Here is a 57671-nt window from a genome sequence, read left to right as displayed (position 1 = left end):
CGAACTGCGGTACGTGGCGCAACGGATACTCGAAGCCCAATTGAACGACTCCCGGGATCTCGGGGACATTGCCGTCATCGTCCGCAACGGCGGCCAGCTCGGCCAGCTGCAGCGGTACCTGGCCGGCCAGGGGATTCCGGTGCGGATCCCCGTCGCCGAATCCGCGGTCCGGGACGAGGTAGCAGTGCGTCCGCTGCTGGACGCCTATGCGGTGGCGCTGGACCCTGAGGTGCTGACGCCGGAGTCCGCCGTGTCCTTGCTGACGTCCCGGATCGGCGGCGCCACGGCCATTGAATTGCGCAGGCTTCGGCAGTCCCTCCGCCGCGAGGAACTCTTGGGCGGCGGCGGACGCACCAGTGATGCCCTCCTGGTCGAGGCCCTGCTGGAACCCGGAGCACTGGCGAGCCTGGGCATCGAGGGGCACTCCGCCCGGCGGATTGCCCGGATGATCCGGGCCGGACGGGACGCCGCCGAGGCCCCCGGCGGCAACGCCGAGACGGTGCTCTGGGCGCTCTGGCACTCCACCGGCCTGGCCGCCCGCTGGACCGAGGCCGCACTGGCCGGAGGATCCGCCGGGGCCCGGGCCGACCGCGACCTCGACGCCATGATGGCGCTGTTCCATACCGCCGAACGGTTCGTAGACCAGCTGCCAGGCTCCGGGCCGGAGCAGTTCCTGGAATACCTGCTCAGCCAGGAGCTCCCGATGGACACCCTGGCCGCCAGGGCGCAGCTCGAAGACGCCGTGGAACTCATGACGCCGGCCAGTGCCGCGGGCCGGGAGTGGCCGGTGGTTATCGTTCCGGGACTTCAGGAAGGCGTGTGGCCCAACACCCGGCTGCGCGGCGAGCTGCTTGGCAGCACCCTGTTCGCCGACGCCGTCGAACACGGCGTGGAATATGCGCTGCAACTGGATCCGCTCAGCCGGCTGCGCGAGATCCGCTATGACGAACTCCGGAGCTTTTCCACTGCGGTGTCCCGCGCCCGCGAGGCGCTGATCTGCACTGCGGTGTCCTCGGAGGACGAGCAGCCGTCCTCGTTCTTGGATTACGTGGCACCGCTCCGCCCGGGGCAGGACCGGCGCGGCTTCACCCCGGTGGAGCGTCCACTGACCCTCCGGGCCCTCGTGGCGGAACTGCGCCAGTACGCCCAACTCGACCCGCGGACCGCCGAGTCGGCCGAAGCCGCGGCCGTGCTGGGGGTTCTGGCCTCGGCGCAGCCGCCGGTTCCGGGCGCGCACCCGGCCAGCTGGTGGGGACTGGCCGAATTATCCTCTGACGAGCCGGTTGTTCCCCCTGGCGGCACCGTCTTCGTGTCGCCCTCGAAGGTCGAAACCGTGCAGAAATCACCGCTGGACTGGTTCGTCCAGGCTGCCGGCGGAGAAGCTGCGACGGATTTTGCCCGCAGCCTGGGCACCCTGGTCCACGCCATCGCGCAGGACCTCCCCGACGCCTCGGGAGGCGAATACGTCGCGGAACTCGTCCGGCGCTGGCCCACCCTGGGGATGAAGGACAACTGGGAAGGCAAACTCGATTTCCAGCGTGCCGAGTCCATGGTCCGCAAGCTCGCCCAGTATGTCCTCCTCATGCGCAGCGAGGGACGGAGCCTGGTCGGCGTCGAGCAGGACTTCGAGGTGAAACTGCCTGACGTCCCTGCGGAAGACGTTGCCGGACCCGCCGGGCCCGGCGGTTCCGGGCCAGGTGATGGCGGAAGCATCGGTCCGGCGCGGGCCGCCGTGCTCCGCGGCCAGGTGGACAGGCTGGAAATCGACGCCGCGGGCCGCCTGGTCATCGTGGACCTCAAGACCGGCAAACGCCAGCCCGGGAAAGCGGATCTGGAACGCCATCCGCAGCTCGGCGCCTACCAGGCCGCCGTGCTGGCCGGCGGCTTCGCCGGTCCCGACGACGGTCCGCCGCCGCTGCCGGGGGGTGCGGTCCTCGCCCAGCTCGGCACCACCACCAAGAGCCCCGGAGTCCAAACCCAGGCCCCGCTGGACCCGCAGGAGAACTGGGCGCTGGAGATGGTCGGTGATGCCGCGCGGGTGATGTCCGGCAGTACCTTCGAGGCCCGCCATGATCCGTCCAAGGGAGGCCACGGCGGCCACGGCTGCCGGCTGCCCGAAGTGTGCCCGCTGTGCGTGCGGGGAAAGCAGGTTACTGAATGACCCCCGAGGCGCCGGAGACCGGCCACACCGACCCGGATCCGGCACCGGCCGCCGGGGCTCTGCCCGAGCCGCGGTTCGGCCCCGGGGAGCTGTCCGCGATGCTGGGGGAGGCAAACCGGCCCACACCCGAGCAATCGCTGATCATTTCCTCGCCGCTCACGCCCCGGCTGGTCATCGCAGGAGCAGGCTCGGGGAAGACCGCCACCATGGCGGACCGGGTGGTGTGGCTGGTGGCCAACGGCTGGGTCCGGCCGGAGGAAGTGCTCGGCGTCACGTTCACCCGCAAGGCCGCCGGAGAACTCGCCTCCCGGATCAGGGCCAAGCTGGCGGCCCTGGCGCGCATCGCGGCGGCCGACACCGGGAACGCGGTCTTCCCTGCCGGGCTGCTGAGCACGGACGCGCTCGAACCAAAGGTCTCCACATACCATTCGTACGCCAGTGGCATTGTGTCCGACTATGGCCTCCGCCTCGGCGTCGAACGCGACGTCGTGCTGCTCGGCGGCGCCCAGTCGTTTCAGCTCGCCAGCGAGGTGGTGGAGGCCTTTGACGGCGACTACGAACACTTCCGGTCCGCCAAATCGACACTCGTCAAGGCGGTGATCCAGTTGGCAGGGGAGTGCGCCGAGCACCTCCAGGACCCCGCCGAGGTTCGCGGCTGGCTGCTGGAACGAATCAGTGCATTCGAATCGCTGCCCTACGTCGCCGAGGCCAAGAAGAACCCCACCCAGGCCGCGGCCGAGCTCAGCGCGATGCTGCGCACCCGGGCCAGCGTCGCGGACATGGTGGGCCGCTATTCTGCGGCGAAGCGCGCCCGCGGCGCCTTGGACTTCGGCGACCTCGTCGCCCTGGCGGCTCGGGTGGCCAGCGAGATTCCGGTCGCTGCCGAAACGGAACGCCAGCGCTACAAAGTGGTGCTGCTCGATGAATTCCAGGACACCTCGCACGCCCAGCTGGTGCTGTTCTCCCGGCTCTTCGGCGACGGCCATGCCGTCACCGCCGTGGGGGACCCGAACCAGTCCATCTACGGCTTCCGGGGAGCCTCCGCCGGCCAGCTGTTCCACTTCGTGCGCGAATTCCCGGTCCGGGTCAGCGCAGAAGCTGCCGGCCGGGCAGATGACACCACCCGCGACGCCGTCAGCGCGGCCCCAGGCGGCGGCCAGGCCGGAGCGGCCCGCTTTGCCGTGGCGCCGACGTCGTATCTGACCACAGCGTGGCGCAACGGACGCAACATCCTCGCCACGGCCAACCTCATCTCGGCGCCGCTGAGCAAGGCGGCGGCGGGCCTAGGAGCCGCCGGGGCCCGGGGAACCGCCGATGCCGTAGAGGTCCCGCCCCTGCAGCCCAGTCCGGCCGCGGTCCAGGGCCGGGTGGTCATGGGACGGTTCGCTACGGATGAAGCCGAGGCCGCGGCGATCGCCGGGGACGTCCTGAAGTTCCGGGTCACGGACTTCGATGCGGCCCGGGCAGAGCCGGTGCCTCCGGCCATGGCCGTCCTCTGCCGCCGGCGGGCGCAGATGGAATGCATTCGCCGCGAGTTCGAGCTCCGGGGCATTCCGTATGAAATCGTCGGGCTCGGCGGCCTGCTGGACACCCCGGAAATCATTGATCTTGTCGCCACGCTCCGGGTCCTGGCCGATCCCGGCCGCTCGGACTCCCTCATGCGCCTGCTGGCCGGCGCGCGGTGGCGCATTGGCCCCGCCGACCTCATGGCACTGCGGGACTGGTCCAGTTTCCTCGCCCGACGCCGGGGCCGTCCCGGCAGTCCGGACGCCGCCGACGACGGGCTGGAGACCGGCGATGACGCCGTGATTGAAGGCGACATCACGGACTCCGCCAGCCTGGTTGAGGCTTTGGACTGGCTGCCGCGCGACGACTGGACCTCGGCGCACGGCCGCCGGCTGAGTCCGGAGGGACGCGGCCGCCTGCAACGGCTCTCCGAGGAACTCCGGCAGTTGCGCAGCTACATGGGGGATGACCTCACCACCTTGCTGGGCGAGGTCGAACGGGCAATGCTCCTGGATATCGAAGTCGCCGCCCGGCCCGGGATCAGCATCCATCAGGCGCGCCGCAACCTCGACGCCTTCCAGGACGCCGCGGCCGGATTCCTGCACACCGCGCAAAGGGTCGACGTTCTGGCGTTCCTTGCGTGGCTGGAAGCCGCGGCTGCCGAGGAAAACGGTCTCGATGCCGCGGCGCCGGAAGTGAACCACGAGGCCGTCCAGCTCCTGACCGTTCACGCTTCCAAGGGGCTGGAGTGGGATGTCGTGTTCGTTCCAGGACTCAACTCCGGAGCCTTCCCCAGCAGCAGGGACTCGCGGTGGAGCAGCGGAAGTGCGGCCCTGCCGTGGCCGCTGCGCGGAGATCGCGCCGACCTGCCCCAATGGGATCTGGACCAGCCGGACCAGAAGGGCTGGCTCGATGCCGAGAAGGAGTTCAAGTCCGCCGTCCAGACGCACGGGGAAGCCGAGGAACGGCGCCTGGCCTATGTGGCCTACACGCGGGCCAAACACGTGCTCTGGATTTCAAGCGCCGCATGGGTGGGTTCCCGTGCCGGAATGGCTGAAATGTCGCCGTTTCTTGCCGAACTCGAGGGCCTCACAGCCGACGGCGCCGCTGAAATCCACCCTCTGTCCGTCACCGAGGACGCGCTGCCGGCGGAAAGCCCCCTGACCTCCGAACTCGAAGTCGCCGCGTGGCCCTACGATCCCCTCGAAGGGCCCTATGACCCCCGGACGGGGAAACGGCTGAGGCTTGTCCCGGGCCGCCGCGCGGCCATGGAGTCAGCTGCGGCCCGCGTCCTTCAGGCCCTGGATGCCGGCCGTGAGGGAAGCCCTGCCCTCACGCCTGCGCTCACCCCGGCCGGCGGCCCGGACGCTGTTCCGGCCACCGTACGGGCGCATTCCAGCGGGAATGACCTGCAACGGCCCCTCCTGCGCGGTCCGGCGGCCGGGTGGGCCCAGGAGGCCGCCACCTTGCTGGAACGCCGGTCCAGGCGATCGGTGGTCCAGGACGTGCACCTGCCCGGCCACATCTCTGCCTCCACCCTTGTGGACCTCGACGACGACGCAGGTTCCGTCGTGGCCCGCCTGCGGAGGCCGGTCCCGCGCGAGCCCGGGATGTCGGCCCGCAAGGGGACGGCCTTCCACGCATGGGTTGAGGAATACTTCGGCGCTGCCGGCATGCTGGATCTGGGCGAGGCTGCCGGAGCGGATGACCACATCGACGAGGCCTACGGCCTGGACTCGATGGTGGAAACGTTCCGCCAGTCCGAGTGGGCACACCGCGCCCCGGCCCACGTCGAGGTCCCGGTGGAGACGAGAATCGGCGACGTCGTGGTCCGGGGGCGGATCGACGCCGTGTTCCGGGACGCCGACGGCGGCTGGGACCTCGTGGACTGGAAGACCGGGCGCCGCCCCTCGGCCGCCCAGCTGAAGGTGAAGGCGGTCCAGCTCGCCGTCTACCGCCTGGCGTGGGCCCGGCTCAAAAGCGTGCCGCTGGAGGACGTCCGGGCAGCCTTCTACTACGTGGCTGACAGCCAGGTGGTCCGTCCGCATGATCTGGGCACGGCGGAGAAACTCGAAGAGATCGTGGCCGCGGCGCTGGGAAGGTAAATCGGACGCGAGGGGCGCGAACGGATTCCCGCCGACGGCCGCCGGGCCGAATCCATCGGCCCGGCCCGCCTAGCGGGACGTGGTGTCGACCACCGGGATAGCGGTGGTGGACGTGTTGTCGCCTGGTCCGGGTCGGCTGGCAGAATCCTGCTGCACGACGCCAATTGACTGCGTCGAGGTGTCCTCGGCAGCCGAAACCCCGGCCCCGGAATCGCTTTGATCTGCGTCCCCGGTTTCACCTGTGTCACCGGCTTCACCTGCGTTACCGGTGTCACCGGCGTTGGAGTCGGCGTCGGAGTCCGGGTCTGTGTCCGCGTTTGTGTCACTGGCCGTGACGGGCTGCGCGGAGGCATTTGGGGCGGTGTCCTCCGTTGCGCGGGGGATGGGTGTGACGTGCACTGCGGGCACGGCACCGGTTCCGGCATCGGGTTCCGGCTCCAGGGGCAGCAGGGTGACCTTGCTGATACGCGGAGCCGTTCCACCGGCTGGGACGCCCGGAGCGGTTGAGGCCGCCGACGGCGCGTCGGAACCGGCATTGACCGGTTCCGCGCCGGGCTCAGGTGCCGGGACCGGCCTCGGCAGCGGTTCGACACTGATGGGCTGGCCGCCGTGTTCAGCGACGTCGTCGGCCAAGGTGGCGAGCATGGATTCTGCCTCGTCGACCATGTCCTGGTTGCCGGCCGCCATGCCCTTGACCAAGTACTGGGCCAGGGCGAATTCGGCGGACAGGGCGGCGCGCCGCAGCAGGTGCACGTCGGGAACGTCGCGCCGGCTGGAGGTGTAGTGATCCAGGACGGCGTTCACAAAGTCTTGCTCGTTGGAGGCGACCAGCCACGCCATGTCATCCGCCGGGTCGCCGATCCGCAGGTCGGTCCAGCCCGTCACGGCGGTCACGCGGTCGCCGTCCACCAGCAGGTTGTCCTCGTGGAGGTCGCCGTGAACCACGCAGGGATTGAAGCGCCATAGTGAGACGTCTTCCATGGCGTGTTCCCAGCGGAGCAGCAGCAGCGGCGGAATTTTTCCGGTGGTGGCGGCCTGGTCCAGTTCGTTCAGGCGCCGCTGGCGGAATTCGTTGGGGGTGTAGCTGGGCAGATCGGCATTGCTCACAATGGACCGCGGAAGGTCATGGATCGCGGCCAGTGCGGCCCCGATCTCCCGGGCCAGGGTTGGCGAGCCGCCGCTGAGGTCATCGAGGGAGCGGGTAGCCCCGGCCAGGTGGGAGTACACGAATGTGCTCAGCGGGCCCTGCCGGACGGTTCCCGCCACCGTGGGCATGAGGAACGGCAACTCGGCCCGGATGCCGGGAGCGAACGCCCGCAACACCAGGAACTCGGTTTCGAGCCGGGCGCTGGCCTCGGCGTGCCGGGGGGAGCGGACGCGCCAGCGCTTGCCCTCTGAATCCAGCAGGAGCGCCGCATCGAAGTCTGCCGGATCGTCGGGCGCAGAGCTGACGGCGGTCGGGGTCAGTCCGGGGACCGCCGCGGTGGCTACAGCTGCCAGTTCGATAGGTTTCCTTCTCACCCTTCCACGGTAGGTTGAGCGGCGCCCAAGACGGCGATGCACTCCGGCGAGTCTTCAGATAGGGGGCCAAAACATGGGTAAATCGGCGTTGCTTCCCAGCCAAAGCCCAGCCACAGAGCCTCCCGCGCGCTTGATTCCGGACGGGCGGCCGCGTTGGCGGCAAAATGTCAATTGTCTGCCCGAGTCAGTACGGTGGGTATATGAGTCTTGCGGAGTCACCGGCATCAGAGCAATCGCCCTCTGAATCCTCGTCATCCGGCAGCGCGCCATCCGGCAGCGCGTCGTCGGAGAGTGCGTCGCCCGGCCGCGGCGGGCCGGTGCAGCTTCTGCCGGCAAACCACCTGATGGAGACGGTTCTTCCGGTGCACCCGGCGCTGATCGACCGCGGATCCGCGGCCCGGCTGAAACCCGGAATGCTGGCCGAGCTGGTCAATTCAGGCTCGGCCCGCGCCATGGTGCTCTCCGGCCGGCAGGCCCTGGTCAGCGAGGACAGCCTCGTCCTCCTGGACGCGGCCGAGCTCGCCGGGCATCTCGCGAACACCCCGTATGCTCCGGAGCACGTGATCTATCTGGGTTCAGCCCTGGCCGGTTCGGAGCTCGGCGCCGGCACCGAGCTCGTCCTCTTCGTGCTGCCGGCGCAGTTCGAAGTCCGGGCCGAGGAGTTCGAGGCTCATGTCGCCGGGATCCCCGGCGACGCGCAGTGGGCCGGTTTCCGCGAAGTGGCCGCCCGCTTGAACGCGACGGACACGGCGCTGTTCATCGAGGCCAGCGCCATCGCCAACTGGCATGCCACGCACACCCATTGTCCGCGCTGCGGCACGCCCACGCTGCCGGAGGCCGGCGGCTGGGTCCGCCGCTGCCCGGCTGACAACTCCGAGCACTACCCCCGCACGGATCCGGCCATCATCGTGACCGTCGTGGGTCCCGACGGGCGGCTGCTGCTCGGCGGGGGCGGGCCCCTCGACGCGCGGAACTATTCAACCCTCGCCGGCTTCGTCGAGCCGGGGGAGTCGCTCGAACAGGCCGTGCAGCGCGAGATTGGCGAGGAAGTCGGAGTCCGCGTCAGCGCCTCCCAGTACCTCGGATCGCAGTCCTGGCCGTTCCCGGCCTCACTAATGCTCGGCTTCACAGCCACCACACCGGACACCGAGGCCCGGCCCGACGGCGTCGAGGTCACCCGGGCCCGCTGGTTCAGCCGGAGTGAACTGCAGGAAGCGGTCCTCAGCGGCGAGATCGTCATTTCCAGCAGGCTCTCCATCGCCCGGTCCCTCATCGAACACTGGTACGGCGGCGTCATCCAGGACGCCGCAGACAGCGCCTGACACGGCCTGTCCCCATCCGCAGGACACCGACTACCGACTGAGCAGCAACGTGACCACAGAGAAATTGAACTTCAGTACAACTCCCGCCGGCGAGCCCGCAGACGCCACGTCCGGCGCCGGCCCCGAACCGGACGCCCGCTCCCTCGAAGAACGGATCCTCGGCGGACTCGACGCCGAGCAGCGCGAGGTCGCCAGCACCCTGCAGGGACCGATGTGCGTGCTGGCCGGCGCCGGGACCGGAAAGACCCGCGCCATCACGCACCGGATCGCCTACGGCGTGCACTCCGGGGTATACAGCCCGCAGCGGCTCCTGGCCGTCACCTTCACTTCCCGGGCCGCCGCCGAGATGCGCAGCCGGCTCCGTGACCTCGGTGTCGGCAACGTCCAAGCCCGCACCTTCCACGCCGCGGCGCTGCGCCAGCTGCAGTTCTTCTGGCCGCAGGCGGTCGGCGGGACGCTGCCCAACCTGCTGGACCACAAGGCGCAGATGATCGCCGAGGCCGCTCGGCGGCTCCGGCTCAGCACGGACCGTGCGTCGATCCGGGACCTCGCCTCCGAAATTGAGTGGGCCAAGGTCTCCATGCTGACGCCGGCGAACTACCTGGAGAACGCCCAGGGCCGCGGCAACCCGGGCGGTTTCGACCTGACGGCCGTGGCCCGCGTCTTCCAGTCCTATGAGGACGTCAAGACCGACCGCAACGTCATCGATTTCGAGGACGTGCTGCTGATCACCGTCGGGATCCTGCAGGAGGACCCGAAGGTGGCGGCGACCGTCCGGGAGCAGTACCGCCACTTCGTCGTCGACGAATACCAGGACGTTTCCCCGTTGCAGCAGCGGCTCCTGGAACTGTGGCTGGGCGGCCGTGATGACCTCTGCGTCGTTGGCGACGCCAGCCAGACCATCTATTCCTTCACCGGTGCCTCGCCGAAGCACCTGCTCGGCTTCAAGGCCATGTACCCCGAGGCCCACGTGGTCAAACTGATTCGGGACTACCGCTCCACCCCGCAAGTGGTCAAGCTCGCCAACGACCTCCTCGGCGGCCGGCGCAGCGGCGGCCCCGCGGCGGACGCAGCCTGGGCCACCCCCCTGCAGCTTGTGGCACAGCGGCCGGCGGGCCCGGTCCCGCAGTTCACCGAATGCTCCGACGACGAGGCCGAGGCCGCCACGGTAGCCGCCCGCATCCGCGGACTGCTCGACGCCGGCACCTTCGCCAGCCAGGTCGCCGTGCTCTTCCGCACCAACGGGCAGTCTGAAGCCTACGAGCAGGCGCTGGCCTCGGCGGGAATCGGTTACCAGCTGCGCGGCGGTGAGCGGTTCTTCGCCCGGAAGGAAGTCCGGGACGCCATCCTGCAGCTCCGGGCTGCCACCCGGGCGGCAGCCGAAACCGCCTCTCCCGAGCCGCTGGGCCAGCTGGTGCGCGACATCGTAGCCTCCCTGGGCTACACCGACGCGGCGCCGCACAGCGGCGGCGCGCTGCGGGAACGGTGGGAGTCGCTGGCCGCCCTCGTTGCGCTGGCCGACGAGCTCGTCCTCAGCCGGGGGGATCAGTTCAGCCTCTCCGACTTCGTCAACGAGCTCCAGGAACGCTCTCTCGCCCAACATGCCCCCACTGTCCAGGGCGTCACCCTGGCCTCGCTCCACGCCGCCAAGGGACTGGAATGGGACGCGGTGTTCCTCGTGGGGCTCAGCGAGGGGCTCATGCCGATCTCGTTCGCGGACAGCCCGGAATCGGTGGACGAGGAACGCCGGCTCCTGTATGTGGGCATCACCCGTGCCCGGGAACACTTGTTCCTGTCCTGGTCCACGGCACGGACCCCGGGCGGACGGGCCAACCGCAAGCCTTCGCGCTTCCTGGACGGACTGCGCCCCGACTCGGTGGCCAGCTCCCAGCTTCGCGGCAAGGGGCCGGCGCCGCGCCGGAAGGCTGCCGTCCCGGCGTCGTGCCGGGTCTGCGGCAGCATGCTCTCCAGCGGCGCGGAACGCAAGGTGGGCCGCTGCAACCAGTGCCCGCCCAGCTACGAGGAACAGACGTTTGATGCCCTCCGGCAATGGCGCAAGGACGTGGCCCTCGAGGCCGACGTGCCCGCCTTTGTCGTGTTCACCGATGCCACACTGACCGCCATCGCCGAGGCCCGGCCCGACTCGCTGGAACAGTTGGCCGAACTCGCCGGCGTGGGTCCCTCCAAGCTGGAGAAGTATGGCGAGGCGGTCCTGAAGGTCTTGGTCGAAAGCACCGTGCAGTGATGCCGGGCCCCGGTAAGAATCCTGCCTCCGGCTCCGGCGGCGTTCCCGCGGCCACGCCGCTGACCACCGCCGACGGTGCCCCGGTGGTGGTGCGCCGGTCTGCTCGCCGGCGCCGCACCGTCGCCGCGTTCTGGGAAGACGGCACCGCCGTGGTCGCCATCCCCGCCTCGTTCAGCCGGGCCCAGGAACGGGAATGGGTCCACCGCATGCTGGAGAAGCTTCGGCTCCAAGGTGCCCGCGGCGCGCGCGGCGCCGGCCGGCGGCGGCCCCGCTCCGACGCCGATCTTGCCGCCCACGCCGCCGAGCTTTCAACAAAGTATTTGGGCGGCAGGGCGGTGCCGTCCTCGGTCCGCTGGGTCACCAATCAGCATTCACGCTGGGGTTCGGCGACTCCGTCGGAGGGAACCATCCGGCTGTCGGCGAAGCTTCAGCCGATGCCTCAGTGGGTGATCGACTATGTGCTGCTCCACGAACTCGCTCACCTCCTGGTCGCCGGGCACGATGCCGCTTTCTGGCGGCTGCTGGCGGCATACCCGGAGACGGAACGGGCCAAGGCCTTCCTCGAGGGGGTTTCATTCGCGACCTCCCGCGGCCTGGCGCCCGGTGACGGGTATGAAGAAGCCCCGGCCGGAACTGATATCCCGGCCGGGGCCCACTAGAGTCCAGCGGTCCGGGCCGCCCTGCGGCGACCCGGACCAAGGGCACTACGCCTTGGGGCCGTTGCCCTCTTCGGGCTTGCCCTCTTCCGGCGCACCATCCTCTTCGGGGCCGCCCTGGCCGCCGTCCTCGTTGTTGACCGCCGGCGGTTCCTCGTGGGAACCGGAGTCCTCTGCCCCGGCCTCGGCGGGCTCGTCGAAGCCCCCGCTGAGAAGCTTCTGCAAGGCGTCATCCACCTCGCTGTCGCTGGCTTCGACAAGCTTCCGGCGTTCGCTGAAGCCCTGCGGATCGTCCAGATCCTCGGCCGTGGGCAGCAAATCAGGGTGCTGCCAGACGGCGTCGCGGCCCTCGATCCCACGTTCATCCTTGAGCGAGGCCCAGAGTGTGGCGGCCTCGCGGAGCCGGCGCGGCCTCAGTTCAAGGCCAACCAGGGAGGAGAACGCGTGTTCCGCAGGACCCCCGGTCGCACGGCGCCGCCTGACGGTCTCGCGCAGTGCAGCGGCGGAGGGGAGCAGCTTCTCGGTGGCACCCCAGGTCAGTTCATCCACCCAGCCTTCCACCAGGGCAAGCGCCGTCTCCAGCTTTTCGAGGGCCTGCTCCTGGGCAGGTGTGCGCTGCGGCATGAAGACACCCTGCGAGAGCGCCTCCTGGATCCCCTCGGGGTTGCTTGGATCAATTTCGCGGGCGAGTTCTTCGATCTTGGACGTATCGATGTGGATGCCGCGGGCGTACGCTTCGATCGCGCTGAGCAGATGGCCGCGCAGCCAGGGGACCTGGACAAACAGGCGGGCGTGGGCCGCCTCGCGCACGGCGAGGAACAGCCGGATGTCATTCTCCGGCAGGCTGAGGCCCTCACCGAATTTCGCCACGTTGGCGGGCAGGAGCGCCATCTCGAGGTCTGCCAGGGGGACGCCGATGTCCGTGGAGCTGACCACTTCGGCCGAGAGCGCACCGATCGCCTGGCCAAGCTGCATGCCGAAGATCGCCCCGCCCATGTTCTGGATCATCGAGGACGCCCCGCCCATCATCGCCTTCATTTCCTCGGGCATCTGTTCGGTCATGGCGGCGGAAAGCGCATTGGCAATGCTGTTGGCCACGGGCTCCGTCAGCCGCTTCCACGTGCCCAGGGTTTCCTCGACCCACTCGGCCCGGGACCAGGCCCGGCCGATCAGCCCGGTCGCAGGAAGTCCCGTGACCTGGTCCAGCCAGAGTTCGGCCAGCCGCAGGGCTTCATCGACCTCGCGGGACTGCTGCGCCGTGACCGAGGGGTCAGATCCGCTTGCAGCCACGCGGCGGGCGTTCTCATGGGCCAGCTGCCAGTTGACGGGCCCTTCCGTGGGGGCGCTCATCATCGCCTGCACCTGCGAGAACATCTGGGCCAGCAGGTTCGGATCGTCCGGGAGGCCCGCGGCCTTGGCGAGTTCGGCCGGGTCAATGTTGCCCATGCCCGCCCCGCCCATCAGGTTCTTGAGCATTTCGGCCAAGGGATCCTTGGGTTCCTCGTCGCCATTGGACGGATTGAGTGGGTTGGAGGTCATGATCCCGCCGATCGTCGGTGTGGCTGTTTCTCAACTTCACGGTACCCCCCGGCGAGAGCGGCTGTCTGCCGAAACCACGCCACGTTCGCTGTAGGCAAAGAGCGGTCCGGGGGCAGCAAGCGCGTAGTGTTGGAAGCTGGAATATTTGCATGCGGCAGCCGGGTCAGGCTGCGGCCCAGGTGCCCGGTCCCGGCGTCCTTTCAGGATGTCTTGGCAGGCTTGTCATGACAGAGTTGTCCTGCAGGGAACCCGGTCAGGGGCCGCGGCCCCTCGCGCCGGCACGGAGAGGTCGTTCAATGACAGTCACCCAAGGTGAACAGCCCGCCAGCGACCCGGCGGCCGGCCCGGTCCGGGGGAGAAGGACGCGAGCGGCAGGTTCCGGCGGCGCCGGGAAGCGCGGCAACCGATCCTCGGCCATGCTGGTCTCGGGACTGCTGGCGCTGGCACTGGGTATCACCGCGGTGAGCCTTCCCGTGCCGTACGTGGTCGAGTCGCCCGGACCCACCTTCAACACCATCGGCCAGGACAACGGCAAGCCGGTCATCAGCGTGACCGGTCACGAGACCTTTCCCGCCAAGGGCAATCTGGACCTCACCACGGTTTACGTCGACGGCGGTCCTAACGGTCCCGTCAGCGTGTTCGAGGCCCTTTCCGCATGGCTCAATGGGACCAAGGCCGTCTACCCCCAGGAACTGCTGTTCCCCACCGGCGTGACTAAGGAACAGTCCCAGCAGGAGAGCGCCACGGCGATGACCACCTCTCAGGAGAACGCGGTCGCCTCGGCACTGAAAGAACTGCATATTCCGTTTGGCCAGAAGATGCAGGTGGACAGCCTGCCGGATGACTCCGCCTCGAAGGGTCTGCTGCAGACAGGCGACATCCTGGTTTCCATCAACGGCAAGCCCATCACGGCCCTCGGCGTCGTGCAGGCGGAACTGGCCGCCGGCAACGGCAAACCCGTCAAAGTCATCGTGGAACGAGCCGGCAGGCAGGTGCCCATCACCATCACACCGGCGAAGAACAGCGCGGGCCGCTACATCCTTGGCGTCCTGCTGCAGTACAAGTTCACTTTCCCGTTTGACGTGAAGATCTCCCTCGACAAGGTTGGCGGCCCCAGTGCCGGCATGATGTTTGCCCTGGGCATCATTGACACCGTCACCCCCGGCGACCTGACCGGCGGCAAGCACATCGCCGGGACCGGAACAATTACCCCGGACGGCGCCGTGGGTCCCATCGGCGGGATCGCGCAAAAGATGCAGGGAGCCAGGTCCGGCGGGGCTACGTTGTTCCTGGCGCCGGCCGCCAATTGCGACGACGTCGTGGGCCACATTCCCGAGGGCCTACACGTGGTCAAGGTGGAGAACCTGACCGAAGCGCGGAAAGCTGTTGAACTGGCCGCGTCAGGTGGCGACATTTCCGGCCTCCCCGTGTGCACCAGCAACTAGACTGGCCGGAACTAAGCGCCGACCCCAATCGTGGCACTAATGACGGCCGCCGCCGTACCCCCGGGAGCATGATCTAGGCCCCTGATGGAACGGCAGCGGCGGCCGTTAGAATGCATCAACCCTGCAACGCCGGCACGTGGTCGCAGGACTGAGTCACCGCAGCGACCAACAACTAAAAAACCAGCAGTAGACGACCAGCTATGAGGTACCGAGTTTGTCCCGTCCCGCCAGCACAGTCCCGCCCGGAAGACCCCAGACACGACGCGGCGCCCTGACGCCGACGCTGATCATCGTGGCCCTGATTGTGGTCGGATTCATCTTCTTCGCCAACGTGTGGACGGATGTCCTCTGGTACCAGCAACTCGGGTTCTTCGAAGTGTTCATGACCGAGAACCTGTCCAGGATCGCGATCTTCCTGACTGGTTTCGCCATCATGTTCGCCGCGGTCTTCTTCGCCATCCGGATTGCGTACCATGCGCGGCCCGTCTACGCACCGGACTCTGAAGTCCGGGACAACCTGAACCGGTACCAGGTCCAGCTCGAACCCGTCCGGCGCGTTGTGATGGTGGGACTTCCCATTCTCTTTGGCCTGTTTGCGGGCAGCGCCGCGGCCAGCCAGTGGCAAAAAGTCCTCCTGTTCTTCAACCAGGAGCCCTTCGGCCAGAACGATCCGCAGTTCGGCCTGGACATCAGCTTCTACCTCATGACGCTGCCGTTCCTGGGCTTCGTCACCGGGTTCCTCATCAGCGTCACGGTGGTCGCGGGGCTTGCGGGCATCCTCACCCACTATCTCTACGGCAGCATCCGGATCATGGAACGCGGGATCTTCACCAGCCGCGCCGCTCAGATCCACTTGGCCGTCACCGGCGCAGCCTTCCTGGTCCTGCTGGGCATCAATTTCTGGCTGGACCGCTATTCCACGGTACAGAACAACGGCGGTCGCTGGGCCGGTGCGCTCTACACGGACGTGAACGCCGTCATCCCGACCAAGGCCATCCTGGCGGTGGCCGCGGCCATCGTGGCCGTGCTGTTCATCGTCGCCGCTGTGATCGGAAAGTGGCGCCTTCCGGTGATCGGCACGGCCATGCTGATCATCACGGCCATCCTGGCCGGCGGGGTCTATCCATGGGTCATTCAGCAGTTCCAGGTCCGGCCCTCGGAACAGACCCTGGAGAACGAATACATCAAGCGGAACATTGCCATGACCCGTGCCGCCTACGGCCTGGATAAGGTGCAGGAAAAACGCTACAACGCCACCACCAACGCCACCACCGGCGCGCTGGCCCCCGATGCGCAGACCACCGCCAACATCCGGCTGCTGGACCCGAACCTGATCTCGGATGCGTTCTCGCAGCTCGAACAGTACCGACCCTACTACCAGTTCCCCAGCGCCCTGAATGTGGACCGCTACCAGATCAACGGCAAGACCCAGGACACAGTCATCGCCGTTCGTGAGCTGAACCCGGACGGGCTGGCCACGAACCAACAGTCCTGGCTGAACCGGCACGTCGTCTACACGCACGGCTACGGCGTCGTCGCGGCCAAGGGCAACAAGTTCACCGTAGACGGCAAGCCGGAATTCCTGCAGGCGGGCATCCCGTCCACGGGGGTTCTCGGCAACGATTCGACCTACCAGCCCCGCATCTATTTCGGCCAGAACTCGCCCGACTACTCGATCGTGGGCGCCCCGGCCGACGCACCGCACCGCGAGCAGGACCGGCCCGCGGGCAAGGAAGGCGAAAGCGATACGCAGTACACGTTCACGGGCAACGGCGGCCCGAACGTGGGCAGCTTCTTCAACAAGATCCTCTATGCGATCAAGTTCCAGTCCTCGGACCTGCTGCTTTCCGACGGCGTCAACGCCCAGTCGCAGATCCTCTACGACCGCGACCCGCGGGACCGCGTCGAAAAGGTCGCGCCGTACCTGACCGTGGACGGCAACGCCTACCCCGCCGTCGTCGACGGCAGGGTGAAGTGGATCGTGGACGGGTACACCACCAGCCCGTATTTCCCCTACTCCCAGCAGGAGCAGCTCTCCGCCGCCACGGCCGATTCGCAGACCGCGGCAAACAGGACGGTAGCGTTGCCGAACAACTCGGTTAACTACATCCGCAACTCGGTCAAGGCCACCGTGGATGCCTACGACGGCTCCGTGACGCTGTACGCCTGGGACACCCAGGACCCGGTGCTGAAGGCCTGGCAGAAGATCTTCCCGACGTCGGTAAAGCCGTATTCGGAGATGTCCGGTGCCCTGATGAGCCATGTGCGGTACCCGGAGGACCTGTTCAAGGTCCAGCGCGAGCTGCTGGGCCGTTACCACGTCACCAATCCGGATGCCTTCTACACCAATAATGACGCCTGGTCCGTGCCTAACGACCCGACTGTCAAGGACGAGGTCAAGCAACCGCCGTACTACATGTCGCTCAAGATGCCCGACCAGAGCAAGCCGGCGTTCCAGCTGACCTCCTCGTTCATCCCGCAGGTGGTCAACGGCAACGCCCGCAACGTACTTTACGGATACTTGGCGGCGGACTCGGATGCGGGCAACCAGAAGGGTGTGAAGGCGGACAGCTACGGCCAGCTCAGGCTCCTGCAGATCCCGCCGGAAACCCAGGTCCCCGGCCCCGGCCAGGCGCAGAACAAGTTCAACTCCGACCCCACCGTTTCGCAGGCCCTCAACCTGCTGCGGCAGGGTGCGTCGGCGGTACTCAACGGCAACCTCCTCACACTGCCAGTGGGCGGCGGCATGGCCTACGTCCAGCCCGTCTATCTGCGTTCCACGGGTGAGACCTCCTATCCGACGCTGCAGCGCGTCCTGGTGGCGTTCGGCGACAAGATCGGATTCGCACCCACGCTGGACGAGGCCTTGAACCAGTTGTTCGGCGGAAATTCGGGGGCCGCGGCAGGAGACCAGGCGAACAAGGGACAAACTCCCGGTGGCACCACGACGCCAGGGGGCACCGCCCCAGGGACGACGAATGCGAAGGCGGACCTGAAGGCCGCCCTCGATGCAGCCAACGCCGCGATCAAGGCAGGCCAGGACGCCCTCGCCAAGGGCGACTTCGCGACCTACGGCGACCAGCAGAAGAAGCTCGCCGCCTCGCTGCAGAAGGCGCTCGAAGCCGAAGCGAAGCTGGAGACCACGGCGCCCCCGGCGGGCACGTCCTCGCCGGCCCCGTCGCCCACCCCGTCAGCCACGCCGTCAGCCACACCTTCAGCGGCGGCCGGAGGCTAGCGCTGGCGCCTCACCGCCGCAGCGCCGGAAGCAGGCGCCGCTGAACACGGGCCGGGCTTCACCCTCCGCCCAGGGTGAAGCCCGGCCCGTGGCGTATCGGAGGAGTTCCGCGGGCGGCGAGATGCACATCACGTCACCCCGATTTGGCCTCAAGTTCACCGGCAGGTAGAGTTGATCTTGCGACGCGGGGTGGAGCAGTTCGGTAGCTCGCTGGGCTCATAACCCAGAGGTCACAGGTTCAAATCCTGTCCCCGCAACTGAAGAAAAGGTCCGGAACACTGGAAACAGTGTTCCGGACCTTTTGTTTTAAGCGCCGCACGCGGGTTGTTTGGGGTTATAGGACAAAAGGGTTAGCGGGCATATGTGTGTCGGCCCGGGGTCCTTGGATAAAAAGTGTGTAAATGCCGGGCGTCTCAGGTGCGTCCTGCCGAGCCTTTGCAAGCACAGAGGCCTTCGGCGACGCTGGCCGCGGTGCCGTGGTCCTTGGGGCCCGTGGGGTTGCCCGGGTGCTGGCTGCGCCGGCCGGCGTGCGGGCGTGTGGTGCTTTGGCCGGATGAGCCGGCACGCCGCCCCCGTCCGTCTGGGGCCTGGTGGTCATGCCCGCCGGGAAACTAGGGTAGAGTTGATCAAGCGACGCGGGGTGGAGCAGTTCGGTAGCTCGCTGGGCTCATAACCCAGAGGTCACAGGTTCAAATCCTGTCCCCGCAACCAGGAAACACCAGCGGTACACAGAAAGACCCGGATCAACTGATCCGGGTCTTTCTGTTTGCCTGGGCGGAGGGTTCGGCCCTGCCCCTCCAGCCCTGCCCCTCCGGTCAGGGCCCGCGCCCGTGCCACGACGGCCGTCAGCCGTCCTTGAGCCGCTGGTAGGTGGCCAGGGCAAGGGCCCTCGACTCGGCAAGATCCACTATGGGCGCCGGGTAGCCGGGGGCGGCGCCGCCGGACTTCCAGGGCTCGTGGACGGCTTTGTCGTCCAGATCGGCGAGTTCGGGAATGTACCCGCGCAGGTAGCGGCCGGCGGTGTCGAACTTCTTGCTTTGGGTGACCGGGTTGAAGATCCGGAAATACGGCGAGGCGTCGGCACCCGATCCGGCGACCCACTGCCAGTTGGCCGGGTTGCTCGCGGCATCGGCATCAACCAGCGTGTCCCAGAACCACGCCTCGCCCAGCCGCCAGTCGGCCAGCAGGTTCTTCACCAGGAAGGAAGCGGCCGCCATCCGCACGCGGTTGTGCATCCAGCCGGTCTGCCAGAGCTGACGCATCCCCGCATCCACCAGCGGGTAGCCGGTACGGCCCTGTTGCCATGCCGACAGCTCGGCCTTCGACGGCGACTGCCACTCGAAGCGGTCGAATTCGGGCCGATAGTTCTGCGTCGCCAGGTCCGGGTTCTCGTAGAGCAGCTGCCAGCAGAATTCCCGCCAACCGAGTTCGGAACGGAAGATCCCGACGTCGGCCGGTGCCCCGGCTGGGAAGTGTTCCCGCAGCGTGTGCCAGATGCGGAAGGGGCTTATTTCGCCAAAGCGCAGGTGAGGGGACAGCCGGCTGGTCCCTTCGACGCCGGGGAGGTCGCGGCCCGTGCCGTATTCGGCTGCCGGCCCGTCCACAAAGTCGGCCAGGCGGTGATGGGCTCCTGTTTCGCCCGGCGTCCAGGTCCCGGCCAGCCCGGCGCTCCAGTCGGGAGTTCGGGGGAGCAGGGCCCAGCTTTCGAGGGGTTCGCTCGCCGGCAGGTCCCCGCCGCGGGTGCGTGCCGGGGCAGGCAGCCGGTCGGGGGCCGCCAGCGGCAGCCGGGGCTCGGTGCCGGCCGTGCAGGCCTTCCAGAACGGCGTGAAGACCTTATAGGGCCCCCCGCTGCCGGTCCGCACGGTCCACGGCTCGAACATGAGGTTCGCCTGGAAGCTCGTGGCGCTGAGACCCTCTTCGGAGGCCCAGTTCTTCAGCCCGGCATCGATAGTGCGTTCCGGCTCGCCGTAGCGGCGGTTCCACAACAGGGTGTCGGCAGAGGTTTCCGCCGCGAGGTCCTGGATGATCCGGGCGGCAGGACCGCGCCGGAGCAGCAGCCGCGAGCCCGTGGCCTCCAGCCCGGCGGCGAGCCCGGCCAGGGAGTGGTGGAGCCACCACTTCACGGCGCCACCTAGGGGACGGATGCCGGGCGATTCTTCGTCGAGCACATAGACAACGGTCAGGGGCGTGCCCAACGCGGCGGCTTCCGTGAGTGCAGGATTGTCATCCAGCCGGAGGTCGTCACGGAGCCAGACAAGGGTCGCAGACATGGATCCACGGTACACGCGCTGGCGGCAGCCCAGAGCACAACGCGCAGCACGGCGCCGGTTCGGGGGCCGGTCCCAGCTTCCGGCGGAAGCGCCGGAAACAGGGACCGGACGCGCCCGCTAGAGCTTGTCGAAGTCAGCTTCCTCCACCGTGGACCCGGTCGCGGCAGTCCGTTCGCCGGTGCCGATGGCCGCGGGGGAGCCGCCGGACTTCATCGCGGCCAGCCGGGCCTCGATCTCGGTCTGTTCGCCCAGGTCTTCCAGCGAATTGAACTGGGCGTCCAGGCTTGAGGCGGCGAGCTCCTGCTGGCCGCGGACCTTGGCTTCCTCGCGGCGGATCTTCTCTTCGAAGCGGCCCACCTCGGACGTGGGGTCCATGATGTTGATGCTCTTGAGGGCGTCGTGGACCTGGCTCTGGGCCTGCACCGTCTTGGACCGGGCCACCAGCTCATTGCGCTTGCTGGTCAGTTCGTTGAGCTTGCCCTTCATCTGGTCAAGGCCGTGCTTGAGCTTGTCAACCACCTCGGTCTGGGACGCGATGCTCGGTTCGGCGGCCTTTGCCTCGTTCTCCGAGGCGATCTGGCGCTGCAACGCAACCTTGGCCAGGTTGTCGAACTTCTCCGCGTCGCCGACGTCGCCGCGGGCACGGTACTCGTCGGCCTTGCGGGAGGCAGCGAGGGCCTTGTTGCCCCAGTCCTGGGCGTTGCGGATGTCCTCGTTGTAGTCGTCCTGGAGCATGCGCAGGTTGCCGATGGTCTGGGCCACAGCGGACTCGGCCTCCGCGATGTTGTTCGTGTAGTCGCGGACCATCTGGTCCAGCATCTTCTGCGGATCCTCGGCCTGATCCAACAAAGAGTTGATGTTGGCCTTCGCCAGCTGCGCCATGCGGCCGAAAATGGACTGCTTAACCATGGTGTAACCTTTCGTCCTGCTCAGTTGTCTCACTGAAATCCAGTGAACAGATGATGTGTCGCTTCTATCCGCTGTCCCGTCCGTTCCGGCCGGCGCGTAGTCTGTAGTTTTTCCCTGCGAATTGCCGCGCAGCGCGTGCGCAACGGGCTAAAAGCTGCCGGAGTCTCCGCCGCCGAAGTCGCCCCCGCCGCCGAAGTCGCCGCCGCCCCAGCCGCCACCGGAATCGCCGCCGCCGCCGAAGTCGCCGCCGCCTCCACCGCCGCCCCAGCCGCCGCCGCCTCCACCGTGGAGGATGGAGTTGATGAGGATTCCGCCGAGGATCGCGCCGCCGAGGCCGCCTCCGCCGCTGCCGCCGAACATCCCCCCACGGCCGTAGCCCTGGTTGGCATAGCCGCCGAAGTGATCCACATCGGACTGGGCCAACTGCGCGGCCTGGGCAGCCAGGGCGTGGGCCTGCTGCGCGTACTGCAACGCAGTGACGGGGTCGCTGCTGGAGATGGACAGCGCATAGTCCAGGTTCCGCTGGGCTTCAGCCAGTCGCGTGCGCGCGTCGGTGCCCACACCTCCGCGGCGGGCGGTGATGTAGTCCGACGTCGCGCTGATCTGGGCCTGGGCCGCCATGATGCTCTGCTGCAGCGATGCCTGGGCGCGGCGTGCCTGTTCCTGCTGGTCGCGGATGCCGCTGAGCGCCGCATCGAGCGTCTGGTGCGCCGTCGCAACGCGCCCCAGAGTGGCGATGGGATCGAACTTGCCGCCCTGGATTTCCGTCTTGACCTGCGCCAACGCGGCTTCCACCGCGGCCACGGGCCCGGAGAGTTCCGGATGAGCCCCCGACTGGAGCATCGCCTTCGCCTGGGCCAGGTCCTGGGCCGTGTCGACGACGGCGGACTCGAGTCCGCTGCGCGCCTCAGCGAGGCTGCCGGCCACCTTGGTGATGGCGCCGATCAGCACGTTGGTCTGGTGCAGGCTTTCCTCGGCGGCGCGTACAGCGACGGCGGCGAGACCGTTCTCGCCCGCGGCAAGTTTTTCCTTCGCCGCGGCGGAGGCGTTCTGCACAAAGTCGAGACGATCCTTGGCCTGCTTGATGTTGTCCGCAACCTGGACCAGGGCGCTCTCGGCGTACTTGGCGCGCAGCTCCGTCAGCGATTGTTCGGCGGTGGCAATCTTTGCCTCTGCCTCCGCGGCCCCGGCGCCGACGGCGGCAAGGGCCTGCGGGGCGTTCTTCTCCAGTTCTCGGAGGGAGTCGAAGTCCGCTTTCTGCTCCTGCAGGGATGCCAGGGCCGCTTCGGAGCGGCGGATGATTTCGCCAAGCCAGCTGCGCTGCTGCTCCTCGGTATCGGGAATGTGGTCGTCAAGCTGCTGCTGCAGCTTGAACGATTCCGTCATGTGAGCCTTGGCCTCCTGCAGCGCTTTGGTGAAATTACCCACCGCGGCGTCACCGTACTGGGCCTGGGCGAAGCCCAGCTCCTGCTCACTGGACTTGATGGCGTCGTCCGCCTCGATCAGCAGTGAATCGCTCTTGCGGCGCAGTTCCGCCACCGTCAGGCCCGCCAGCGGGTCCCGTTCGGCGCCCTGTTGCCCGGTGGAGGCATCCGCGCCCTGGGCTGCCTTCCTTCGCCGGCTGCGGAAGTAAAGGTACGCGCCGGCCCCGCCCACGGCGACGACGCCGACTCCCACCAGCACGGCGTTGCCCGCACCGGCGTCGGACGGCACCGTGCCGCTGCCGCCGGCAGCCGCATCACCCACGGCGGCGGCGGTATCAATAGCCGCCTGCGCGAAGTCGCGCTTCCCGCCGCCAAGGTTCGGCGCTATCGCGTTCTGCGTGATGGTGTCCGTCTTGGAATAGATCGCACTGGCCGAGTTGGGGGAGAAGTAGTAGTGCCCGTCGTCGGACATGGTGAGGATGACGTCGGTTTTGCCCATGCCCTTGTTCGTAGCCACGGCCACAGCCCAGGCTTTGGGGTCCGTGGGGTTCTCGAACGTCTTGGCCGTAATGACGTACAGATTGTACTTGTGGTCCTTCAGGAGCTTCTGGATGGCGTCCTGAACCTCGGCTTTGCGGCTGCCGAGCACGTTCGCGCTGTCCACGATGTTCTGCCCGGTAGGGATGGTCACCGGGTCCTCGGCCAGGGCCGGAGCGGCGGGAAGCGCCAGCAATCCGGCCACGCCGAGAACGGCGAGGAATCGATTCAACTTAGACCGCATGTGCAACCCTTCAGCACTTCTGGGACCGGTTCGGTCGAACCAGCCGTCACAGAATGCAGCAGCGCCCCCACGCAGATGTAAAGCCGCAGGTCGCTGTGGCAATTCCATTTGATTCTATGGTGCACCCAAATGGCAGTCCACCAATGGGAATATGCCACCAGCGAAAAGCGCTTAAGCCTGCAAACATGGGTCTACGGACCGCTGTCCATCCGTTCAGGAACCTCCCAGCATACGTTCGCTCTAGTATCAGTCTGAGCGTCCATAGTTATAGGCAGACGAGGATGAAAGGAAGTCTCATGACTGAGAACCCAGTGCCGGGTGCGTCACCGGAGCCGACACCACCGAACCGGGAACCCGAGGGACCGCAGGAGGGCGCCCCGGCGCAGCCTGCTGCTTCAGCGCAGACGCATGCGGACCGGGCCTCGGAGGCGGCACCCGCAAACCCCGCAGCCGAAAACCCGACCCTCCGTCTGGACCGCGCCGAGGACGGAGCGCCGCGGCCGGTGTACCCGCAGCACCAGCCTGCACCTGCCCCGACTTCCGCCGCGGACACCCAGCAGTTTGGCACCCCGGATCAGGCCGCCGGCCCCTACGTCCAGTCGGCCCAGCCCCAATCAGCCCAGCACCAATCAGGCCAGTCCGGCCAGTCGCCCTACGGGCAGCCCCAGTCCGGCCAGTCACCGTACGGCCAGGGCAGCTACCCTGCATACTCCGGCGGCCAGCCGCCGGCGGGGCCGTCCTATGCTTCCGCGCCGGGTTATGCGAACGACCCGGCCCACGCTCCGAAGCGCAAGGCGGCCTTCGGGGTCCCCACCCTCATCGCGAGCATCGTGGCCGCCGGCCTGATCGGCGGCGGCGTGGTCGCCGGCAGCAACGCGTTGCTGGCGGACCGCGCCTCCACCGCCACGAGCAGCACCACCCAGGCGGGCCCGGTGATCGTCAACAACCGAGAAGACGTCAACGCCATCTCCGCCGCCGCGCTCAAGGCTTCCCCGAGCGTGGTGACCATCAAGGCCACCAGCGGCAGCGACGGCGGCACCGGCAGCGGGATCATTCTGGACACCGAGGGCCATGTACTCACCAACACCCACGTGGTCACCCTCGACGGCAAGGCCGCGAACGCCACCATGGAAGTCCGGACCAGCGACGGCAAAGTCTATTCCGCGAAGATCGTCGGTACCGATCCCCTCTCCGACCTCGCCGTGATCAAGATCGAGAACGCCTCGGGACTTGTCCCGGCAACACTCGGTGATTCAGGCAAGCTGAACGTCGGTGACACCGCCGTCGCCATCGGCTCGCCGCTCGGACTCACCGGCACGGTCACGGACGGCATCGTCTCGACCCTGAACCGGACCATCAGCGTGGCGTCCTCTGCCGCTCCCAAGAACGGTGCGGACAACTCCCAGGGTGGCGACCAGGGCTTCCAGTTCGCGCCTCCGGGCGGCGGCCAGGCCCAGAACACCGCGGACCAGGGATCCATTTCGATCAATGTCATCCAGACTGACGCAGCCATCAACCCGGGCAACTCCGGCGGCGCGCTGGTGAACACCAAGGGCGAAATCATCGGCGTCAACGTCGCGATCGCCTCCGCCGGCGGGGATTCATCCGGCACCAGCAGCAGCGGCAACATCGGCGTCGGCTTTAGCATCCCGATCAACAACGCCAAACGTGTGGCCCAGGAGATCATCAGCAGCGGCAAGGCCACTCACGGGCAGTTCGGTGTCAGCGTGAAGGCGAAGGCCGCGGGTTCGTCATCCTCCGGTTTCTCGGTGGGCGCTGAGGTCGCGACGGTCGAGCCCGGCTCGGCCGCTGACAAGGCCGGCATCAAGGTAGGCGACGTCGTTACCAAGTTCCAGGACCTGACCATCAGCGATCCCAACCAGTTGACCGCCGCGGTGCGCGAACAGCCCGCCAGTGCCACGGTCAAGGTCACGGTCCTGCGCGGCGGCCAGCAGAAGGACCTCGACGTGACCCTCGGTGCAGCCGCCGAACAGTAGACGCCGAACAGTAGACGCAGACCAGTAGACGCAGTCCAGCAGCCGCCGGGAGTAACCCCCGGCGGCTGCCCTGCGGAAGCGACAGCGGGGCAACCCGAGAAAGCCGGGCAGCACCTCACGGTGCGGCCCGGCTTTTCAGCGTCCCGGCGCCGGGCTGAAACCGCGCCGGAGGCAGCCGAACAGGGCAGCCGGGCAGATCAGCCCGACAGTTCAGCACGCCAGGCCAGCGGAACAGGGCAGCGGGACAGGTCAGCAGGCCACGGCAGCAGGGCAGGTCAGCGGGCCAGGGCAGCCGGACAGTTCAGCGTGCCGGATCAGTTGGGCAGCGGAGGCGGTGCCGAGGCCGGCGCTGACACAAGCGTTAACCCTGGCCGCTGCCGCCGGCGGCTATATGGTTAGCTAGGAACAGCCCGGCTGCCGGGCGTTCCGTCGCCATGACCCCGCGAGGGGCGGCTATCCACCCGCATGGAAGGCTGCTGTAGACACAGTGGAAGAAACTCTGAAAATCATTGTGCTGGTCAAGCACGTCCCGGATGCGCAGTTCGACCGCCACCTCACGGGCGAGGCCAACGCCGTTGACCGCTCCGAAAGCATCTTGTCGGAACTGGATGAATATGCCCTGGAAGCGGCCCTTCAGCTCATCGAGGCCCGCGGCGGCGAAGCGGCAGGCAACAAGGTCATCGCCCTGAGCATGGGTCCGGCCGGGGCAGTCAATGCGGTGAAGAAGTCGCTCCAGATCGGCGCCACGGAAGGCGTGCACCTCAGCGACGAGGCCCTGGCCGGTTCCGATGCCGCTGCCACATCGCTGGCGCTGGCTGCGGCCATCCGGCACCTCGGCGCGGACGTCCCCGCCGACCTCATCCTGACCGGCATGGCCTCCACCGACGGCGAGACCTCACTGGTCCCTGCGCAGCTCGCTGAGCGGCTGGGGCTTCCACAGGTAACCTTCGCCGCGTCGCTGGAGATCGACGCCGGCAAGCTCACCGCCCGCCGCGACGGCGACACGCATGCGGACACCATTGAGGCCGACCTGCCGGCCGTCGTCTCCGTCACCGACCAGATCAATGACCCCCGGTATCCGAACTTCAAGGGCATCATGGCGGCGAAAAAGAAGACAATCACCACCTTGAACCTTGCCGACATCGGCGTCGACGCGGCCCACGTCGGCAGGTCCGGTTCCTGGACCGACGTCCAGACGGCCGAGGCCCGCCCGCCGCGCACGGCCGGCACCATCATCACCGACGAAGGCGACGCCGGCATTCAGCTGGTCGAGTTCCTGGCCGCCCAGAAGCTGCTCTAAAGGGGATATCCGAACATGGCAAAAGTACTCGTTTTCATCGACAACCCCGGCCAGGCCCTGACGAAGACCAGCCTGGAACTGCTCACGATCGCCCGCTCCCTCGGCGAAACCGCTGCCGCCGTCAACGGCGAACTGCAGGACGAGGCCGCCGCGACCCTGGCGGCCTACGGCGCCGTAACGCTGTACCGCCCGTCCGCCGCGGACCTCGACGACTACCTCGTGGGACCCAAGGCGGCGTTCCTGGCCGCGGCCGCCGGCGCGGCCGGCGCGAATGTGATCCTCACCGAGAATTCGGCGGAGGGCAAGGAAATCGCCGCACGGCTCGGCATCAGGCTGGGCGCCGGCGTCATCACCGATGTCGTGGCCGTGGACCCTGGCGGAACGGCCCACAAGTCGGTGCTGGCCGGGTCCTACACCACCACAGCGAAGGCCACCACGCCTGTTTCCGTGCTGACGGTGAAGTCCAACAGTGTCACGCCCGCGCCCGCCGTGTCCGCCACGGCGCCTGACAGCGTTACGGTCCAGCTCCCCGCCGACGCCACCGCGGCCGCCGCCCGGATCACCGCCCGTGTGGACAAGCCCGCCAGCGAACGCCCGGATCTGGCCGAGGCCCGGATCGTCGTGGCCGGCGGCCGCGGCGTCGACGGCGACTTCGGCCCGCTGGAGGACCTGGCCGACGCCCTGGGCGCTGCCATCGGGGCTTCAAGGGCCGCCACGGACGCCGGCTGGATCGGCCATGATGCGCAGGTGGGCCAGACCGGCAAGACCGTCTCTCCCCAGCTGTACATCTCTGCCGGCATCTCCGGTGCCATCCAGCAGAAGTCCGGCATGCAGACCGCCAAGGTGATTGTGGCCGTTAACAAGGACGCCGAATCTCCGATTTTCGAGATCGCTGACTTCGGCGTGGTGGGGGACCTCTTCCACGTGCTGCCGCAGGCGACCGCAGAAATCAAGAAGCGCAGAGGCTGACCCGTGGACACCTCCGGCGCTCCGGCGCGCAGCCCGTTCGATCCGGCGGCCCCCGGAATCGAACGGGTGCTTTGTTTCGCGGCCCATCCTGACGACATCGATTTCGGCGCCGCCGGCACAGTCGCGGCCTGGACCGCCGCAGGGGTCCAGGTCAGCTACTGCATCATGACCGACGGCGATGCCGGCGGCTTTGATCCCGCGCAGCGCGAGGAAATCGTGCGGCTGCGCGTCGCGGAGCAGGAGCGCGCCGCGGCCCTGGTGGGAGTCACCGACATCCACTACCTGCACCAGCTCGACGGCTACCTTGAACCCTCGCACGAGGTGATGCGCGAGGTGGTCCGCCTGATCCGGCAGCTCCGTCCCGACGTCGTGGTGTCCATGCATCCGGAACGCAACTGGAACCGAATCCAGAAGAGCCACCCGGACCACCTGGCCGTAGGGGAAGCGGTGACCCGTGCCGTGTACCCGGCCCTGGAAAACCCCTTCGCGTATCCGGAGCTGGCCGAGGCCGGGCTGGACGCATACAAGCTGCCCTGGCTGTGGCTCTTCGCCGGGCCGGAAGAGCGTGAAAACCACTTCGTGGACGTCACCGACCACGTCGAAAGCAAGCTTGCCGCCGTCCACGTCCACGTCAGCCAGCACCCCGACGCCGACGCCATGGAACGCACGGTCCGCGGCCTCATGCTGAGCACCGGGACGCGCGCCGGGCTTCCCGCCGGCCGGAGCGCCGAGGCCTTCCACGTCGTCACAGTCAACGGCCCGGGGACCATCGCCGGATTCTAGTGTTGCCGGAGCACCACCTCTGCCATAAGCTGGCCTCTGTTTAAATCATATTTATTTGATGGAAGGCAGACTTTGATGGCGAAGACTGCGCAACACCCCGTGCTTGTGATCATGGGCGTCTCCGGATCCGGGAAATCAACCGTCGCGGGACTGCTGGCCGGCCGGCTGGGCTGGGACCTTGCCGAGGGCGACGACCTGCACCCCGAATCCAATGTGGCCAAGATGCATGCCGGCCAGCCGCTGACCGACGAGGACCGGTGGCCCTGGCTCGAAAGCATCGCCGGCTGGATCCGGGCCCACACGGAAGCCGGCACTCCCGGCGTCGTGACCTGCTCGGCGCTGAAGAAGCGCTACCGGGACATCCTGCGGGGCGAAGGAGTGGTCTTCGTGTTCCTCGAAGGGACACAGGAGAAGATCTCCGACAGGCTGGCCTCCCGCCACGGGCATTTCATGCCCCCGGCGCTGCTGGAGTCCCAGTTTGAGGCGCTCGAAGCGCCCACGGCGGACGAAGACTTCATCGCCCTGTCCGTTTCCGCATCGCCGGCGGAAGAAGCACAGGAAATCATCACCCGACTTAATCTCGCCGCTGCCTGACGCAGGCCCTAAGCCTGCCCGCGTTCCGCAGCCGACCAAGGACTTTTTGTGAAATCTCTGATACCAATGCAGCTTCCGGCTGCCGTCGATGCCGGGTCCGGCGTCAACACACAACTACTGATCGTCGCGGGCCTTGGCATCGCACTGATTGTGGTTCTGATCGCCAAGTTCAAGTTCCACCCGTTCATAGCCCTGGTGCTGGGCTCCGGCTTCGTCGGCCTCGCCGCAGGCGTGGAGCCGGCCAAGGTGATTGCCAACTTCGAGGACGGCGTGGGCGGCGTCCTGAAGGAAGTCGGCCTGCTGATCGCCCTCGGCGCGATGCTTGGCAAACTGCTCGCCGACTCCGGCGGCGCCAACCGGGTGGTGGACACCCTGCTGTCCAAGGCCACCGGAAACAAGCTGGTCTGGGCCATCACGCTCGTCGCGGTGATCATCGGCCTGCCGATGTTCTTCGAGATCGGTCTCGTGCTCCTGCTGCCGGTGATCGTCCTGGTCACCCAGCGCTCCAAGATGCCGCTCATGCGCATCGCCATCCCCGCGCTGGCCGGCCTGTCAGTGCTGCACGGGCTTGTGCCGCCGCACCCGGGACCCCTGATCGCGATCAGCGCCATCAAGGCTGAACTGGGCACCACCCTTGCCCTCGGCATCCTCGTCGCCATCCCCACCGTTATCATCTGCGGCCCGCTCTTCTCGCGCCTGGCCGCGCGGTGGGTGCCGGTGGGTGCGCCCGCCGTTGCCGGCGGTGTTGACACCGTGCACGGTGCGGACACGGAGGGCGTCAAGCGTCCGCCGAGCTTCCTTGTCACGCTGCTGACCATCCTCTTCCCGGTGATGCTCATGCTGCTCAAGGCTGTCATGGACATCATCTGGCCCGACCCCGCGACGGCGCCGGCCATCCGGATGTTCTTCGACTTTGTGGGGCAGCCGCTGGTTGCCATGACCCTCGCCGTCCTGCTGGCCATGGTGACCTTTGGCTACGCCGTGGGGCTCAGCGGCGCCAAGATTACCTCCAGGATCAGCGCGAGCCTCGGCCCCATCGCCGGGATCCTCCTGATTGTTGGCGCAGGCGGCGGCTTCAAGCAGACACTGATTGGGGCCGGTGTGGGGGACTCCGTGAAGTCCTGGGCCGAGGGGACCAACATGTCCGTCCTGCTGCTTGGCTTCATCGTGGCGGTCGCCTTGCGCTTGGCGACGGGCTCGGCCACGGTCGCAACCGTGACGGCCGCCGGAATCGTGGCACCGCTCGCCAGTTCGCTGTCGCCGACGCACGCCGCGCTGCTCGCCCTCGCCATCGGCGCCGGCTCGCTGTTCTTCTCGCACGTGAACGACGCCGGATTCTGGCTGGTCAAGGAGCTGTTCGGACTCACGGTCGGCCAGACGTTCAAGACCTGGTCCGTCATGGAGACGCTGATCTCCGTGGTGAGCTTCGGCTTGATCATGCTTCTCTCGCTGGTCATTTAGGCCCGCCCAGCAATTAGGTAACAGCACAGAAAGCCGCCCCGGCCTTGACTCCTCCATTAGGAAGACTCAAGGCCGGGGCGGCTTCTCTATGTGCTGCGGCCTCAGGGCCGCTCCTTCAGCGCCGGTGCTGCCGGCAGGCTAGGCTATGCGCCCAGCGGTGCGGCGGCCACCGCAGGCAGGGTCGGCGACGCGGACCCACCCGCGGGTTCCACGGTGATGCCGAGGGCGGCGGCGGAGCCGATGCCCTTGACGATCGCCGGCTTGGACAGGGCTTGGGCGTCCATGAGGCCCTGCGACACCGGAGCCGAACCGTTCTTGGGGATCAGCCACATCTGGTAGACCTTGCCGGCCGGCGGAGCCGGCACACCGTTCATCTTGATGACGGCAGCGTCCTTGGACGGGGAAATCGACAGCGTGGCGGTACCGCCTCCGTTGACATCGACAGTGGCCTGCCGGACGTCGCTGGCCTGCATGACCTGGTTCAGCGGGTCGTTCTGGTTGGCCACATAGGCGCTCACGCCGACGCCGCCCAGGGCGATCACGGCCGCAGCGGCGACGCCGACAAGCCAGTTCCGCATGCCCTGCGGGCGGCGGCGTTCATCCCTGCGCTTGCGGGCTGCCCCGAGCTCGTCCGCAACGGGCAGTTCGGTGGTGTCGCGTAACGGATGCGGCGCACCGGGCGTCATGTGCGGCGCCGTGCCGGGGAGTTGAACGACGGCGGGCGGCTGCCCTGCCGTCTGCGCCGGCAACGAGGACATGATGCGGTCCAACAGCCCCGGCGGCGGCTCCTCCTCGGCGGTGAAACTGGTGGCCAGGGCCTCCCGGGCCTGCCGGACGCGCTCATTGAAGGCGTCCCGGTCCGCGGCCGCCGCTGAGGCGAGGAAGTGCTCGATCGCGGCCCGCTCGGCGTCGTCGACGGCGTTGAGGGCGTAGATTTCTGCGAGGTCCACGGCGCGGCCGGCCGTCAGGTCTGTGGCGATGTCTGCGGTGAAGCCGCCGGGGAGGCGGTTGTCTTCGTGTGCGTTCATGTCACTCAATTCAGCTCACCCCCAAGCAGGTCTTCAGTCTGATGAGTCCATCGCGGATGCGGGACTTGATGGTGGGAACGGCTGCGTTCAGCCGCTCGGCCACTTCGCGGTACGTGAGGCCGCCGTAGTAGGCCAGCCGCACCGATTCCTGTTGCGTATCGGTCAGCGTCTCCAGGCACCGGACCACGGCCTCCGCCTCAAGCCGGCTGCCCACCTCGTCCGAAACGGAATCGTGGTCGATCTCCTGGCTGTTGGCGCCGTACTTGGCCTCGCGGTCAGTGGCGGACTGGGAGGACCGGACCTTGTCTACTGCGCGGCGGTGCGAGATGGTCATGAGCCACGCGAGCGGACTGCCGGCAGCGGCGTTGAATTTCGCCGCGTTCTGCCACACCTGCAGGAAGACTTCCTGGGTGGTGTCCTCACTGAGTTCTGCGTCGATCAGGACGCGTCGGGCCATACCGAATACGCGCCTGGAGGTGAGGCCGTAAAATTCCGCGAACGCCTCCTGGTCACCCTGTGCAATCAGTCCGAGCAGACTGCCGAGCCGGCCGTTGATGTCGGCTGAGGTGGCCGCCGGTGCGGCAGGCCCGGGGTTCGGGGCGTTCGGAGTTTCCATCACTCCCAAGCATAAGGCGCCCGCCGTCGAACGCGGGCCAGGAACTGCGGCATGCGACGCGTGGTTGGCCGCTGCCTCATAGGCAGGGCGTGTCTGAAGGTGCGCTGTCCTCACCCGTCGCTCCTCGCTCCCTTCCGGTTTCTCCCCGTATCGTGCTGAGGCGACGGCTCGTGTGGCCGCCTTCAGAAGTGATTCGGTGCGGCCCGCAGCCTGGATGGGCGGGCCTGCGGGATATTTCCGGAGGCATCCGCCAGAATGCCGGGACCCCGCTAGGACACAAAGCCGCCGCTGGAGGAGCCGCCGGCGCCGGAACGGACGTGCTACAGCTTGGCCCCGGCGAACCCGTTCTGGCGCCAGGCCTCGTAGACGGCGATGGACGCCGCATTGGCCAGGTTCAGCGACCGGAGGGCCGGCATCATCGGCAGTCGGACCCGGGACGTCACCTGCGGACTATTCTTCAGTTCCTCCGGCAATCCCACGGATTCGGGGCCAAACAGCAGGATGTCGCCCGCGCGGTAGCGGATATCCGTGTAGGTGGTCTCGCCGTCGGCAGTGAAAGCGAAGACCCGCTCCGGCTTCAGCGCCGCCCAGGCCGCGTCGATGTCCTTGTGGACCGTTACGACGGCGAGGTCGTGGTAGTCCAGGCCGGCGCGGCGGAGCTTGGCATCGGAAAAGTCAAAGCCCAGGGGCTCCACCAGATGTAGTTCGGCGCCCGTAATGGCGGCCAGCCGGATGGCGTTTCCCGTGTTGCCGGGGATTTCAGGGGTGTGGAAGAGGATGCGGAACACGTTCCCATCCTAGCGAGCCGCCGGTGTGGGTCGCGTCGCCGGGCCGCCGGACGGGCTCCCGTGCCCGCAGGACGGGCCGGGGAGCTAGTGCATTCCGCGCAGCAGCCGGGCCAGCACGGGAACGTTGACGGTGTTGGGGGCCGGGCCCGAGCCAAGAAACTGCTTGAGGCCGCGGACCAGGCCGGCGGCGTTGACCACCTCGACAAGCCCGGAGCCCTCGCCGTAGGCGCTGCCGTGGCCGCCGGCAGTGCGGCGGTGCCGGTCAATGACCGGTTGGTGCAGATTGCCGTCCGTGCTGTGGACAACAACCCAGCCGGTGACGTTGAGTTCGGGAAAGATGTCCTGCATCCGACGCACGACGTGGCCCAGCTGGGGCGGGGCGACGGAGCGTCCGCCGTGGGTCAGGGTGCTGCCGTTCCAGGCGTACGCGCCCGGCGGAAGCAGCATGGAACCGATGATCGCCAGCCGGTAGCCGGCCAGGAGGGCGTGGTCGATGTGGCTGTTGTCAGCCGGGGACTGCAGCCCGTTGATGAGCCGGGCCGCCGGAATTGCGGTTAGAATCTGCCGGCTGATGAGCTGCACCGTGCGCATCTCGCGCTGAATCCGGGCCTCGGCCCCGAAGATCCCGCGCTTGCGCGGCACGCCGTGGATCTGCTGCCGCGCCACGTCCGCCGGAATCAGCGGCACCGCGCCGCCGCCGCCGAACTGTTCGAACGGGGGGACGTAAACCGGCGCGTCCGCGGCGGTGTTCCGCGGCGTGTTCGGGCGGCGGACATTGGCTGACGCCCGGCTGCCCGCGGCCGGGGCGTCGAAGTGGGCCCCTTCGTCCCCGGCGGGCGACGAATAGGCGCCGCCGGGTGTGGCGCCGTAGGAACGGTCGTAGTCCGCGCGGCGCTTCGTGTCGATGAGCGTCTCATAGGCGAGGGTGACGCGGCGGAAGGCCGCAGGATCCCCGCCGTGGTCCGGGTGGGCAAGCCGGGCGGCCTTCCGGTAGGCCACTTTGATCTCCTTCGCCGTCGCCGTCACGGGGATCCTGAGGACCTGGTAATGCGAGCTGCTGCCCTGCGTCAAACAGAAATCCTTTTCGTTGATGGTGCCGGCACAAGGACCGCCGGACCGTTCGCGTGCGCCCGGCGTGGCCAGTTTAACCGGCTGGAGGAACAACGAGCGCGCGTACCGGGATGGTTCCCGGCGGCTGGCCTGCCGCGGCGCATGAAGATTGCCGCCGCCGTCGACCCCCGCGTCCTGTGGCAGGCGCGGGGGTGCCAACCGTAATTTGGCGCAGCAGGGCGGCGTTTTGGCGCAGCGGACCGAATTCTGGCGAAGCGGACCCGGGGGCCTACGCGGCCGCTGCCGCCTTCGCGGTCCTGCCCGGTGCCAGCCGGTTCAGTGCCAGCGCTCCCACGAGCAGCCCGAAGTCCCGCAGGGCGACGTCGTAGAAACTGCCAAGGATCAGCAGGTTGATGATGATCCCCAGCAGCCAGGCGGCCACCAGCGCCGATCCGAAGCGCGGGCGCAAAGCGACCATCACGCCGGCGAGGATTTCCACCCCGCCCACGACGTACATGATGGTCTGGGCCGGCAGCGGGATGACCGAGGTCACCACCGGGGCCAGGTACATGGTCCAGTCGGTGAGCAGGTTGGTGAACTTGTCCAGGCCGAAAAGGATGGGCGCAACTGTAAAGACCGTCCGTAGCAACAGGAAGGCCTGGCGGTGGCGGTCGGCGTCAAGCTGCCGTGCAGGGTTGGAGAGGGCTGGGGAAACTTTCATGTCAAGCTCCTTCTAAAGTTGGATATTCAGATTTTAGAATCCCGACGGCAATTTAGCAATGATTCTTGTTTTTAGAGATATCCTTGCTTCATGACCAAACTTGCGTGGAACCGCCGGCTCGCTGCGCTCGCGTCGCTGGGGGACGAGAGCCGCAGGAGGCTGTTTGACTTCGTCGCTTCAGCCTCCGACGCGGTCAGCCGGGACGATGCCGCCGGGGCCCTGGGACTTGCGCGGAGTACCGCCTCCTTCCACCTGGACCGGCTCGTGAAGGATGGGCTGCTGGCCGTTGAATTCCGCAAGCTTGGCGGGCGCGAGGGCCCCGGGTCGGGACGCCCGGCGAAGCTGTACCGGTCCGCCGTGGACGAGGTGGCAGCATCGGTCCCGGACCGCCACTATGACCTCGCCGCCGAGCTGCTCGTTTCCGCCATCGAAGCCGCGACCCGCGACGGCGGATCGCCCCGCGATGCCCTGCTCCGGGCCGCCCGGGCCAGGGGCCTGGCCGCGGGCGCAGCGGCGGGAGGCGAGTTGGCGATCGAGGCAGCGGGGGACGAGCCGGCAGCCGCGGCGGCAGGGACCACCCGCGGCGCGGGCGGTGCCGATCCTTTCGCCAGCTTCCTGGCGGGTCAGGGCTACTGTCCCTCGGACGACGGCTCCGGGGGCCTGCTGCTGTTGAACTGCCCGTTCCATCGCCTCGCTGCCGGCCACGCGGACGTGGTCTGTGCGATGAACGGAGCGTTCCTTGGCGGCGCCTCCGCGGCTTTGGGGATCGACCCCGGACGGGTGGAAGCGCTCGCCATCGAAGATCTCAGGGAGCAAGGGAAGGCGCGGCCCGGGCAATGCTGTGCCCGGATCCTGCCTTCGTGACCAGTCGTGGAGCAGTCGTGACCGGTCGTGGAGCAAGGGGACCGGTCCCGAAAGGTGCCGCGGAGCCGGGGTATGCCGGGGCGCCAAGCGCCTGACAGCCCACCCGTTGCCACCCGGGCCGCGGGTAGAATTGGCGTGTGCCCGTATATCTGGATCATGCCGCCACCACGTCCCTTGCTCCCGAAGCTCTGGCGGCCTTAACGCGCGAACTCGCCCGGACCGGGAACCCCTCCTCTTTGCACGGCTCGGGCCGCCGGGCGCGCCGTGTCGTGGAGGATGCCCGCGAGGCCCTGGCCGCCGCGGCCGGGGCCCATCCCTCCGAAGTCATCTTCACCTCGGGCGGCACGGAAGCGGACAACCTTGCCGTCAAGGGGCTGTACTGGGCCCGGCGCGCGGAGGACCCCGCACGCACCCGGATCCTGTGCTCTAGCGTCGAGCACCACGCCGTCCTGGACACGGTTGAATGGCTCGAGCGGCACGAGGGGGCCGACGTCTGCTGGCTTCCCGTCGACGCCGACGGCGTGGTGGACATGGCCGTGCTGGAGGCGGAGCTGGCCCGTGATCCGGCGTCGATCGCCCTGGTGAGCGTCATGTGGGCCAACAACGAGGTCGGCACGATTGAGCCGATCGCCCGCATCGTGGAGCTGGCGCACCGTGCCGGCGTGCCTGTGCACTCCGACGCCGTTCAGGCGTTCGGTTCGGTCCCCGTGGACTTCCGCGGCACCGGCCTGGATGCCATGTCCGTCTCCGGGCACAAGATCGGCGGCCCCGTGGGGGTCGGTGCCCTGTTTCTGGGGCGTGCGGTCAAGCTGACGCCCGTGCAGCATGGCGGCGGCCAGGAGCGGGACGTGCGTTCCGGCACTCTGGACACCGCCTCGATCGCCGCCTTCGCCGCGGCCGCCGAAGCGGCTACCGCGAGGCTCGCCCCGGAAGCGGCGCGGATCGCCGCCCTGCGGGACCGGCTGATCGACGGCGTCCGGGAGGCTGTTCCCGAGGCGGTGCTGAGGGGCGCCCCCGGTCCCGGGCGGCTGCCCGGCAATGCGCATTTCACGTTCCCGGGCTGCGAGGGCGACTCGTTGCTGTTCCTGCTGGACCTGGCCGGCGTCGAATCCTCCACGGGTTCCGCCTGCACCGCGGGCGTTCCGAGGCCCTCCCACGTGCTGCTGGCCATGGGCCTGGACGAGGACGCGGCCAGGGGGGCGCAGCGGTTCACGCTCGGGCATTCCTCGACCGACGCCGACGTCGACGCCGTGCTTGCCGCGCTCCCGGGCGCCTACGCCCGGGCACGCCAGGCGGGCATGGCCGGCCATGAGTCCAGCATCCAGACCGCGGGCACGGTCGCCCGTGAAACTGCGCGTCAGGCTTCCGGCGGGAGCTGATCCAACAGCTGATCCAGCGGCGCCGACGGGTCAGTGAGGAGCTCCGGGCTGACGGCGGTGCGCGCGTTGATGAGCGCCTTGATCGCCTTTTGCGGCTTGGCGGCGCGGGGCCAATTGACGTTCATCCCGGCCACCACCCTGCCCTCGCTCTGCCAGAACGCCATGAATGACTTGTCCTCGAGCGAACCGCGGATGACCGGGGACCCGGAAGCGAGGGAGGGGAAGCCCGAATATTCCATGCTGACCTCGTATTGGTCGGTGTAGAAGTAAGGGATGGTGTCCAGCACGGCATCGACGCCGAGCATGGCCCGGGCGGCCACCTTGCCGCCGTTTAGGGCGTTGGACCAGTGCTCGCTGCGGTGGCGCTCGCCGGTGAAGGGGTGCAGGGCATTGGCGACGTCCCCGGCCGCGAAGATCCCGGCGGTCCCGGTGCGTAGCGCGGCGTCGGTGAGGATGCCGTTGCGGACGCCGATGCCGGCTGCCTCCGCCAGCCCCGTCTCGGGAACCACCCCCACCGCAATCACCACGAGGTCCGCCGGGAGGATTTCGCCGCTGTCCGTGCGCACGCCAGTGACCTGTCCGGAGGCGCCGGTGATTTCCGCCGCCGAGGCCGGCAGTCGGAAGCGCACGCCGTGGGCCTCGTGCAGGGAGCGGAAGAAGCCGCCCACCTCGGGGCCCACAGCCGCGGCCAGCGGCACGTCTTCGAGCCCCAGCAGGGTGACCGTGCTGCCGTAGCTGCTCGCGGCTGCGGCAAGCTCCATCCCGATCCAGCCCGAGCCGACCATCACCACGTTCCGGCCGCCGCCGGCGAGGGCGTCGCGGAGACGGCGGCTATCCTCTACCGTGCGGAACGTGCTGACCCCCGCCAGGCCGGCGCCCGGCAGCGGGATGCTGCGCGGGCGCGCCCCGGTCGCGAGCAGCAACGACGTGTACTCCAGCCGGCTGCCGTCGTCCAGGACCAACACACGGGCGGCCGTGTCCAGTTCTGCGGCCCGGGCCCCGAGCCGCAGGTCGACGTCGTTGGTGCTGTACCAGTCGTCCGGCACCACCGGCAGGGCGTCCTCGCCGGATTTGCCCAGCAGGTAGTCCTTTGACAGCGGCGGGCGGAGGTACGGCGGATGGGCCTCCGCGGCGAGCACCACGATGCGTCCGGAAAAGCCCTCCGCGCGCAGGGTCTTGGCGGCGGTGGCCCCCGCCAGGCCGCCGCCCACGATCACGATGTCTTCATTGGCCATGGTCCGCTCGATTCCGCTGTGCTGGTTCTGAGCTGTGCTGTGAGCTGTGCTGGTTCTAAGCTCTGCGGGGACTCCCGCCGTTCGGTTCCGCGGAGCCGGAACCGGGGCGCGGTCCCCTCGTCGATGCGCCGCACGGTGACGCCGGCCGGGTCTGTAGTAGCAGATCTAAAATAATTTCGCTTGATTTTAGATTCGCCGTCCGCTGCAGGTCAAGGGGTTTTGGGCGGGGAATCGGCGTGGCGATAGAATGGGGCCGCAGGCTTTGTGCTATCCGGCCCAAGGGGTACCGTCCGAATCGTTGTTTTCATTCGTGCCGCCGTCCCGTGCCACAGATCGGCCCAAGCCGGCCCTACCCCCGACAGCTAGAGAAAGCCAGTATGCGAGTTCTTGCAGCCATGAGCGGCGGCGTTGATTCCGCCGTTGCCGCCGCCCGCGCGGTCGAAGCGGGACACGACGTCGTCGGGGTCCACCTTGCGCTCTCCCGGATGCCGGGCACCCTGCGAACGGGCAGCCGCGGCTGCTGCACGATCGAGGACTCGCGCGACGCCTGGCGCGCCTGCGACATCCTCGGGATCCCGTACTACGTCTGGGATTTCTCCGAGCGGTTCAAGGAAGACGTCGTCCAGGACTTCATCGACGAATATGCCGCCGGGCGCACGCCCAACCCGTGCATGCGCTGCAACGAGCGGATCAAGTTCGCCGCCCTGCTGGAGAAGGCCATCGCGCTGGGCTTCGACGCCGTCTGCACCGGCCACTATGCCAAGGTGATCACCGACGCGGACGGCAATCCCGAGCTCCACCGCGCCGCGGACTGGGCCAAGGACCAGAGCTACGTGCTCGGTGTGTTGACCCACGAGCAGCTCAAGCATTCGATGTTCCCGCTCGCTGACACGCCGTCAAAGGCCGAGGTCCGTGCGGAAGCGGAGCGCCGCGGCCTGTCAGTGGCGAACAAGCCCGACAGCCACGACATCTGCTTCATCCCCGACGGCGATACCGCCGGCTGGCTGGCCGAAAAGATCGAAATGACCACGGGCGACATCGTGGACGAGTCCGGGGCCAAGGTTGGCGAACACCCCGGCGCCAACGCCTTCACTGTCGGCCAGCGCCGGGGCCTAAAGCTTGGCACCCCGGCGGCAGACGGCAAGCCGCGCTTCGTGCTGGAGATCCGGCCGAAGGAAAATAAGGTGGTGGTGGGCCCGGAGGCGCTGCTCGCCATCGACGAAATCCGCGGCATCAAAGTCTCCTGGGCGGGCCTGCCCATTGCCGAAGTGGCCACGGGCGAGGACTTCGACTGCTACGCCCAGGTCCGCGCCCACGGCGACCCGGTTCCGGCACGCGCCCACATGGCCGGGGACGGGCTCGTGGTCACCCTCGAGGAGCCGCTGCGCGGCGTGGCCCCGGGCCAGACTGTGGTCCTCTACCAGGGGAGCCGCGTGCTGGGCCAGGCCACCATTGACGCCGCTCGCTCGCTGCAGCGGGCCGCCCTGTAGGCCAGCCACACCCGAGTCCAGCGAAGGGTCCCACCGAACAGTTCAGGGCGGTGGGGCCCTTCGTCGTCTGCACGCTGCGGCGATTCATCGTGCCTTTGTCGTCTGTAGTCCGCGTGCGTTCCGCCGCCGTTCCTCGCCCGTCGCCTCCCGTTCCGCTCCGCGCGCCTGTCGAAGAACCGGACGGAATTCTGAAGAAAATGAGAGAAACCTTCGAATCGTGTAAATTTTGTGTCTCAACTCACAAAATGCAACGTTTCACCGAATGATTGTCTGGTTGAATCAAGGGATCAGCAAAGCGTGCCGCCCGACGAGTCACTCGTTTGACTTCGGGCTGCGCTAGAACGCATCGAACAGAAAGTTCACAGATGGCAATGAACAAAAAGGCCTGGCAGGGCGTCATCGCGCTTGCCGGGGTTTCCGCCTTTGCACTGACGGCCTGCACGGGACCGTCCGGCGGCACTGGCGGGTCATCAGCCGCCGCGAGCGGTCCAATCGCCTACGGCACCACGGACAAGGTCACGGCGTTGGATCCGGCGGGCTCGTACGACAACGGCTCCTTCATGGTGATGAACCAGATCTACTCCTTCCTGCTCAACTCGAAGCCTGGCAGTGCCGATCCCGTTCCGGACCTGGCCGAGTCCGCGTCCTTCACGACGCCGACCGAATACACGGTCAAGCTCAAGCCCGGACTGAAGTGGGCCAACGGACACACGCTCGACTCCAAGGACGTCAAGTTCTCCTTCGACCGGCAGATCAAGATCAATGATCCCGCCGGCCCCGCGAGCCTGCTGGCCAACGTCGCCAGCGTCAACGCCCCCGATGCCAACACCGTTGTCTTCAAGCTGAAGCTGGCAAACGACCAGACCTTCGCGCAGATCCTCAGCAGCCCCGCCGCGCCGATCGTGGACGATGAAGTCTTCCCGGCCGACAAGCTGCTGGACGATGACTCGATCGTCAAGGCCAAGGCGTTCTACGGCCAGTACACGATCGACACGTACAAGAAGAACGAGCTGATCAGCTTCAAGGCGTTCCCGGACTACAAGGGCGTCCTCGGCAAGCCGGCCAACGACGCCGCCACGATCAAGTACTACGCGGACCCCACCAACATGAAGCTGGACATCCAGCAGGGCAACATCGACGTCGCAAACCGCTCCCTGAGCGCCACGGACATCGATGACCTGAAGAAGGACTCCAAGGTCAAGGTCAACGTTGGCCCCGGCGGCGAAATCCGCTACATCACGTTCAACTTCAACACCATGCCGTACGGCGCCAAGACCGCGGAGGCCAGTCCCGCCAAGGCTCTCGCCGTCCGTCAGGCCATCGCCAACCTCGTTGACCGCCAGGCCATCGCGGACCAGGTCTACAAGGGCACCTACCTGCCCCTGTACTCCAACGTCCCCAGCGGCTTCCTCGGCGCCAACGAATCATTCAAGGACGCCTACGGCGACGCCGGCAAGCCCAGCCTGGACAAGGCAAAGAAGGTCCTGACCGACGCCGGCGTGACAACGCCGGTGTCTCTGAACCTGCAGTACAACCCGGACCACTACGGCAAGTCCTCTGGCGACGAGTACGCCATGATCAAGGACCAGCTGGAAAAGTCCGGCTTGTTCAAGGTCAACCTGCAGTCCACGGAGTGGGTCACCTACAGCAAGGCCAGCCGGGCCGACGAATACCCGCTGTTCCAGTTTGGCTGGTTCCCGGACTTCAGCGACGCCGACAACTACCTGACCCCGTTCTTCCCGGATGGCGGCTTCCTGAAGAACCACTACAACAACCCCACTGTCACGGATCTGATCAACAAGCAGCTCACCACCGTCGACAAGACTCAGCGCGAGTCCACGATCAAGGATGCCCAGAATGCCCTCGCCAAGGACATCTCCACGCTTCCGTTGCTCCAGGGCGCGCAGGTTGCCATTTCCGGCACCGGCGTCAAGGGTGTCGATACCACCCTCGACGCCTCCTTCAAGTTCCGTCTGGGAACTGTTTCCAAGTAAGGCTGCATCCATGCGGTTCTGACCAGCCTGCGAGGCGGGGCGCCCTCGAGGCGCCCCGCCTTTGCTGGTCAGAGCCGCACCTTGCAATTCACGGGGCCGGCCCATGGCCGCGAAAGCACAAGTTTAGGTACCAATGACAACATTGATAGAGGCGCCGCCAAGCGACGCCGACGGACTCCTTCCGTCAAAGAAAAAATCCTCGGGTGGGGGCCTGGGGAGCTATATCCTGGTCCGGTTCTTCCTGATCATTCCGACCATCTTCATCCTGGTGACCTTGGTCTTCTTCCTGATGCGGGTCATCGGCGACCCCATCACTGCCGCCCAGGGCGGCAGGCTTCCCCCGGAGGCGCTGGCACAGCGCATCCACGAGGCCGGCTACGACCGTCCGATCCTCGTGCAGTACTTTGAATATGTTGGCCAGCTGGCCACCGGCAACTTCGGCACCACCATCACCGACCGCCGCCCCGTTGTCGAAATGGTCATGACCTTTGGCGTGGCGACACTGGAACTGGCCATCAACGCCCTGATCGTGGCGCTGCTAGTTGGCATCCCGCTCGGGCTCATCGCCGCCTACAAGCGCGACAAGGCACCGGACGCCTTCCTGCGGTTCTTTGCCATTCTCTGCTACGCCACCCCCGTGTTCTTCGCCGGCCTGCTGATGAAGCTGACCTTCTCGGTCTGGCTCGGCTGGCTGCCCGTCGCGGGACGCGCCTCCACCCGGACCGAACTGGCCATGGGAAGCCTGGCCGCACCGACCGGGATCTACTGGCTCGATGCGCTGCGCAGCGGCAACATGGCCGCCTACGGCGACGTCGCGGCCCATTCAGTCCTCCCGGCAGTCACCCTCGGGCTGCTGACGGCCGGGGTCTTCCTCCGGCTGGTCCGCACCAACGTCATCGGCACGCTCGGCAAGGACTACGTCGAGGCCGGCAGGTCCCGCGGCGTCAGCAATTTCCGGCTCGTCACCAAGCACGCTTACAAGCCTGCCCTCATCCCGATCATCACGGTCATGGGGCTCCAGATTGCCCTCCTGCTCGGCGGCGCCGTCCTCACCGAATCCACGTTCGAGTGGAAAGGCCTCGGCTACCAGCTGGTGCAATATCTGAACGCCCGCGACTTCGTCGCCGTCCAGGGCATCGTCGTGTTCCTTGCGGTCATCGTTGCCGTCACGAACTTCATCGTCGACGTCGTCGCAGCCCTGATCGACCCGCGAGTGAGGTACTAGCCATGAATGCAACCACAGTAAGCGGGCGCAAGCAGCCCCTCATCTACCGGCTGCCGGTAATCTCTCATTTCCGGACGAGCGTCGGGCTGCAGCGCGGCATGCTCGTCACCGGCCTGGTGCTGTCCGCCCTGTTCCTGCTGACGGCCGTCTTTGCGCCGCTGATCGCACCCTACGGCTATGCCCAGCTGAGCGACGCGGCGGGTACCTTCCCGGCGCAGCAACCCCCCAGCCCGGCCCACATCTGGGGCACCACGGTCAGCGGCTACGACGTCTTTTCCCGCGTGATCTGGGGTGCCCAGACGGCTGCGGTGGTCATCATCGTCGCCGTGGCCATGTCGATCTTCCTCGGCGTCGCCCTCGGCCTCATCAGCGGCTACTTCGGCGGCTGGCTGGACCGGATGCTGGTGGTGATCGCCGATGCGATCTACGCCTTCCCGTCGCTCCTGCTGGCCATCGTGATGTCCATCGTCATCAGCCACGGCCAGTCCAGTTTCTGGGGCGGCATCGTTGCCTGCTCCATCTCCATCTCGGTGGTGTTCGTCCCGCAGTACTTCCGCGTGATCCGTGCCGAGACCATCCGGCTGAAGGCTGAGCCGTACGTCGAATCAGCCAAGGTAGTGGGTGCCTCCAGCATCCGCATCATGGGCCGCCACATCTTCAAGAACGCCACCCGCACCCTGCCACTGATTTTCACCCTGAACGCTTCCGAGGCGATCCTGACACTGGCCGGGCTTGGCTTCCTGGGATTCGGCATCGAACCGTCCTCCGCCGCCGAATGGGGCTACGACCTGAACAAAGCCATTGCCGACGCCTCTTCGGGCATCTGGTGGACGGGTATCTACCCCGGTACGGCGATCGTCCTGACCGTCTTGGGGCTGACCCTGGTCGGTGAGAGCATGAACGATCTCAACGATCCGCGTCTCAGGGGCCGCAAGAAGGCCGGGAGCAAGAAGGCTCCCGCCGGCCCCGTCCCCACCGCCGGCGCGCAGGCCGCAACTGAAGCAGAATCGAGCAGTTCATGACCACCAACATCGACCGGCCGGGCCGCGGCTCCGGCCCCGTCCTGGACATCGAGAACCTCAAGGTCACGTTCGCGACCGACGGCGGCGACGTCTTCGCCGTCAAGGACGTCAGCCTCGAAGTCAACCCCGGTGAGGTTGTCGCCATCGTTGGCGAATCCGGATCCGGCAAGACCGTGACGGCCAAGACCATCCTGGGCCTGCTGCCGGAGACGGCAACCAGCCAGGGCGCCGTCCTGATCAACGGCAACAATGTCATCACCGTCAGCGCGGCGAAGCTGCGGCAGATCCGCGGCCGCGACGTCGCCATGGTGTTCCAGGAGCCGTCCACGGCCCTCAACCCGGTCTACACCGTCGGCTGGCAGATTGCCGAAGGCATCCGGGCGCATGCTGACACCGGCAGCGGCAACAAGATCTCCGCCAAGGAGGCCAAGACCCGCGCCATCGAGGCCCTCCGCAAGGTGGGCATCCCGGACCCGGAAACACGGGTCAACTACTACCCGCACCAGTTCTCGGGCGGCCAGAAGCAGCGCGTCGTCATTGCCGCCGCGCTGGCCCTGAACCCCGGCCTCATCGTGGCCGACGAGCCCACCACGGCCCTGGACGTCACCGTCCAGGCGGAGATCCTGGAGCTGCTGCGGGACCTCCGCGACAAGTACGGGACGTCCATCGTGCTGATCACGCACAACATGGGTGTTGTCGCCGACCTCGCCGACCGCGTGGTGGTCATGTACCAGGGCGACGTCGTGGAGGAGGCGCCCGCACGGGTGCTCTTCGCCGAGCCCAAGCAGGACTACACGAAGAAGCTCCTGGCCGCCGTCCCGCACCTGGGCCGCAACTCCGCGTCCGAAGGCATGACCGAACGCGCCCACCAGGGCGGCAAGGTATTGGTCGAGGCCAAGAACCTGACCATCGAGTACCCGGGACGGCTGGGCAGCCCGGCCTTCAAGGCCGTCGACGGCGTCAGCTTCACCGTGTCCGAAGGCGAAGTTTTCGGCCTGGTGGGGGAGTCGGGCTCCGGCAAGACCACCATCGGCCGGGCGATCGCCGGGCTCAACCGGACCACGGGCGGAAGCCTCAAGGTGCTGGGTTACGAAATGCTCAATTACAAGGAGCGCACCTTCAAGCCTCTCCGCAAGGAGATCGGCTTCGTGTTCCAGGACCCGGCGGCCTCGTTCAATCCGCAGCTGACTATTGGCGACTGCGTGGCGGAACCGCTGATCATCCACTCCAAGCCGACCCCGGCCGAGGCGCGCAAGCGGGTGGGCGAGCTGCTGGAGTCAGTGCAGCTGCCGGCGTCGTACGCTGACCGGTTCCCGCATGAACTCTCCGGCGGGCAACGCCAGCGTGCCTCCCTGGCGCGGGCGCTCATCCTGAACCCGAAGCTGCTCATCGCCGATGAGCCGACCTCGGCCCTGGACGTGTCCGTGCAGGCTGTGGTGCTGGAACTGTTCAAGGAGATCCAGCAGGAATTCGGCTTCGCGGCGCTGTTCATCAGCCACGACCTCGCCGTGGTGGACATGCTCTCCCACTGGGTCGGCGTGCTCTACAAGGGCAAGATGGTGGAGCAGGGGCTCGGTAATCAGGTGATGGGCAACCCGCAACACAACTACACAAAGAAGCTCATCGCATCCTTGCCCGTTCCGGATCCCGACGAACAGGCCAGGCGCCGCGAGGCGTTCAAGGCTGTGCTCCACAGCTAACCGCCAAGGACCGCAGGCGGCGCCTGCCACGCGCGCAGCCACTGGACATGCCCGCTGTTCGCTTCTTCGGACGGTGGGCATGTCCGTTGCTATGCACAACTTTGGGTGACCGGCACGCGCCCCCGACGGCCCTTAGCAGAGGCTTAGCAACGGCGCTTAACAGCAGAAAGCATTGGCCGCCGTGCCCCTAGACTGGGTCAATGACCGAGCAGAACCTCAATATTCCTGATACCGATTCCTACGACCCGGCGGCGAGCTCCCTGGCCGGTTCCGTGGATCCGGCGGTAATGGCGGAACTGTTGTCGATCCGCTCGAGCATCGACAACATCGATGCCACCCTGGTCTTCCTCCTGGCCGAGCGTTTCAAAGCCACCCAGAAGGTTGGCTTCCTCAAGGCAGCCCACAAGCTGCCCGCGGGAGATCCCGGCCGCGAAACGGCGCAGATCGCCCGGCTCCGTCACCTGGCCGCCGAGGCCCACTTGGACCCGGCCTTCGCGGAGAAATTCCTGAACTTCATCATCGGCGAGGTCATCCGGCATCATGAGGCCATCGCCGAGGACCATCAAGCCGCCGCCCAGGCCTCCGGCGCCGCAGACGCCGCCCGCGACGCGGACGCCTAGCCCGTGACCGGCACAGCATTGCCCACCCCAGGCCAGGTCACCGCGACCGGCCTCGGCCCGTGGCCCGGCGAGGACCCGGCTGAGGCCGCCAAGATCATCCGCGGTGAACTCGGCAGCCCGCACCTGCCGTTCCTGGCCGAGCTTCCTGACCGAGGTGTAGGCTCCGACGCCCTGGGCCGAACAGCGTCCTTGCTCGTGGAACTCGCCGTCGACGTCCAGCCGCACGGCTGGCGGCTCGTGGACCGCCCCGGGAAGGACCTGCAGCGGGCAAAATCGGCGTTGTCCACCGACATCAACATCCTGGCGGACGTGATCGGTGCCGAGGAGGCGCCCGCGGATGACATCAAGATCCAGCTACGCGGGCCGCTCAGCCTGGCCGCCGGCCTGCACCTCCACAACGGCGAGCGTGCCCTGATCGACTACGGCGCCCGCCGGGACATCGCCGCGTCGCTGGCAGCCGGCGTGGACGGCTATCTCAAACGGGTGGCCGCGGCCGCTCCCGGTGCCCGGATTGTGGTCCAGATCGATGAGCCGGAAATTGCCTCCGTGCTGGCCGGCACGATTCCCACCTCGAGCGGTTACCGGACCCTGCGCTCTGTGCATGGCCAGGAAGCCACCGAGTCCTGGCGGCTGGTCATCGACGCGCTCCGCGCCGCGGGCGCCGTCGAAATCGTGCTGGCCGTCGCCGAGGTCGAGGCGCCGTTCGAACGGATCCTCGCGGCCGGCGCGGACGGAATCGCAGTGCCGCTGAAGGCACTGACCTCGCGCCAGTGGGAACAGCTCGCCGGTGCGGTGGAGGACGGCAAACGCCTCTGGGCCGGCGCGCTGGACGTGGGCGTCCCCTCCGCGGCCCTGCCCAGGGTTGGCGACGTTGTGGAAAGCGTGTGGCGGCCGTGGCGGCAGCTGGGCCTTCCCGCGTCGACGTTGGGCGCGCTCCGGGTCACTCCGTCCGAAGGGCTGGCGCGGCACTCGCCCGCGGCGGCGACGGCGGTCCTGACCCGCCTGACCCAGGTGGCTGACGGGCTCAACCAGCTCGCCCTCGGGTAGCGCGGGGGCCGGCGCCAGCTGACGGCTGCGCCGGGTGCGCCAGGTGCTAGTTCAGACCCTGCTTTCCCAGCCGTCCGGGCGCGCGTACCCCGGCAGGAAGCCCGGTGCCGTCATCCCGCCGGGGTAGGGCTCAAGCCGGTAGTCGAAATAGCCGGCATATACCAGCACCAGGCCGAGCTGGGGCTGGATCACCTTGACCTGGATCCGGTGCCGTCCGCCGTCTTGAGGCTCCCACCACTGCTCGGCATAGGCTTTGGCATCGAGGGCCGCCGGCAGCGGAATCCGGAGCGGGCCCAGAAACAGCCGGGACGCCTCGGACACTCCGCGGAGCCGGCCCTCCGGGGTGACGCTGAGGTTGAGGTCGGTGACGAGCCGCCGGAACCTGCCGACATAATCCACGAGCCCCGGACGGTGCCCGGAGTCATCGAAACTCGTCGTGTCCTGGAACAGCCGGGTGGTGCCCGGGAAGAAGATCTCCCGCCGGGCCGTCAGGCTTGACCTGCCAAACGGGTCCACATGGGCATGGTTCTCGATCCGGAAGTCAATGCCCTCGCCGTACTCTGGAAAGAAGGCCTGCTCGCCGGCGGTGAGGCGCAGCAGCGGACGCAGCCAGTCCTGGCGGCAGCCGACCACCTCGAACACTCCCTCGCCGACGCCGTAGTGGCCGGATCCCGGGGCCAGGGCGAAGTATTCTTGGAGCTGCGGTTGGAGTCGGGAAAAGTCGCTGCCGAGGGCGCGCTCATAGATGGGGGTGTTCACGGGGTCCTCCTGCGGTCCGGGCCGGTTCACTGGGCCTGTGCACAGCATGCAGGACAATGCGGCAATTGTCACAGCTTCCTGTGCGCCCGGGGGTTTCCGAAGGCCTGGGCCGGCCCGCTTGCGCCATGCCGGTGGGCCGCCGATACGACAAAGCCAATTCAATGGGGGAATATATAACTATGAAGGCACGCATTCTGGTAGTGGACGATGACGAGGCGCTCGCCGAGATGATCGGTATTGTGCTGCGCAATGACGGCTTTGAAGCCGTCTTTTGCGCCGACGGCGGACAGGCGCTGGACGTGTTCCGCTCCTCGAAGCCGGACCTCGTCCTGCTCGACCTCATGCTCCCGGGTATGGACGGCATCGAAGTCTGCCGCCTGGTCCGTGCCGAGTCGGACGTCCCGATCGTGATGCTGACGGCCAAAGCGGACACCTCGGACGTGGTCCGCGGGCTCGAATCCGGTGCCGATGACTATGTGCCCAAGCCGTTCAAACCCGCCGAGCTCGTGGCCAGGGTCCGGGCACGGCTGCGCCCGGGCGACCAGAAGCCCCCGGAAACCCTGCGGATCGCCGACGTCACGATCGACGTCGCCGGACACCTGGTCAGCCGCGGCAACGACCGGATCTCGCTGACGCCGCTGGAATTCGACCTGCTCGTCGCGCTGGCCCGGAAACCATGGCAGGTGTTCACGCGTGAACTGCTCCTCGAACAGGTATGGGGCTACCGGCACGCGGCCGACACCCGGCTGGTCAACGTCCATGTCCAGCGGCTGAGGTCCAAGATCGAACGTGACCCGGAAGCCCCCGAAGTTGTATTGACGGTTCGTGGTGTCGGCTATAAAGCAGGTTCCTGAGCCGGCGGACCGCAGCGTCCCCCAGAGCAAAGGCCCGGCCGCGGTGCTCGACGCTGCTCCCGAGGCAGCGCCGGGCACCTTTCCCGGCGCGACGCCGGATGCGGCGCCGGGCACTCAGCCGCCCGCGCAGCCCGCGTCCGCACAACCGGCGCCCCATTCCCAGCCGGGCGGCGGCGGGCCCGCGGCTTGGCGCAGACTCGCGTTCCGGACCCGGCTGTGGGCCAAGCGCGCCAGGATCGTCGCTGTCCGGGTTGCGCGGCTGGTCCACACGGGGGCGAGCCGCCTCCTGCCCGGGATCCGCTACCTGCTCCGTGCCGTGCAGCGGAAATGGCGGCGTTCTCTGCAATTCAGGACCGTACTCACCACGCTCCTGCTGGCTATCGGCTCGTTCGCGGTCGTGGGGGCTTACCTGTCCAACCAGATCGCCAATAACCTGTTCCAGGAGCGGCTCGCGCAAGCCGAATCGGAGACGCGCTACAACGTCAAGCAGGTCCAGGACACGTTCGACGGCGCCCAGGTCACGGACCAGTCCAGCGTCATCACCTTGGTCTATGACACCCTGAACGCCGTGGAGGGCCGCGGGTCGGTCATCCAGCGGCGCTATGTCTTCGAAGCGATGCCGGAGCAGACCAAGCCGCGCAACCGCTGGGTTGAGTCCCGGGCCTCCGACCAGCTCACCATCGGCGTCATCCCGCCGGACCTGCGCAAAGCGGTACAGGACTCGGGCAAGGACCAGTACTGGGCCTCCACACAGTTTCCGGTGGGGACCGAGGACCGGCCCGGCATCGCGGTCGGCAACAAAGTGACCTTCAACGGCACCGTCTACGAGCTTTACCTCATCTACGACCTCAACACGGCGCAGAAGACGCTGGATGAGATCCAGAACGTCCTCCTGGCCGGCGGTGCCCTTCTGGTGCTGATGATCGGCGGCGTCGCCTGGTACGTCACCCGCAACGTGGTCAGCCCGGTCAGCCATGCCGCCGTCGTCTCCGAAAAGCTCGCCGCCGGCCAGCTGCAGGAGCGCATGGTGGTCAAGGGCGAGGACGAGGTCGCCCGCCTCGGCGCCTCGTTCAACCACATGGCCGCAAGCCTGCAGGAGCAAATCACCAAACTGGCCACGCTCTCCCAGATGCAGCAGCGGTTCGTCTCCGACGTGTCCCACGAGCTCCGCACGCCCCTGACCACGGTGCGCATGGCCGCGGAGGTCCTTTACGACAGCCGCGACGATTTCGACCCCGTCAACAAGCGTTCCGCCGAGCTGCTCTACAACCAGGTGGAACGGTTCCAGTCGCTCCTGGCGGATCTGCTGGAAATCTCCCGCTTTGACGCCGGCGCGGCCACGCTCGACGCCGAACCCACGGACATCGTGCAGCTCGTCTCGCACGTCATCGAGGGAGTGGCGCCGGTTGCCGCGGAGTACGGATCCGCCGTCACCCTCAACGCCCCTGCCGGCAGCATCATCGTTGATATGGACGACCGCAGGATCGACCGTATCCTGCGCAACCTTGTCCTGAATGCGCTCGAACACGGGGAGGGCCGGCCGGTGAACATCTCCGTGGCCGCCAATGCCGGCGCGGTGGCCGTGGCCGTGCGGGACCACGGCATCGGCATGACTCCGGCCGAGGCCGCGCGGGTCTTCGACCGTTTCTGGCGCGCCGATCCCGCCCGCGCCCGCACCACCGGCGGCAGCGGGCTTGGACTGTCGATCGCCGCCGAGGACACCAAGCTGCACAACGGCTGGCTGCAGGCCTGGGGGAGCAAGGGCAACGGCTCAAACTTCCGGCTTACCCTTCCGCTGCGCCGGGACGAGCCCATCACCCGGTCACCGCTGCAGCTCGAACCGGTCAACGTCGGGCTCCCGGAGGCCGGCAACCAACGGACAGTCCTGCTGCTGGACCCGCCGCCCGCTGAGACGCTGCCCGCCGGGACGCTGCCCGCTGAGACGTTGCCCGCCGACCCGTTGCCCGCCGAGACGCCTCCCGCGGAAACGCCGGGAACGCGCGGCACAGCAATTGGCGGCACCAGGGCTGACGGCTTCCCCGCCGACGGCGGCGGCGCAACAGTCGGCGGAGCGGTCCGGCATGGAGGTCCTGCGGGCCGCCCTGATACCGGCACCACGGAGGGTAGGGCATGAGCGGTAGTTCCAACAAATTGACCCGGGCCGGGGCCGCGCTCCTTGCCGTCGTCCTGCTCCTGTTGACCTCGTGCGCCCAGATTCCGCGCTCGGGGCCGGTGGGCAAAAGCACCGACGAGAGCGCGGGCAACCCCAACGCCCCGGTCTTCTTCCCGGCCGCGCCGCGTCCCGGTGCCGGTCCGGAGTCAGTGATTGAAGACTTCTACCTGGCCGGCAGCGGGTATGAGGACGACTACGCCGTCGCCCGGCAGTACCTTACCCAGGCGTCGTCGGTGACGTGGAAGCCGGACCAGCGGACGCTCGTGTTCCGCAAGGCCACGGTGGTGGCTACCGGCGTCGAAAACGTCTTCAACTACCAGCTCGACCTCGCCTATTCGGTGGACGCCGACGGCGTAGCCACGCAGCTTCCCGAGGGCACCACCGAGAACATACCTGTCACGCTGACCCAGGTGGACGGCCAGTGGCGAATCTCCAATCTCCCGGACGGCACGGCCATCCCGGAAGAGACCTTCAAGGTTATCTACGGCGCCTACCCGATCTACTTTTACGACCCCACCTTCACCTACGCGGTTCCGGATGTCCGCTGGTTCATCCGGAAGAAGACCGTCAAGGCCATGACGAGTGCCCTGCTGGCCGGACCGGCCCCTTACCTCAAGGGCGCCGTCGTCAGCGCCTTCCCCTCGGGCATCAAGCTGGCGCGGGAGTCCGTGCCCGTGGTTTCAGGCGCGGCCCAAGTGGACCTGACGGCCAAGGACCTGGTGGAGGCTTCCAACGAGGACCGGCTGCGGATGCAGACACAGCTGGCCCTGACCTTCCGCAGTCAGCCCGATGTCATCAACGTTGAACTCCGGGCCAACCAGGACCTGGTGCGCGTCGAGGACAACGGCACGGTGCTGCCCCCGGTCCGCAACGAGAACGTCCCCGCCTACCAAATTGCCGTCAGCAACAATGACCTGGTCCGGTACGAGAACAACCGGCTATCGCCGTTGCCGGACATCCGGTCCGTGGCCGCGCTGTCGCCTCGGGCGCCGGCGGAGTCGACCGAGTCGCAGACCGTCGCGTTCCTCAACGCCGCACGCACCACGTTGTACTCGATTGTTCCGGGCCAGGCCGCCAGGGCCCTGACCACCAGGGCAACCCTTTCCAGGCCCTCGTTCGGCCGCTATGACTGGGTCTGGACCGCCGGACCGGGTGCTGGCGGGGCCACCGAGGTGGTGGCCTACCGGCCGGTGAACATGCCGACGAACGCGAGCGTGCCCACGGTGACCCTTGCGCCGGGATGGCTTGCCGGCCGGACCGTCAAGGACTTCCGGATTTCCCGGGACGGCACGCGCGCCCTTGTCATTTCCGAGCAAAACGGCAAAAGCAAAGTCCAGATCACCGGGATCATCCGGAACACGGACGGCACCCCGAGGGACCTCGCAGCGCCGCTGACGCTCCTGACCACCCAGAATCCGGACCAGGGGGTCTGGGTGGATGACACCACCGTCGCCGTCATGAAATCCTCCGCCAGCGACTCCGTCACCCCCGAGCTGTTGTCACTGACCTCGGCGCAGCCGCAGCAGCTGGCGCCGTGGCCCGGGCTGACCGGACTCAGCGCAGGCAACGGGACGGCGGAGATTTACGGCCAGTCCGCGGAAGGGATCTTCCAACGTCTCGGCAATGGCTGGTCACCCCGGCTCAAGGGCCCCATCGATCCGTCCTTCCCCGGCTGACAGGCCATGCCGGCAGGGCAGCTGACCGGCGGGGGACAAGGGCCGCCGCCGGTGGAGCGGGGCGCCTGCGGGCATGAGCGTGCCGGCAACAGATTGTCCACATAGCGGCGCGCGGCGCTACCGCCGCTGGCCTCCCCGGTCCACGATCGGAGGATGAAGCACACAACCCGGCGGCGGCCGGCCACAGATCCGGACCTGGCACCGCCTGCGCCGGCGGCAGCGCGGCACCGCGGCAGCTACGACCGGCCGCTGGCACGGCTGGCCGATCTGACTGCGGCAGCCGCGGCCGAGGTGCTTGCCCTGGTCATGCCCGTGGACTGCGTCTGCTGCGGCGCCGAGGATGCCGCGCTCTGCGGCGTGTGCTCCCGGCGGCTCCGCTTGTTGACCCTGCGGCCGTTCCGGGCTGAGCTTCAGGCACCGGCGCTGGTGGACGTGGACGGCTCCGCCCTGCTTCCCGTCGTGGCGGCAGGGGCGTACCGGGCCGAGTTGGCGCAGTGCCTGCTGTCCTTCAAGAGCCACGGCCAGTCCAGGCTGGCCGGCGAGCTGGCACAGGCCCTGGCGCGGGCGGTCCACGCCGCTGCGGGCCAGGCGCAGGGCGTGGCCCTCGTCCCTGTGCCCACAAGTTCCGCCGCGTTCCGGAAGCGGGGCTTCAGCCCTGTCCATCTGCTGCTCCGCCGGCTGCTCCGTGCTGGCTCAATCCCGGGGTTCACGGTCGCGGACGCCCTGCGGAAAACCGTGCCGCCTGCGCGGAGCCGGGTGCCCTTGACAGGCGTCCGTGACCAGCCCGGCGGACAGAAGGGACTGAGCCGGGGCGCCCGGTCCCGGCGCGTGCGGGGATCCATGCGCGCGCGGGCCGGCCCGTGGTCCCCGAGCGTCGCGGGACGTCCCTGCATCATCATCGATGACGTGCTGACGACGGGTGCAACGGTGGCGGAGGCGGCCCGTGCGCTGCGGGCAGCAGGAGCCCTTGTCACCGGCGCTGTCGCGGTGGCCGCGACACGCCCGCCGGCTCCTTCCGACGGCCAAGCCGTCAGCCCCGCCGTGGCGGGCCCGGGTGGCGGGGAGCAAAAAAATAAACCGGAAAAGGATGAATAACAGGTTGCTATGAACTAACGTCGAAGATGGGTACCAAGAACAGATGTACCTGTCGATAGCGGCTCGGAAAGGGGCTCGACTGTCATTCAGATCGGCCCCCGGGAAGTACCGCCGTCGTGTCACCGAAGTCATTTGGAGGGCACCATGGAGTTCATGATCAGCGGACGCAACTTGACGGTCTCAGACCGGTTCCGCGAATATGCCGACGACAAGATCTCAAAGATCGCCTCGTTGGGAGATAAGGTCCAGAGGGTAGACGCGAAGGTTACCAAAGAGACCAAAGCCCGCCAGACCGCCGAATCGCTCACGGTTGAGTTGACTGTCCTGGGCCGCGGCCCAGTAATCCGCGCAGAAGCGAGTGCCGCTGACAAGTTCGCCGCGTTCGATCTCGCTTACAACAAGCTTCTTGAACGCCTTCGCAGGGCGAGGGACCGCAGAAAGGTCCACCACGGCCGGCATACCCCGAAGTCGGTCACCGAGGCGACGGCAACCCTGGAGCCGGCCAGTCCCAGCGAGCCCCTCTACGTCGAGGCGGCGCAGCAGCAGGAGAGCCCGGCACCGGCGGCAGAGAAGTCGCCCTACGAGGTCGAGAACGATATTCCGGCCGGCGATTCGCCCGTGCTGATCCGCCGGAAGGTGTTCCCCGCGGCCCAGCTCACGCTCGATGACGCCGTCGACAACATGGAACTTGTGGGTCACGACTTCTACCTTTTCGTGGACAAGGAAACCAAAGCGCCGTCGGTCGTGTATCGCCGCGACGGCTGGACCTACGGGGTCATCTCCCTGGACCAGACGTGCGAGCCCGGACATTCGAGCCTGGAAGATAAAATCCTGGCCTATCGTTCCGAGGATGAGTCCGCCAGCGCATAAGCTGGTGCAGACCATCCAACGAAGGGACTGACGTGCAAGCATCGCTGAGCCTGGCACAGGCACGGCGGATCGCATTGGCAGCCCAGGGATTGGACAAGGTACGGCCCGCCGGACCCGTGAGCGCACGGGCGGTGGGCCGTACCTTTGCCCGGCTGCACCTGGTGCAGATCGATTCCGTCAACGTGGTGTCCCGCAGCCACTTCCTGCCCTTCTTCTCCAGGCTGGGCAACTACGACCGAGCCATCCTGCAACGGATGGCGGGGACCCACCCGCGCCGGATGATGGAGTACTGGGCCCACGAAGCTTGCTTCATCCGGCCGGACCACTTTCACGATCTGGTGCAGTGGCAGAACCGCACATGGGTGGGAGCGCACGCCATGGACCCCGAACTGCGCAATGGCGTGGCCGCCCGGGTTCTGGAAACCCTGGCGGCCGGGAAACCGCTGACCGCCGCAGAACTGACAGCAAGGCTTGGCCACGTGGAGGATCGGCAGCGGGAGAACTGGGGCTGGAACTGGAACGCCGTCAAGAGAGTGCTGGAACATCTGTTCGAGGAAGGGCTGGTTTCCGCTGCCTCCCGCACCGAATCCTTCGAACGGCGCTACACCCTCACCAGCCGGGTGCTGCCCGGGCCGGCCGGTGAAGGGCTGACCCCTGAACCGGACGCGGCCGCCGCGATGGACCGGCTGATCGATGCCGCGGCCCTCGCCCACGGCATCGGGACCGTGCGGTGCTTCGCAGACTATTTCCGGACGCCGCAGAAAGCCGCCGCGGCCGCCGTCCGGAACCTCGTGGACGCCGGCCGGCTGCTGCCCGTCACCGTGGCAGGCTGGGACCGGCCCCTGTACCGTCACGCGGAGGCCAGACTCCCGCGCTCAGCCACGGGACGTGCGCTCCTGAGCCCGTTCGACTCCCTGGTGTTCGAACGCCGCCGGCTTGAGGAACTTTTCGGATTCCACTACCGGATTGAGATCTACACCCCCGAGCCCAAGCGGCGGTTCGGCTACTACGTCCTGCCGTTCCTGCTGCGCGACGCCATCGTTGCCCGGGTTGACCTCAAAGCGGACCGCGCCGGCGGCCGGCTTCTGGTCAGGACCGCCCACGCGGAATCCGGCGCGCCGGCGGACACCGCCGTCGAACTCGCCGCGGAACTGCAGCTCATGGCAGAGTGGCTGGGACTGGGCGGGGTAGATGTGTCCCGAACAGGGGACCTTGCGCCGGCGCTCGCCGAGGCCGTGGCTGCCCGGCAATGAGCAGTATCCGCTATGAGGGAACAGGCGCCCCGGGCCCTGCGTCTCTCCCGTAGACTAAATCACGCCAGAATTCGGCAGCTTGAGACTGGGAGCAACTTCACGTGGCATCACTTATCGAAAAACTTCTCCGCACAGGTGACAAGAGAACCCTGCGGCAACTGCGGAACTATGCCGATTCCATTAATGCCCTGGAGAGCTCCTTCCAAACCTTCTCGGACGCCGAGCTGCGGGAAGAGACCGACCGTCTGCGCGCCCGCCACCAGGACGGCGAGAAACTGGACGATCTGCTGCCCGAGGCCTTTGCGGCCGTTCGTGAAGCGTCCTCCCGCACCCTCGGCCTGCGCCACTTCGACGTCCAGCTCATGGGCGGCGCCGCCCTGCACCTGGGCAACATCGCCGAAATGAAGACCGGTGAAGGCAAGACCCTGGTGGCCACTGCTCCGGCCTACCTCAATGCCCTCACCGGCAAGGGCGTCCATGTCGTCACCGTGAACGACTACCTCGCCGAATACCAGTCGGACCTTATGGGCCGCGTCTACCGCTTCCTCGGCCTGACCAGCGGCTGCATCCTGTCCAACCAGGACCCCGCCCTGCGCCGCGAGCAGTATGCCGCGGACATCACCTACGGCACCAACAACGAATTCGGCTTCGACTACCTGCGCGACAACATGGCGTGGGACAGTTCCGAACTCGTCCAGCGCGGCCACCACTTCGCCATCGTCGATGAAGTGGACTCGATCCTCATCGACGAGGCCCGCACCCCGCTCATCATCTCCGGCCCTGCCCAGGGCGACACCAACCGCTGGTACAGCGAGTTCGCCAAGGTGGTCACGCGACTGCAGCCCGAGACCGACTACGAGGTCGATGAGAAGAAGCGCACCGTCGGCGTCCTCGAGGCAGGCATCGAAAAGGTCGAGGACTACCTCGGCATCCATAACCTTTACGAGTCCGCCAACACTCCGCTGATCGGCTTCCTGAACAACGCCATCAAGGCCAAGGAACTGTTCAAGCGGGACAAGGACTACGTCATCCTCGACGGCGAGGTGCTGATCGTCGATGAGCACACCGGCCGCATCCTCGCCGGCCGCCGCTATAACGAGGGCATGCACCAGGCCATCGAAGCCAAAGAAGGCGTCGAGATCAAGGCCGAGAACCAGACGCTCGCCACCGTGACGCTGCAGAACTACTTCCGCATGTATGACAAGCTCGCGGGCATGACCGGCACGGCCGAGACCGAGGCCGCCGAGTTCATGAGCACCTACAAGCTCGGCGTCGTGGCCATCCCCACGAACCGCGACATGCAGCGGATCGACCAGGCCGACCTCGTTTACAAGAATGAGACCGTCAAGTTCGACGCCGTGGTCAAGGACATCGCCGAACGCCACGAAAAGGGCCAGCCCGTCCTCGTCGGCACAACCAGCGTCGAGAAGAGCGAATACCTCTCCCGGCTGCTGGCCAAGGAAGGCGTCCGGCATGAGGTCCTGAACGCCAAGAACCACGCCCGGGAAGCGTCGATCGTGGCCCAGGCCGGCCGCAAGGGCGCCGTTACCGTCGCGACCAATATGGCCGGACGAGGCACGGACATCATGCTCGGCGGCAACGCCGAGTTCACCGCCGTCGCCGAACTCGCCAAACGGGGCCTTGACCCGGAGGAAAACTCCGAGGAGTACGAGGCCGCATGGCCCGAGGCGTTCGAGTCTGCCAAGCAGGCCGTCAAGGACGAGCATGAGGAAGTGCTCAACCTGGGCGGGCTCTACGTGCTCGGCACCGAGCGGCACGAGTCCCGGCGCATCGACAACCAGCTGCGCGGCCGCTCCGGCCGCCAGGGCGACCCCGGCGAGTCCCGGTTCTACCTCTCGCTCACCGATGACCTGATGCGCCTGTTCAACTCCGGCGCGGCCGAACGGCTCATGAACAGCTCGGTACCGGACGACGTCGCACTCGAATCCAAGCTCGTCTCGCGCGCCATCGCCTCGGCCCAGGGCCAGG

At 67.6% G+C, this 57671-nt stretch carries 40 protein-coding genes, 2 tRNA genes and 1 pseudogene (2 of these 43 cut by a window edge); 31 read left to right on the top strand and 12 right to left on the bottom strand.

Features of this window, described 5'->3' with window-relative positions:
- Together C8D78_RS05075 and C8D78_RS05070 are read left to right on the top strand one after the other, a co-directional pair.
- Positions 1-2161, top strand: the 3' portion of a protein-coding gene (locus C8D78_RS05075; protein ID WP_120950828.1) for an ATP-dependent helicase. The gene continues 1127 nt to the left of window position 1, outside the view; only the last 2161 of its 3288 coding nucleotides appear in the window; its start codon lies beyond the left edge, outside the window; it ends in the stop codon at positions 2159-2161.
- On the top strand, positions 2158-5772 hold the full coding sequence (locus C8D78_RS05070; protein WP_208641880.1) for an ATP-dependent helicase: 3615 nt from the start codon (positions 2158-2160) through the stop codon (positions 5770-5772). Before C8D78_RS05075 ends, C8D78_RS05070 begins: the two co-directional genes overlap by 4 nt.
- A gap of 297 nt (positions 5773-6069) precedes the next feature.
- Here the strand turns inward: C8D78_RS05070 and C8D78_RS19920 are convergent.
- Positions 6070-7293, bottom strand: a pseudogene (locus tag C8D78_RS19920) (macrolide 2'-phosphotransferase); the annotation flags it as partial.
- A gap of 344 nt (positions 7294-7637) precedes the next feature.
- Between C8D78_RS19920 and nudC the strand changes: the two are divergent.
- The 3 genes from nudC to C8D78_RS05050 all read left to right on the top strand — a co-directional run bounded on the left by nudC (position 7638) and on the right by C8D78_RS05050 (position 11519).
- On the top strand, positions 7638-8615 hold the full coding sequence (gene nudC / locus C8D78_RS05060) for an NAD(+) diphosphatase (protein WP_244208264.1): 978 nt from the start codon (positions 7638-7640) through the stop codon (positions 8613-8615).
- 154 nt (positions 8616-8769) lie between these two features.
- Positions 8770-10860, top strand: coding sequence for an ATP-dependent DNA helicase UvrD2 (locus C8D78_RS05055; RefSeq protein ID WP_120951713.1), 2091 nt, complete (start codon positions 8770-8772; stop codon positions 10858-10860).
- Positions 10860-11519, top strand: coding sequence for a M48 metallopeptidase family protein (locus C8D78_RS05050; protein ID WP_208641879.1), 660 nt, complete (start codon positions 10860-10862; stop codon positions 11517-11519). Before C8D78_RS05055 ends, C8D78_RS05050 begins: the two co-directional genes overlap by 1 nt.
- Before the next feature lie 45 nt (positions 11520-11564).
- Here the strand turns inward: C8D78_RS05050 and C8D78_RS05045 are convergent, their stop codons facing one another.
- The gene (locus C8D78_RS05045) at positions 11565-13055 is read right to left on the bottom strand and encodes a zinc-dependent metalloprotease (RefSeq protein ID WP_120950822.1); all 1491 of its coding nucleotides are present in this window, start codon (positions 13053-13055) and stop codon (positions 11565-11567) included.
- 296 nt (positions 13056-13351) lie between these two features.
- On the opposite strand from C8D78_RS05045, the gene C8D78_RS05040 reads away from it, so the two are divergent.
- The 4 genes from C8D78_RS05040 to C8D78_RS05025 all read left to right on the top strand — a co-directional run bounded on the left by C8D78_RS05040 (position 13352) and on the right by C8D78_RS05025 (position 18446).
- Positions 13352-14500, top strand: coding sequence for a YlbL family protein (locus tag C8D78_RS05040; protein WP_120950821.1), 1149 nt, complete (start codon positions 13352-13354; stop codon positions 14498-14500).
- 214 nt (positions 14501-14714) lie between these two features.
- Positions 14715-17735 carry a UPF0182 family membrane protein gene (locus C8D78_RS05035; RefSeq protein WP_120950820.1) on the top strand — a complete coding sequence of 1007 codons (3021 nt, stop codon included), beginning with the start codon at positions 14715-14717 and terminating at the stop codon, positions 17733-17735.
- Positions 17736-17918: 183 nt separating this feature from the next.
- A tRNA-Met gene (locus C8D78_RS05030) sits at positions 17919-17992 on the top strand.
- Between the two features lie 377 nt (positions 17993-18369).
- Positions 18370-18446, top strand: a tRNA-Met gene (locus C8D78_RS05025).
- A 134-nt stretch (positions 18447-18580) separates the two neighbouring features.
- Here C8D78_RS05025 and C8D78_RS05020 read toward each other — a convergent pair.
- The 3 genes from C8D78_RS05020 to C8D78_RS05010 form a co-directional block, all read right to left on the bottom strand.
- A complete protein-coding gene (locus tag C8D78_RS05020) occupies positions 18581-20005 on the bottom strand; it encodes a cryptochrome/photolyase family protein (RefSeq protein ID WP_120950819.1) in 1425 nt (474 codons plus the stop codon).
- A gap of 117 nt (positions 20006-20122) precedes the next feature.
- Entirely contained in the window at positions 20123-20914 is a 792-nt protein-coding gene (locus C8D78_RS05015; protein WP_120950818.1) for a PspA/IM30 family protein, read from the bottom strand.
- A 147-nt stretch (positions 20915-21061) separates the two neighbouring features.
- Entirely contained in the window at positions 21062-23119 is a 2058-nt protein-coding gene (locus C8D78_RS05010; protein ID WP_120950817.1) for a TPM domain-containing protein, read from the bottom strand.
- Between the two features lie 296 nt (positions 23120-23415).
- Between C8D78_RS05010 and C8D78_RS05005 the strand changes: the two genes are divergently transcribed.
- The 6 genes from C8D78_RS05005 (at position 23416) to C8D78_RS04980 (ending at position 30223) form a co-directional block, all read left to right on the top strand.
- Complete coding sequence (locus C8D78_RS05005; RefSeq protein WP_120950816.1) at positions 23416-25116, top strand: S1C family serine protease; 1701 nt, start codon at positions 23416-23418, stop codon at positions 25114-25116.
- A 487-nt stretch (positions 25117-25603) separates the two neighbouring features.
- A complete protein-coding gene (locus C8D78_RS05000) occupies positions 25604-26416 on the top strand; it encodes an electron transfer flavoprotein subunit beta/FixA family protein (RefSeq protein ID WP_425266673.1) in 813 nt (270 codons plus the stop codon).
- 15 nt (positions 26417-26431) lie between these two features.
- Positions 26432-27385 carry an electron transfer flavoprotein subunit alpha/FixB family protein gene (locus C8D78_RS04995; protein WP_120950815.1) on the top strand — a complete coding sequence of 318 codons (954 nt, stop codon included), beginning with the start codon at positions 26432-26434 and terminating at the stop codon, positions 27383-27385.
- A gap of 3 nt (positions 27386-27388) precedes the next feature.
- Complete coding sequence (locus C8D78_RS04990; protein WP_120950814.1) at positions 27389-28168, top strand: PIG-L deacetylase family protein; 780 nt, start codon at positions 27389-27391, stop codon at positions 28166-28168.
- 75 nt (positions 28169-28243) lie between these two features.
- Positions 28244-28762: a gluconokinase gene (locus tag C8D78_RS04985; RefSeq protein ID WP_120950813.1), complete on the top strand. Its 519-nt coding sequence runs from the start codon at positions 28244-28246 to the stop codon at positions 28760-28762.
- Between the two features lie 66 nt (positions 28763-28828).
- The gene (locus C8D78_RS04980; RefSeq protein ID WP_120950812.1) at positions 28829-30223 is read left to right on the top strand and encodes a GntT/GntP/DsdX family permease; all 1395 of its coding nucleotides are present in this window, start codon (positions 28829-28831) and stop codon (positions 30221-30223) included.
- A 143-nt stretch (positions 30224-30366) separates the two neighbouring features.
- Here the strand turns inward: C8D78_RS04980 and C8D78_RS04975 are convergent, their stop codons facing one another.
- From C8D78_RS04975 to C8D78_RS04955, 5 genes are all read right to left on the bottom strand, one after another.
- Positions 30367-31251, bottom strand: a complete 885-nt coding sequence (locus tag C8D78_RS04975) for an anti-sigma factor (RefSeq protein ID WP_120950811.1) — start codon at positions 31249-31251, stop codon at positions 30367-30369.
- A 10-nt stretch (positions 31252-31261) separates the two neighbouring features.
- Complete coding sequence (sigK, locus tag C8D78_RS04970) at positions 31262-31867, bottom strand: ECF RNA polymerase sigma factor SigK (protein ID WP_120950810.1); 606 nt, start codon at positions 31865-31867, stop codon at positions 31262-31264.
- Between the two features lie 320 nt (positions 31868-32187).
- The gene (locus C8D78_RS04965) at positions 32188-32655 is read right to left on the bottom strand and encodes a tRNA (cytidine(34)-2'-O)-methyltransferase (RefSeq protein ID WP_120950809.1); all 468 of its coding nucleotides are present in this window, start codon (positions 32653-32655) and stop codon (positions 32188-32190) included.
- Between the two features lie 84 nt (positions 32656-32739).
- Positions 32740-33726: a J domain-containing protein gene (locus tag C8D78_RS04960; protein ID WP_120951707.1), complete on the bottom strand. Its 987-nt coding sequence runs from the start codon at positions 33724-33726 to the stop codon at positions 32740-32742.
- A gap of 268 nt (positions 33727-33994) precedes the next feature.
- Complete coding sequence (locus C8D78_RS04955; RefSeq protein ID WP_120950808.1) at positions 33995-34426, bottom strand: hypothetical protein; 432 nt, start codon at positions 34424-34426, stop codon at positions 33995-33997.
- Positions 34427-34516: 90 nt separating this feature from the next.
- Between C8D78_RS04955 and C8D78_RS04950 the strand changes: the two genes are divergently transcribed.
- The gene (locus C8D78_RS04950) at positions 34517-35290 is read left to right on the top strand and encodes a helix-turn-helix domain-containing protein (protein WP_120950807.1); all 774 of its coding nucleotides are present in this window, start codon (positions 34517-34519) and stop codon (positions 35288-35290) included.
- Between the two features lie 137 nt (positions 35291-35427).
- Positions 35428-36669, top strand: coding sequence for a cysteine desulfurase family protein (locus C8D78_RS04945; protein WP_120950806.1), 1242 nt, complete (start codon positions 35428-35430; stop codon positions 36667-36669).
- On the opposite strand, the gene C8D78_RS04940 is transcribed toward C8D78_RS04945, so the two are convergent.
- On the bottom strand, positions 36648-37904 hold the full coding sequence (locus C8D78_RS04940; RefSeq protein WP_120950805.1) for an NAD(P)/FAD-dependent oxidoreductase: 1257 nt from the start codon (positions 37902-37904) through the stop codon (positions 36648-36650). The genes C8D78_RS04945 and C8D78_RS04940 overlap by 22 nt on opposite strands.
- 377 nt (positions 37905-38281) lie before the next feature.
- On the opposite strand from C8D78_RS04940, the gene mnmA reads away from it, so the two are divergent.
- The 7 genes from mnmA to C8D78_RS04905 all read left to right on the top strand — a co-directional run bounded on the left by mnmA (position 38282) and on the right by C8D78_RS04905 (position 47002).
- Positions 38282-39394 (top strand): tRNA 2-thiouridine(34) synthase MnmA, encoded by a 1113-nt coding sequence (gene mnmA, locus C8D78_RS04935; protein WP_120950804.1) that lies wholly within the window; start codon positions 38282-38284, stop codon positions 39392-39394.
- A gap of 365 nt (positions 39395-39759) precedes the next feature.
- The gene (locus C8D78_RS04930) at positions 39760-41388 is read left to right on the top strand and encodes an ABC transporter substrate-binding protein (protein WP_120950803.1); all 1629 of its coding nucleotides are present in this window, start codon (positions 39760-39762) and stop codon (positions 41386-41388) included.
- Positions 41389-41521: 133 nt separating this feature from the next.
- Positions 41522-42613 (top strand): ABC transporter permease, encoded by a 1092-nt coding sequence (locus C8D78_RS04925; RefSeq protein ID WP_120950802.1) that lies wholly within the window; start codon positions 41522-41524, stop codon positions 42611-42613.
- Between the two features lie 2 nt (positions 42614-42615).
- Positions 42616-43635 (top strand): ABC transporter permease, encoded by a 1020-nt coding sequence (locus C8D78_RS04920; RefSeq protein ID WP_120950801.1) that lies wholly within the window; start codon positions 42616-42618, stop codon positions 43633-43635.
- Positions 43632-45335, top strand: a complete 1704-nt coding sequence (locus C8D78_RS04915) for an ABC transporter ATP-binding protein (protein ID WP_120950800.1) — start codon at positions 43632-43634, stop codon at positions 45333-45335. The genes C8D78_RS04920 and C8D78_RS04915 overlap by 4 nt, the downstream gene beginning before the upstream one ends.
- A gap of 200 nt (positions 45336-45535) precedes the next feature.
- On the top strand, positions 45536-45955 hold the full coding sequence (locus C8D78_RS04910) for a chorismate mutase (RefSeq protein ID WP_120950799.1): 420 nt from the start codon (positions 45536-45538) through the stop codon (positions 45953-45955).
- 3 nt (positions 45956-45958) lie between these two features.
- Positions 45959-47002 carry a uroporphyrinogen decarboxylase/cobalamine-independent methonine synthase family protein gene (locus C8D78_RS04905; RefSeq protein ID WP_244208263.1) on the top strand — a complete coding sequence of 348 codons (1044 nt, stop codon included), beginning with the start codon at positions 45959-45961 and terminating at the stop codon, positions 47000-47002.
- 51 nt (positions 47003-47053) lie between these two features.
- Here the strand turns inward: C8D78_RS04905 and C8D78_RS04900 are convergent, their stop codons facing one another.
- Positions 47054-47761, bottom strand: a complete 708-nt coding sequence (locus tag C8D78_RS04900) for a DUF4166 domain-containing protein (RefSeq protein ID WP_120950797.1) — start codon at positions 47759-47761, stop codon at positions 47054-47056.
- A gap of 179 nt (positions 47762-47940) precedes the next feature.
- Here C8D78_RS04900 and mtrA point away from each other — a divergent pair, with 179 nt between their 5' ends.
- From mtrA to secA, 7 genes are all read left to right on the top strand, one after another.
- Positions 47941-48615, top strand: a complete 675-nt coding sequence (gene mtrA, locus C8D78_RS04895; protein ID WP_120950796.1) for an MtrAB system response regulator MtrA — start codon at positions 47941-47943, stop codon at positions 48613-48615.
- Complete coding sequence (gene mtrB / locus C8D78_RS04890; RefSeq protein WP_425266672.1) at positions 48587-50749, top strand: MtrAB system histidine kinase MtrB; 2163 nt, start codon at positions 48587-48589, stop codon at positions 50747-50749. The genes mtrA and mtrB overlap by 29 nt, the downstream gene beginning before the upstream one ends.
- Positions 50746-52464 (top strand): LpqB family beta-propeller domain-containing protein, encoded by a 1719-nt coding sequence (locus C8D78_RS04885; RefSeq protein ID WP_120950795.1) that lies wholly within the window; start codon positions 50746-50748, stop codon positions 52462-52464. The genes mtrB and C8D78_RS04885 overlap by 4 nt, the downstream gene beginning before the upstream one ends.
- A gap of 153 nt (positions 52465-52617) precedes the next feature.
- On the top strand, positions 52618-53559 hold the full coding sequence (locus C8D78_RS04880; protein ID WP_120950794.1) for a ComF family protein: 942 nt from the start codon (positions 52618-52620) through the stop codon (positions 53557-53559).
- A gap of 144 nt (positions 53560-53703) precedes the next feature.
- Positions 53704-54429, top strand: a complete 726-nt coding sequence (gene hpf, locus C8D78_RS04875; RefSeq protein ID WP_120950793.1) for a ribosome hibernation-promoting factor, HPF/YfiA family — start codon at positions 53704-53706, stop codon at positions 54427-54429.
- 32 nt (positions 54430-54461) lie between these two features.
- Entirely contained in the window at positions 54462-55682 is a 1221-nt protein-coding gene (locus C8D78_RS04870) for a winged helix-turn-helix domain-containing protein (protein WP_120950792.1), read from the top strand.
- Between the two features lie 101 nt (positions 55683-55783).
- Positions 55784-57671 carry the 5' portion of a preprotein translocase subunit SecA gene (gene secA / locus C8D78_RS04865; RefSeq protein WP_120950791.1) on the top strand. 851 nt of this gene lie beyond the right edge of the window, so 1888 of the gene's 2739 nt are visible here — the first part of the coding sequence; the start codon lies at positions 55784-55786; its stop codon lies off the right edge, out of view.

Origin of the sequence: Arthrobacter oryzae (genome assembly GCF_003634095.1) — a bacterium.
In the GTDB taxonomy this organism is placed as follows: Bacteria; Actinomycetota; Actinomycetes; order Actinomycetales; family Micrococcaceae; genus Arthrobacter; species Arthrobacter oryzae.
The sequence above is the reverse complement of the archived record's forward strand: the minus strand, read 5'-3'. Positions and strand labels throughout refer to the sequence as shown.

Excerpts from the sequence above, each read along its gene's own strand:
- C8D78_RS04950 (WP_120950807.1), top strand. The coding sequence starts at position 34,517 with ATGACCAAACTTGCGTGGAACCGCCGGCTCGCTGCGCTCGCGTCGCTG.
- C8D78_RS04910 (WP_120950799.1), top strand. The coding sequence starts at position 45,536 with ATGACCGAGCAGAACCTCAATATTCCTGATACCGATTCCTACGACCCG.
- nudC (WP_244208264.1), top strand. The coding sequence starts at position 7,638 with ATGGAGACGGTTCTTCCGGTGCACCCGGCGCTGATCGACCGCGGATCC.
- sigK (WP_120950810.1), bottom strand. The coding sequence starts at position 31,867 with ATGGAAACTCCGAACGCCCCGAACCCCGGGCCTGCCGCACCGGCGGCC.
- C8D78_RS05015 (WP_120950818.1), bottom strand. The coding sequence starts at position 20,914 with ATGGTTAAGCAGTCCATTTTCGGCCGCATGGCGCAGCTGGCGAAGGCC.
- C8D78_RS05050 (WP_208641879.1), top strand. The coding sequence starts at position 10,860 with ATGCCGGGCCCCGGTAAGAATCCTGCCTCCGGCTCCGGCGGCGTTCCC.
- C8D78_RS04885 (WP_120950795.1), top strand. The coding sequence starts at position 50,746 with ATGAGCGGTAGTTCCAACAAATTGACCCGGGCCGGGGCCGCGCTCCTT.
- C8D78_RS05045 (WP_120950822.1), bottom strand. The coding sequence starts at position 13,055 with ATGACCTCCAACCCACTCAATCCGTCCAATGGCGACGAGGAACCCAAG.
- C8D78_RS05005 (WP_120950816.1), top strand. The coding sequence starts at position 23,416 with ATGACTGAGAACCCAGTGCCGGGTGCGTCACCGGAGCCGACACCACCG.
- C8D78_RS04975 (WP_120950811.1), bottom strand. The coding sequence starts at position 31,251 with ATGAACGCACACGAAGACAACCGCCTCCCCGGCGGCTTCACCGCAGAC.
- C8D78_RS05020 (WP_120950819.1), bottom strand. The coding sequence starts at position 20,005 with ATGTCTGCGACCCTTGTCTGGCTCCGTGACGACCTCCGGCTGGATGAC.
- C8D78_RS04940 (WP_120950805.1), bottom strand. The coding sequence starts at position 37,904 with ATGGCCAATGAAGACATCGTGATCGTGGGCGGCGGCCTGGCGGGGGCC.
- C8D78_RS04880 (WP_120950794.1), top strand. The coding sequence starts at position 52,618 with ATGAAGCACACAACCCGGCGGCGGCCGGCCACAGATCCGGACCTGGCA.
- C8D78_RS04925 (WP_120950802.1), top strand. The coding sequence starts at position 41,522 with ATGACAACATTGATAGAGGCGCCGCCAAGCGACGCCGACGGACTCCTT.
- mnmA (WP_120950804.1), top strand. The coding sequence starts at position 38,282 with ATGCGAGTTCTTGCAGCCATGAGCGGCGGCGTTGATTCCGCCGTTGCC.
- C8D78_RS04955 (WP_120950808.1), bottom strand. The coding sequence starts at position 34,426 with ATGAAAGTTTCCCCAGCCCTCTCCAACCCTGCACGGCAGCTTGACGCC.
- C8D78_RS04920 (WP_120950801.1), top strand. The coding sequence starts at position 42,616 with ATGAATGCAACCACAGTAAGCGGGCGCAAGCAGCCCCTCATCTACCGG.
- C8D78_RS04980 (WP_120950812.1), top strand. The coding sequence starts at position 28,829 with ATGCAGCTTCCGGCTGCCGTCGATGCCGGGTCCGGCGTCAACACACAA.
- C8D78_RS04930 (WP_120950803.1), top strand. The coding sequence starts at position 39,760 with ATGGCAATGAACAAAAAGGCCTGGCAGGGCGTCATCGCGCTTGCCGGG.
- hpf (WP_120950793.1), top strand. The coding sequence starts at position 53,704 with ATGGAGTTCATGATCAGCGGACGCAACTTGACGGTCTCAGACCGGTTC.
- C8D78_RS04995 (WP_120950815.1), top strand. The coding sequence starts at position 26,432 with ATGGCAAAAGTACTCGTTTTCATCGACAACCCCGGCCAGGCCCTGACG.
- C8D78_RS04915 (WP_120950800.1), top strand. The coding sequence starts at position 43,632 with ATGACCACCAACATCGACCGGCCGGGCCGCGGCTCCGGCCCCGTCCTG.
- C8D78_RS05040 (WP_120950821.1), top strand. The coding sequence starts at position 13,352 with ATGACAGTCACCCAAGGTGAACAGCCCGCCAGCGACCCGGCGGCCGGC.
- C8D78_RS04985 (WP_120950813.1), top strand. The coding sequence starts at position 28,244 with ATGGCGAAGACTGCGCAACACCCCGTGCTTGTGATCATGGGCGTCTCC.
- C8D78_RS05070 (WP_208641880.1), top strand. The coding sequence starts at position 2,158 with ATGACCCCCGAGGCGCCGGAGACCGGCCACACCGACCCGGATCCGGCA.
- C8D78_RS05010 (WP_120950817.1), bottom strand. The coding sequence starts at position 23,119 with ATGCGGTCTAAGTTGAATCGATTCCTCGCCGTTCTCGGCGTGGCCGGA.
- mtrA (WP_120950796.1), top strand. The coding sequence starts at position 47,941 with ATGAAGGCACGCATTCTGGTAGTGGACGATGACGAGGCGCTCGCCGAG.